Annotated in this window: 56 protein-coding genes and 1 tRNA gene (1 of these 57 cut by a window edge); 40 read left to right on the top strand and 17 right to left on the bottom strand. The window is 66.1% G+C overall.

Features of this window, described 5'->3' with window-relative positions; genetic code table 11:
- Both aztA and B6S44_RS29355 read right to left on the bottom strand, forming a co-directional pair.
- A protein-coding gene (gene aztA / locus B6S44_RS12595; RefSeq protein ID WP_248309575.1) for a zinc ABC transporter ATP-binding protein AztA crosses the window boundary here: on the bottom strand, window positions 1–564 show its 5' portion. Its footprint begins 183 nt before the window's first position; only the first 564 of its 747 coding nucleotides appear in the window; the start codon lies at window positions 562–564; its stop codon lies beyond the left edge, outside the window.
- A 13-nt stretch (window positions 565–577) separates the two neighbouring features.
- Window positions 578–805 carry a hypothetical protein gene (locus B6S44_RS29355; protein WP_164985810.1) on the bottom strand — a complete coding sequence of 76 codons (228 nt, stop codon included), beginning with the start codon at window positions 803–805 and terminating at the stop codon, window positions 578–580.
- Between the two features lie 33 nt (window positions 806–838).
- On the opposite strand from B6S44_RS29355, the gene B6S44_RS12590 reads away from it, so the two are divergent.
- Window positions 839–1,102, top strand: a complete 264-nt coding sequence (locus B6S44_RS12590) for a hypothetical protein (protein ID WP_129157243.1) — start codon at window positions 839–841, stop codon at window positions 1,100–1,102.
- A 108-nt stretch (window positions 1,103–1,210) separates the two neighbouring features.
- On the opposite strand, the gene B6S44_RS12585 is transcribed toward B6S44_RS12590, so the two are convergent.
- Window positions 1,211–2,833, bottom strand: coding sequence for an OpgD/OpgG family glucan biosynthesis protein (locus B6S44_RS12585; RefSeq protein ID WP_206735147.1), 1,623 nt, complete (start codon window positions 2,831–2,833; stop codon window positions 1,211–1,213).
- Between the two features lie 232 nt (window positions 2,834–3,065).
- Here B6S44_RS12585 and B6S44_RS12580 point away from each other — a divergent pair, with 232 nt between their 5' ends.
- From B6S44_RS12580 to B6S44_RS12570, 3 genes are all read left to right on the top strand, one after another.
- Window positions 3,066–4,034, top strand: a complete 969-nt coding sequence (locus B6S44_RS12580) for a TAXI family TRAP transporter solute-binding subunit (RefSeq protein WP_129157242.1) — start codon at window positions 3,066–3,068, stop codon at window positions 4,032–4,034.
- A 163-nt stretch (window positions 4,035–4,197) separates the two neighbouring features.
- On the top strand, window positions 4,198–6,357 hold the full coding sequence (locus B6S44_RS12575) for a TRAP transporter permease (RefSeq protein WP_129157241.1): 2,160 nt from the start codon (window positions 4,198–4,200) through the stop codon (window positions 6,355–6,357).
- Window positions 6,354–6,716 (top strand): DUF1850 domain-containing protein, encoded by a 363-nt coding sequence (locus tag B6S44_RS12570; RefSeq protein WP_129157240.1) that lies wholly within the window; start codon window positions 6,354–6,356, stop codon window positions 6,714–6,716. The genes B6S44_RS12575 and B6S44_RS12570 overlap by 4 nt, the downstream gene beginning before the upstream one ends.
- Before the next feature lie 3 nt (window positions 6,717–6,719).
- Here B6S44_RS12570 and B6S44_RS12565 read toward each other — a convergent pair whose 3' ends face one another.
- The gene (locus tag B6S44_RS12565; protein WP_129157239.1) at window positions 6,720–6,959 is read right to left on the bottom strand and encodes a hypothetical protein; all 240 of its coding nucleotides are present in this window, start codon (window positions 6,957–6,959) and stop codon (window positions 6,720–6,722) included.
- A 113-nt stretch (window positions 6,960–7,072) separates the two neighbouring features.
- Between B6S44_RS12565 and B6S44_RS12560 the strand changes: the two genes are divergently transcribed.
- The 6 genes from B6S44_RS12560 to B6S44_RS12535 all read left to right on the top strand — a co-directional run bounded on the left by B6S44_RS12560 (window position 7,073) and on the right by B6S44_RS12535 (window position 12,668).
- Window positions 7,073–8,662, top strand: a complete 1,590-nt coding sequence (locus tag B6S44_RS12560) for a gamma-glutamyltransferase family protein (RefSeq protein ID WP_129157238.1) — start codon at window positions 7,073–7,075, stop codon at window positions 8,660–8,662.
- 27 nt (window positions 8,663–8,689) lie between these two features.
- Window positions 8,690–9,886, top strand: a complete 1,197-nt coding sequence (locus tag B6S44_RS12555) for an amidase (RefSeq protein WP_129157237.1) — start codon at window positions 8,690–8,692, stop codon at window positions 9,884–9,886.
- 112 nt (window positions 9,887–9,998) lie between these two features.
- Window positions 9,999–10,631, top strand: a complete 633-nt coding sequence (gene nthA, locus B6S44_RS12550) for a nitrile hydratase subunit alpha (protein WP_129157236.1) — start codon at window positions 9,999–10,001, stop codon at window positions 10,629–10,631.
- Window positions 10,628–11,287: a nitrile hydratase subunit beta gene (gene nthB / locus B6S44_RS12545; protein WP_129157235.1), complete on the top strand. Its 660-nt coding sequence runs from the start codon at window positions 10,628–10,630 to the stop codon at window positions 11,285–11,287. The genes nthA and nthB overlap by 4 nt, the downstream gene beginning before the upstream one ends.
- Window positions 11,274–11,657, top strand: coding sequence for a nitrile hydratase accessory protein (locus tag B6S44_RS12540; RefSeq protein WP_164985809.1), 384 nt, complete (start codon window positions 11,274–11,276; stop codon window positions 11,655–11,657). Before nthB ends, B6S44_RS12540 begins: the two co-directional genes overlap by 14 nt.
- 78 nt (window positions 11,658–11,735) lie before the next feature.
- Window positions 11,736–12,668 carry a DUF6454 family protein gene (locus B6S44_RS12535; RefSeq protein ID WP_206735146.1) on the top strand — a complete coding sequence of 311 codons (933 nt, stop codon included), beginning with the start codon at window positions 11,736–11,738 and terminating at the stop codon, window positions 12,666–12,668.
- 4 nt (window positions 12,669–12,672) lie between these two features.
- Here B6S44_RS12535 and B6S44_RS12530 read toward each other — a convergent pair whose 3' ends face one another.
- The gene (locus B6S44_RS12530) at window positions 12,673–13,689 is read right to left on the bottom strand and encodes a nickel/cobalt transporter (protein ID WP_129157233.1); all 1,017 of its coding nucleotides are present in this window, start codon (window positions 13,687–13,689) and stop codon (window positions 12,673–12,675) included.
- Window positions 13,680–14,330 (bottom strand): DUF1007 family protein, encoded by a 651-nt coding sequence (locus tag B6S44_RS12525; protein WP_164985808.1) that lies wholly within the window; start codon window positions 14,328–14,330, stop codon window positions 13,680–13,682. The genes B6S44_RS12530 and B6S44_RS12525 overlap by 10 nt, the downstream gene beginning before the upstream one ends.
- 278 nt (window positions 14,331–14,608) lie before the next feature.
- Between B6S44_RS12525 and B6S44_RS12520 the strand changes: the two genes are divergently transcribed.
- Both B6S44_RS12520 and B6S44_RS12515 read left to right on the top strand, forming a co-directional pair.
- Window positions 14,609–18,160: an indolepyruvate ferredoxin oxidoreductase family protein gene (locus B6S44_RS12520; protein WP_129157231.1), complete on the top strand. Its 3,552-nt coding sequence runs from the start codon at window positions 14,609–14,611 to the stop codon at window positions 18,158–18,160.
- A gap of 81 nt (window positions 18,161–18,241) precedes the next feature.
- Window positions 18,242–18,835, top strand: coding sequence for a LysE family translocator (locus B6S44_RS12515; RefSeq protein WP_129157230.1), 594 nt, complete (start codon window positions 18,242–18,244; stop codon window positions 18,833–18,835).
- On the opposite strand, the gene B6S44_RS12510 is transcribed toward B6S44_RS12515, so the two are convergent.
- The gene (locus tag B6S44_RS12510; protein WP_129157229.1) at window positions 18,825–19,742 is read right to left on the bottom strand and encodes an alpha/beta fold hydrolase; all 918 of its coding nucleotides are present in this window, start codon (window positions 19,740–19,742) and stop codon (window positions 18,825–18,827) included. The two genes, B6S44_RS12515 and B6S44_RS12510, sit on opposite strands and share 11 nt — an antisense overlap.
- 136 nt (window positions 19,743–19,878) lie before the next feature.
- On the opposite strand from B6S44_RS12510, the gene B6S44_RS12505 reads away from it, so the two are divergent.
- From B6S44_RS12505 to B6S44_RS12490, 4 genes are all read left to right on the top strand, one after another.
- Window positions 19,879–20,553: a Crp/Fnr family transcriptional regulator gene (locus B6S44_RS12505; protein ID WP_129157228.1), complete on the top strand. Its 675-nt coding sequence runs from the start codon at window positions 19,879–19,881 to the stop codon at window positions 20,551–20,553.
- A gap of 187 nt (window positions 20,554–20,740) precedes the next feature.
- Complete coding sequence (locus tag B6S44_RS12500; RefSeq protein WP_129157227.1) at window positions 20,741–21,316, top strand: hypothetical protein; 576 nt, start codon at window positions 20,741–20,743, stop codon at window positions 21,314–21,316.
- A 187-nt stretch (window positions 21,317–21,503) separates the two neighbouring features.
- Window positions 21,504–23,873, top strand: coding sequence for an Orn/Lys/Arg family decarboxylase (locus tag B6S44_RS12495; protein WP_129157226.1), 2,370 nt, complete (start codon window positions 21,504–21,506; stop codon window positions 23,871–23,873).
- Window positions 23,870–24,427 carry a GNAT family N-acetyltransferase gene (locus B6S44_RS12490; RefSeq protein ID WP_282568183.1) on the top strand — a complete coding sequence of 186 codons (558 nt, stop codon included), beginning with the start codon at window positions 23,870–23,872 and terminating at the stop codon, window positions 24,425–24,427. The genes B6S44_RS12495 and B6S44_RS12490 overlap by 4 nt, the downstream gene beginning before the upstream one ends.
- A gap of 108 nt (window positions 24,428–24,535) precedes the next feature.
- Here B6S44_RS12490 and B6S44_RS12485 read toward each other — a convergent pair whose 3' ends face one another.
- Together B6S44_RS12485 and B6S44_RS12480 are read right to left on the bottom strand one after the other, a co-directional pair.
- Window positions 24,536–25,177 carry a glutathione S-transferase family protein gene (locus tag B6S44_RS12485; protein WP_129157224.1) on the bottom strand — a complete coding sequence of 214 codons (642 nt, stop codon included), beginning with the start codon at window positions 25,175–25,177 and terminating at the stop codon, window positions 24,536–24,538.
- Between the two features lie 117 nt (window positions 25,178–25,294).
- Window positions 25,295–25,603 carry a hypothetical protein gene (locus B6S44_RS12480; RefSeq protein WP_129157223.1) on the bottom strand — a complete coding sequence of 103 codons (309 nt, stop codon included), beginning with the start codon at window positions 25,601–25,603 and terminating at the stop codon, window positions 25,295–25,297.
- Between B6S44_RS12480 and B6S44_RS12475 the strand changes: the two genes are divergently transcribed.
- The 9 genes from B6S44_RS12475 to B6S44_RS12435 all read left to right on the top strand — a co-directional run bounded on the left by B6S44_RS12475 (window position 25,602) and on the right by B6S44_RS12435 (window position 35,545).
- Window positions 25,602–25,976, top strand: coding sequence for a hypothetical protein (locus tag B6S44_RS12475; protein WP_129157222.1), 375 nt, complete (start codon window positions 25,602–25,604; stop codon window positions 25,974–25,976). The two genes, B6S44_RS12480 and B6S44_RS12475, sit on opposite strands and share 2 nt — an antisense overlap.
- Window positions 25,977–26,026: 50 nt before the next feature.
- A complete protein-coding gene (locus tag B6S44_RS12470) occupies window positions 26,027–28,012 on the top strand; it encodes an AMP-dependent synthetase/ligase (RefSeq protein WP_129157221.1) in 1,986 nt (661 codons plus the stop codon).
- Window positions 28,009–28,824 (top strand): ABC transporter ATP-binding protein, encoded by an 816-nt coding sequence (locus B6S44_RS12465; RefSeq protein ID WP_129157220.1) that lies wholly within the window; start codon window positions 28,009–28,011, stop codon window positions 28,822–28,824. The genes B6S44_RS12470 and B6S44_RS12465 overlap by 4 nt, the downstream gene beginning before the upstream one ends.
- 187 nt (window positions 28,825–29,011) lie before the next feature.
- Window positions 29,012–29,926, top strand: a complete 915-nt coding sequence (locus tag B6S44_RS12460; protein ID WP_126116299.1) for a branched-chain amino acid ABC transporter permease — start codon at window positions 29,012–29,014, stop codon at window positions 29,924–29,926.
- Between the two features lie 168 nt (window positions 29,927–30,094).
- Window positions 30,095–31,174, top strand: coding sequence for a branched-chain amino acid ABC transporter permease (locus B6S44_RS12455; RefSeq protein WP_129157219.1), 1,080 nt, complete (start codon window positions 30,095–30,097; stop codon window positions 31,172–31,174).
- A gap of 165 nt (window positions 31,175–31,339) precedes the next feature.
- Window positions 31,340–32,671, top strand: coding sequence for an ABC transporter substrate-binding protein (locus B6S44_RS12450; RefSeq protein ID WP_129157218.1), 1,332 nt, complete (start codon window positions 31,340–31,342; stop codon window positions 32,669–32,671).
- Window positions 32,672–32,735: 64 nt separating this feature from the next.
- Window positions 32,736–33,581, top strand: coding sequence for an ABC transporter ATP-binding protein (locus B6S44_RS12445; RefSeq protein WP_129157217.1), 846 nt, complete (start codon window positions 32,736–32,738; stop codon window positions 33,579–33,581).
- A gap of 32 nt (window positions 33,582–33,613) precedes the next feature.
- Window positions 33,614–34,291 carry a zinc metallopeptidase gene (locus B6S44_RS12440; RefSeq protein WP_129157216.1) on the top strand — a complete coding sequence of 226 codons (678 nt, stop codon included), beginning with the start codon at window positions 33,614–33,616 and terminating at the stop codon, window positions 34,289–34,291.
- A 21-nt stretch (window positions 34,292–34,312) separates the two neighbouring features.
- Window positions 34,313–35,545 (top strand): phenylacetate--CoA ligase family protein, encoded by a 1,233-nt coding sequence (locus B6S44_RS12435; RefSeq protein WP_129157215.1) that lies wholly within the window; start codon window positions 34,313–34,315, stop codon window positions 35,543–35,545.
- Between the two features lie 176 nt (window positions 35,546–35,721).
- Here B6S44_RS12435 and ung read toward each other — a convergent pair whose 3' ends face one another.
- Both ung and B6S44_RS12425 read right to left on the bottom strand, forming a co-directional pair.
- Complete coding sequence (gene ung / locus B6S44_RS12430) at window positions 35,722–36,420, bottom strand: uracil-DNA glycosylase (RefSeq protein ID WP_129157214.1); 699 nt, start codon at window positions 36,418–36,420, stop codon at window positions 35,722–35,724.
- Complete coding sequence (locus tag B6S44_RS12425; protein ID WP_129157213.1) at window positions 36,417–37,937, bottom strand: bifunctional metallophosphatase/5'-nucleotidase; 1,521 nt, start codon at window positions 37,935–37,937, stop codon at window positions 36,417–36,419. The genes ung and B6S44_RS12425 overlap by 4 nt, the downstream gene beginning before the upstream one ends.
- Window positions 37,938–38,108: 171 nt before the next feature.
- Between B6S44_RS12425 and hemH the strand changes: the two genes are divergently transcribed.
- Window positions 38,109–39,146, top strand: a complete 1,038-nt coding sequence (gene hemH, locus B6S44_RS12420; RefSeq protein WP_129157212.1) for a ferrochelatase — start codon at window positions 38,109–38,111, stop codon at window positions 39,144–39,146.
- Window positions 39,147–39,262: 116 nt separating this feature from the next.
- Here hemH and B6S44_RS12415 read toward each other — a convergent pair whose 3' ends face one another.
- Window positions 39,263–40,162 carry an alpha/beta fold hydrolase gene (locus tag B6S44_RS12415; RefSeq protein WP_129157211.1) on the bottom strand — a complete coding sequence of 300 codons (900 nt, stop codon included), beginning with the start codon at window positions 40,160–40,162 and terminating at the stop codon, window positions 39,263–39,265.
- A gap of 45 nt (window positions 40,163–40,207) precedes the next feature.
- Here B6S44_RS12415 and B6S44_RS12410 point away from each other — a divergent pair, with 45 nt between their 5' ends.
- The 4 genes from B6S44_RS12410 (at window position 40,208) to B6S44_RS12395 (ending at window position 43,121) form a co-directional block, all read left to right on the top strand.
- Window positions 40,208–40,705 (top strand): MarR family winged helix-turn-helix transcriptional regulator, encoded by a 498-nt coding sequence (locus B6S44_RS12410; protein ID WP_129157210.1) that lies wholly within the window; start codon window positions 40,208–40,210, stop codon window positions 40,703–40,705.
- Between the two features lie 81 nt (window positions 40,706–40,786).
- On the top strand, window positions 40,787–41,776 hold the full coding sequence (locus tag B6S44_RS12405) for an SPFH domain-containing protein (protein ID WP_129157209.1): 990 nt from the start codon (window positions 40,787–40,789) through the stop codon (window positions 41,774–41,776).
- Between the two features lie 2 nt (window positions 41,777–41,778).
- Complete coding sequence (locus tag B6S44_RS12400) at window positions 41,779–42,225, top strand: NfeD family protein (RefSeq protein ID WP_129157208.1); 447 nt, start codon at window positions 41,779–41,781, stop codon at window positions 42,223–42,225.
- 368 nt (window positions 42,226–42,593) lie between these two features.
- Entirely contained in the window at window positions 42,594–43,121 is a 528-nt protein-coding gene (locus B6S44_RS12395; RefSeq protein ID WP_129157207.1) for a L,D-transpeptidase, read from the top strand.
- Between the two features lie 35 nt (window positions 43,122–43,156).
- On the opposite strand, the gene B6S44_RS12390 is transcribed toward B6S44_RS12395, so the two are convergent.
- Window positions 43,157–44,104, bottom strand: a complete 948-nt coding sequence (locus tag B6S44_RS12390) for a 2-hydroxyacid dehydrogenase (RefSeq protein WP_129157206.1) — start codon at window positions 44,102–44,104, stop codon at window positions 43,157–43,159.
- 235 nt (window positions 44,105–44,339) lie between these two features.
- Between B6S44_RS12390 and B6S44_RS12385 the strand changes: the two genes are divergently transcribed.
- The 3 genes from B6S44_RS12385 (at window position 44,340) to B6S44_RS12380 (ending at window position 45,125) form a co-directional block, all read left to right on the top strand.
- Entirely contained in the window at window positions 44,340–44,657 is a 318-nt protein-coding gene (locus tag B6S44_RS12385) for a DUF2853 family protein (RefSeq protein ID WP_206735145.1), read from the top strand.
- A gap of 125 nt (window positions 44,658–44,782) precedes the next feature.
- Entirely contained in the window at window positions 44,783–44,914 is a 132-nt protein-coding gene (locus B6S44_RS30060) for a hypothetical protein (protein WP_282568181.1), read from the top strand.
- Between the two features lie 7 nt (window positions 44,915–44,921).
- A complete protein-coding gene (locus tag B6S44_RS12380) occupies window positions 44,922–45,125 on the top strand; it encodes a hypothetical protein (protein ID WP_129157204.1) in 204 nt (67 codons plus the stop codon).
- Between the two features lie 6 nt (window positions 45,126–45,131).
- Here B6S44_RS12380 and B6S44_RS12375 read toward each other — a convergent pair whose 3' ends face one another.
- Both B6S44_RS12375 and B6S44_RS12370 read right to left on the bottom strand, forming a co-directional pair.
- Window positions 45,132–46,430: a class I SAM-dependent methyltransferase gene (locus B6S44_RS12375; protein ID WP_129157203.1), complete on the bottom strand. Its 1,299-nt coding sequence runs from the start codon at window positions 46,428–46,430 to the stop codon at window positions 45,132–45,134.
- A gap of 78 nt (window positions 46,431–46,508) precedes the next feature.
- Entirely contained in the window at window positions 46,509–46,730 is a 222-nt protein-coding gene (locus B6S44_RS12370) for a DUF1674 domain-containing protein (RefSeq protein ID WP_129157202.1), read from the bottom strand.
- A 111-nt stretch (window positions 46,731–46,841) separates the two neighbouring features.
- Between B6S44_RS12370 and htpX the strand changes: the two genes are divergently transcribed.
- The 6 genes from htpX to B6S44_RS12340 all read left to right on the top strand — a co-directional run bounded on the left by htpX (window position 46,842) and on the right by B6S44_RS12340 (window position 53,356).
- The gene (gene htpX, locus B6S44_RS12365; RefSeq protein WP_129157201.1) at window positions 46,842–47,762 is read left to right on the top strand and encodes a zinc metalloprotease HtpX; all 921 of its coding nucleotides are present in this window, start codon (window positions 46,842–46,844) and stop codon (window positions 47,760–47,762) included.
- A gap of 2 nt (window positions 47,763–47,764) precedes the next feature.
- The gene (locus tag B6S44_RS12360; protein ID WP_129157200.1) at window positions 47,765–49,099 is read left to right on the top strand and encodes an RsmB/NOP family class I SAM-dependent RNA methyltransferase; all 1,335 of its coding nucleotides are present in this window, start codon (window positions 47,765–47,767) and stop codon (window positions 49,097–49,099) included.
- A gap of 56 nt (window positions 49,100–49,155) precedes the next feature.
- Window positions 49,156–50,898 carry a heparinase II/III family protein gene (locus B6S44_RS12355; protein ID WP_129157199.1) on the top strand — a complete coding sequence of 581 codons (1,743 nt, stop codon included), beginning with the start codon at window positions 49,156–49,158 and terminating at the stop codon, window positions 50,896–50,898.
- Window positions 50,899–51,012: 114 nt separating this feature from the next.
- A complete protein-coding gene (purH, locus tag B6S44_RS12350) occupies window positions 51,013–52,575 on the top strand; it encodes a bifunctional phosphoribosylaminoimidazolecarboxamide formyltransferase/IMP cyclohydrolase (protein WP_129157198.1) in 1,563 nt (520 codons plus the stop codon).
- A gap of 23 nt (window positions 52,576–52,598) precedes the next feature.
- A complete protein-coding gene (locus B6S44_RS12345; protein ID WP_129157197.1) occupies window positions 52,599–52,877 on the top strand; it encodes a hypothetical protein in 279 nt (92 codons plus the stop codon).
- Window positions 52,874–53,356 (top strand): YbaK/EbsC family protein, encoded by a 483-nt coding sequence (locus B6S44_RS12340; RefSeq protein ID WP_129157196.1) that lies wholly within the window; start codon window positions 52,874–52,876, stop codon window positions 53,354–53,356. Before B6S44_RS12345 ends, B6S44_RS12340 begins: the two co-directional genes overlap by 4 nt.
- A 3-nt stretch (window positions 53,357–53,359) precedes the next feature.
- Here the strand turns inward: B6S44_RS12340 and B6S44_RS12335 are convergent, their stop codons facing one another.
- Complete coding sequence (locus B6S44_RS12335) at window positions 53,360–54,166, bottom strand: DUF72 domain-containing protein (protein WP_129157195.1); 807 nt, start codon at window positions 54,164–54,166, stop codon at window positions 53,360–53,362.
- A 160-nt stretch (window positions 54,167–54,326) separates the two neighbouring features.
- On the opposite strand from B6S44_RS12335, the gene B6S44_RS12330 reads away from it, so the two are divergent.
- Window positions 54,327–54,749, top strand: a complete 423-nt coding sequence (locus tag B6S44_RS12330) for a helix-turn-helix domain-containing protein (protein ID WP_129157194.1) — start codon at window positions 54,327–54,329, stop codon at window positions 54,747–54,749.
- Window positions 54,750–54,824: 75 nt separating this feature from the next.
- Here the strand turns inward: B6S44_RS12330 and B6S44_RS12325 are convergent.
- A tRNA-Met gene (locus B6S44_RS12325) sits at window positions 54,825–54,901 on the bottom strand.
- Window positions 54,902–54,949 lie beyond the last annotated feature (48 nt).

Genomic DNA, 54,949 nt, shown 5'->3' with positions numbered 1-54,949 from the left:
GCGGTTCTCGCCATGCCAGCGCTGGACCAGCGCCAGCAGGTCGGCGCTGGTGCGGGCATCGATCGCCGTGAATGGCTCGTCGAGCAGGATGATGTCGGCATCCTGCAACAGGAGCCGGGCGAACAGCGCCCGCTGCATCTGGCCGCCCGAGAGCGTGCCGATGCTGCGGTCCTCGAAACCCGTGAGGCCGACGGCGGCGATCGCCGCCTCGATCTTGCTGCGCTGGCCAAAGCCGATCCGGCCGAAGATGCCGGCCGTGCCCCATAGCCCCATGGCGACGAGATCGTAGACATGGATCGGGAACGAACGGTCGAGCTCGGCCGATTGCGGGAGATAGGCGAGGCGCTTGCCCTTCGCGAGCGTCACCGTCCCGTCAAGCGGCGCGAGCGCGCCGGCGATGGCCTTGAGCAGGGTCGACTTGCCGGCGCCGTTCGGCCCGACAATCGCGATCAGGCTACCCGGCGCGACCTCGCCCGAGAGATGATGCACCGCCGGGTGGCGGTCATAGCCGAGGGTCAGATCGCTGAAACGGATGGCGGGCACGGGTTCGGTACTCTTGTTCACGCCAGATTCTTCATCAAGCAATGACGGCGAAGGTCGCCGTCCACAGCACCAGGATCACACCGAGCGCCAGACCGAGCCGCTGCCCGGCCGAGAGCCGCAGCAGCGACCAGCCGGGCGCTTCGGCGGCAGGCTGGCGGTGATGGGCGTGATCATGAGCCATATCGAATGATATAATGTTACGCATGACCGTGAGCAAGCACGATCGCGCTTGTCGCCAGCGCCGAAGCGCGTCGATATCCATTCTCGTCGACTACAGCCGGATGGGAGTGCGTGCGTGAGCGCCGAACGGGTGACCTTCAAAGCGATACGCGACGGTGTCGCGACCGAGATGCCGGCCGATGCGATCGAAGTCGTCCTGCCTGACGGCCTCAGCTTCCGGATCATGGCCTTTGCCGGCCGTAACGGCTCCGCCACCCTGCACATGCCCGCCGATGATCCGCAGGCGCCGAGCTTCGACGTGTTCTGCGTCGAGCCCGGCGCGGCCAATACGCTGTTTATCTCTGTCGACCGCGTCCAGAAGCGCCAGATCGAGGGATAGGCGGCTTAGAACGTCATTGCGAGCGCAGCAACGCAATCCAGGGGCGGCAGAGCTCTGCGTCCCCCTGGATTGCTTCGTCGCTGCACTCCTCGCAATGACGGTTCCGGCTCAAACCGGCCAGTACTGGTACAGCCAGGTCTCGGTCAGCACCTTGTCGCCGCCGCGCAGGAAGCAGCGCATCTCGACCGGGTCGGTGCCATCAACGGTGAGGTCGAACTGCGCCCGCCAATGGCCCGGCACATCGTTCGGCACCGCCTCGGCGAAGGTGTAGGAAAAGCTGCCGCGCGAGGCCGAGAGCACGACCTCGGGCTTGACCCCGAACGGGATGTCCTCGAGTGTCGGCCCCTTGAACTCGATCATGAACTTGCGCACGCCCTTCGGCCTCACCGTGCCGGGCTGGCCGCCATTGCCGAGCCGGGTCGCGACGACGCGGCCGAGCGCCGGCGGGAACGGCTCGTCGGCGAGCCAGTGCAGGCGGTAGCGGAAGTTATAGGCGTTGCCGGCTTTCGCCGGCGCTTCCGGCACCCACATCGCGACGATGTTGTCGTGGATCTCGTCATCGGTCGGGATCTCGATCAGCTGGACCGCGCCCTTGCCCCATTGGCCTAGCGTCTCGATCCAGAGGCTCGGCCGGCGCTCATAGAAGACGCCGTCGAGATAGTGGCCAATTTCGCGGTCGCGCTGCATCAGCCCGAAGCCGCGGGGGTTGTCGTCGACAAAGGACGAGGCGACCGTGCGCTGCGGATTGTTGAGCGGGCGCCAGGCGCGCTCGCCGCGCCCCGTCCAGAGCGCCAGGCCGTCGGAATCATGCACCTCCGGGCGCCAGTCGACCATGGTCGCCTTGGCCGTCTCGGAATACCAGTACATCGAGGTCAGCGGCGCGATGCCGAGCCGCGCGACGTCCTTGCGCAGGTGCAGCTCCTGCTCGATCTCCATGTCGACGCCCTTGCCGCGATGCATGCGGAAACGGAAGGCGCCGGCAACGCTCGGCCCCGAGAGCAGGGCGTAGATGATCACGTGCTCGGCCGCTTCCGCCGGCGTCTCCAGCCAGACATGGGTGAAATCGGGGAATTCCTCCGGCCGATCGCCGACAGCGGGATCGACGGCGAGACCACGGGCCGAGAGCCCGTACTGGTAGAGCTCGCCGATCGCCCGGAAATAGGAAGCGCCGAGGAAGGCGACCCAGTCGTTCTTCTGCCAGTCGAGCTTCTCGCCCTTGCGACCGGGATGGCCGGAGCGGCTCTCCTGGAAGCGGAAGCCGGCAAAGCCGGCGCCGGGCGGCAATTGCTTGGCCGGGGAATCGGCCGGCATCTCGAAATAGCTCTCGTCGTAGACGATCTCGCGCGCCTTGCCGTCGTCGAGGACATGCATGCGCACCGGCTTCTGGAAGTAGCGGCCGAGATGGAAGAAGGTCACCGGCCAGGGCGAGGGCCCGTTCGCCCAGAGCGCCAGCTCCGGCTTGAACCTGATCTTGCCGTGGGCGTCGTAGTCGATCTTCTCGAGCACGTCGGGCTTGGGGTTCGGCGGCGGCTCATAGGGCTTGCCGGCGAGATCGCGAGCGCGCGCCTTCAGAGCGTCGAAGGAGAAGGCTTCGGCCGTGCCGAGCTTCAGCCCCTGCTGCGCCAGTGCCTGGCCGGAGAAACCAGCGGCGGCGAGGGCAGCCGTGCCGGCGGCTCCCGCGAGCAGGGTGCGGCGGTCGATCAGGGGCGTGGTCGGCTGTCGCGGCTGCATCGGGCGGGGCGCTCCATCGGGAAGGATCAGCTGGAAGATGGTGTTTCCGGCTAGCCTGTCCAGCCGGCAAGGGCAATCTCCTGAGTTTCCTGGCACCAGCAGGGCGGAAATCGCGCGCAAAAGCGGCGAGCGGCGGAGTTGGGCTTTTGGCCGGCTTCCCTTTCCGCCCGCGCGCATCCTACAACAAGGAAAGCCCGGCCTTTGAAGGACCGAGCAGATTTCGGGAGGAACCATGAAGACGCTGCTCAGCGGCCGGGCCTTGGCCGGCATCGCCACCGCTTTCGTAATTGCCGCCCTGCCCACCGCCGCCAGAGCCCAGGACTTCATCAACGTCCTGACCGGCGGTACTTCCGGCGTCTACTATCCGATGGGCGTCGCGCTCTCGAAGATCTATGGCGACAAGATCGCCAATACCCGCCCCTCGGTGCAGGCGACCAAGGCCTCGGTCGAGAATCTCGTGCTGCTGCAGCAGGGCCGCGGTGAGATCGCCTTTACCCTTGGCGACTCCCTCGACGCCGCCTGGAAGGGCGATGAGGAGGCCGGTTTCAAGACGCCGTTGAAGAAGCTGCGCGGCATCACCGCGATCTATCCGAACTATGTCCAGATCGTCGCCTCCAAGGAGAGCGGCATCAAGACGCTGGGCGATCTCAAGGGCAAGCGCCTCTCGGTCGGCGCGCCGAAATCCGGCACCGAGCTCAACGCCCGCGCCATCCTCGGCGCCGCCGGCATCACCTACAAGGACCTCGGCAAGATCGAATACCTGCCCTTCGCCGAATCGGTCGAGCTGATGAAGAACCGCCAGCTCGATGCCACCCTGCAATCAGCCGGGCTCGGCGTCGCCTCGATCCGCGACCTCGCGAGCTCGGTCGAGATCGTCGTCGTCGAGGTGCCCAAGGCGGTGATCGACAAGGCCGGCCCGCCCTTCGTCAGCACGCCGATCCCGGCCAACACCTATGGCGGCCAGACAACGGATGTGAACACCGCCGCCGTCGTGAACTACCTCGTCACCCATGAGGGGGTGAAGGAGGAGCTGGTCTACCAGATGACCAAGAACATCTTCGAGAATCTCGGCGAGCTCGGCTCATCACATTCGGCCGGCAAGTCGATCAAGCTCGAGAACGCGCTCGACGGCATGCCCGTGCCGCTACATCCGGGCGCAGCGCGCTATCTCAAGGAAAAGGGCCTGAAGGTCGGGTCTTAAGGGCGCTCTGGAAATCGACAATGAAGCGCCGTCATTCCGGACAAGCCGCTTAGCGGTGCAGCTCCGGAATCCATCGTAGATCTCAGCTCCCTACGATGGATTCCGGCGCTCCGCTTCGCTGCGGCCGGAATGACGGTGTCGTGGGTATGGGACGGGCGGGACCATGGCGCAGCAGACCACAGTGGCGGGTGTCGATAGCGACCGGCTGCACGAGCTCTCCGGCGCGTCCGGCGCGCCGATCGAGAACGAGGCGCTCGACAATTTCGAGCACGGCTTCCCACCCGGCTTCGGCCCCGGCAGATGGGGCCTGCTCGCCTATGCCGTCGCGCTGGCCTTCGCCTCCTTCCAGATCCTGATCTCGGCCTGGCACTTCCTGCCGAGCCAAGTGGTGCGCGGCGTCCATGTCGGCTTCCTGCTGCTGCTCTCCTTCGGCCTCGTCGCCAATTTCAAGGCGAAGACCGAGGCCGAGCGTTGGCTCGGCTGGGCCATCGGCGTGCTCGGCTTCCTGATCGGCCTCTATCAGCTGATCTTCTACGCCGACCTGATCCTGCGCGACGGCGATCCGACCACGCTCGACCTCGTCGTCGGCTCCCTGCTTGCCATCCTGGTCTTCGAGGCAGCGCGCCGGCTGATGGGCAACGCGCTGCCGATCATGTGCGGCGTCTGCCTGCTCTACTGGTTCTTCGGCCAGTATTTGCCTTCGCCGTTCAACCATCGCGGCTACGGCTTCGACCAGATCATCGGCCATCTCTCCTTCGGCACCGAAGGGCTCTATGGCGTGCCGACTTATGTCTCGGCGACCTATATCTTCCTGTTCATCGTCTTCGGCGCCTTCCTCGAGAAGGCCGGGATGATCCACCTCTTCAACGACGTCTCGCTCGGCCTGTTCGGCGGCGCGCGCGGCGGCCCGGCCAAGGTAGCGGTGTTTTCCTCCGGCCTGATGGGGATGATCTCGGGCTCCGGCGTCGCCAATGTCGTCACCGTCGGCCAGTTCACCATTCCGCTGATGATCAAGTTCGGCTACCGGCGCGCCTTCGCCGCCGGCGTCGAGGCCACCGCCTCGATGGGCGGCCAGATCATGCCGCCGGTGATGGGCGCCGCTGCCTTCATCATGGCCGAGACGCTGGGCGTCGATTATTCCGAGATCGTCAAGGCGGCCGCGATCCCCGCGGTGCTCTACTTCGCCTCGGCCTTCTGGATGGTGCATCTCGAAGCCGGCAAGCACGGCCTCAAGGGTATCGAGCGCCATCTGCTGCCGAGCCCGCTTCGGGCGCTGCGCGAGCGCTGGTATCTGGCGCTGCCGCTCGCCGTGCTGGTCTTCATGCTGTTCCACGGCTTCACCCCGCTCTTTGCCGGCACGATCGGGCTCGCGCTCACCGTCGGTCTCCTGCTCGGCACCGGTGTCGCGCTCGGCTTCAAGGCGACGACGCTGCGCGTGATCTTCTGGGTCGGCCTCGGGCTGATCGCCGGAGCGCTGCTGCGCGAGGGCATGGATGTCCGTGTCGTCGGCGGCCTCATCCTGGCGCTCGTCCTGCTCAACGCGCTGACCATCGGCGGCCGCGCCACGCTCGCCATCTGCCGCGACGCGCTCGCCGACGCCGCCAAGACGGCGCTGCCTGTCGGCATCGCCTGCGCCATCGTCGGCACCATCATCGGCCTGATGACGCAGACCGGCATCGGCACCACCTTCGGCGCCTGGATCATCGGCCTCGGCAAGACCAGCCTGTTCCTGGCGCTGGTCCTGACCATGATCCTCTCGATCCTGCTCGGCACCGGCATCCCGACGATCCCGACCTATATCATCGTCGCGGCGCTCGCCGCCCCGGCACTGGAAAAGCTCGGCGTTCCGCTGATCGTCAGCCACATGTTCGCCTTCTACTACGGCATCATGGCGGACCTCTCGCCGCCGGTGGCGCTGGCGGCCTTGGCAGCCGCGCCGATCGCCAAGGAGAACCCGGACAAGATCGGCTGGGAGGCGATGCGCGTCGCGCTCGCCGGCTACGTCATCCCCTTCATTGCCGTCTATTCGCCGGCGCTGATGCTGCAGCCGGGCGATCCGATGTCCAATCTGATCGGCTTCTGGCCGTCGGTCGTCTACGCGGTGATCAAGGCGAGCGTCGCCATCGGCCTGTTCGGCATGGTCGCGATCGGCTTCCTGTTCGCTAGGCTCAGCGTGGCCGAGCGCGTGCTCAGCTTTGCCGCCGCGGTCTTCCTGTTCGGCGAATTCCCATATAGCGACCCGTTCGGCTATGCGCTCGCCGCCGCGATCGTCGCCCGCCATTGGTGGGCCAATCGCGAGGCGGTTGCGACCAGGCCGGCATGATCTGCCTCGCTGCCGGCACGCTCGTGATCTCGCTCGGCGCGAGCGAGATCACGCTCTCCTGGCGGCATTCGGTGCAGAAATCGCTGTGGGAGGAGCTTTGGCGCGAAAGCCCCGAGGGCCTCGTCCTCAAAGAGGCACGCGTCCAGGGCTCAGGCGCCGGCATGGACCCACCTGATGGCGCAAAACTGGCCGATGGCTTCTGGCGCTGGCGGCCTGACCTGCCGGCGCTGCGGGAGGTCGTTATGCGTCGCTCGGGCGCGACCGCCGACTGGCGGGTCTGTGTGGAAAGCCGCTGCCGGTCGCTCGACGAATTGCTGCCGGCCGAGGCTGATCCCGTTGTGCTGAAACCGTGCGGCTAAATCTTAACCGCGGTGGGTCAGGCGCTCGATCTTCACGACCCGGCGCATAAAATTCAGCAGGCCATAGGCCGCGAGCACCGAGAACAGCCCCATCAGCACATAGGCGACGATGGGCCCAAGCTCGAACAGACCAGCCAGCGCCCAGCCGGAAGCGAGCGCGACGCCGAAGATCTCGACCGCGATCAGGATGGCGAGCGAGACCACCATGATCACATTGCGCCAGTTGGTGCGGCCAGCCGCCATGCTTTTACCCTCGGAACCCATGCACGGACCGCCTAGCCTAGGCGGCGGCGGCATGCAACAAAATCGCGCCTTCCGGCAAAATGGTCACGCCTGTCCCGAACGAAAAGAACCTGATGCCTGATTCTCCGGTTTTCAACTCGGCCGCCGTTGCGGCGCCCCATCGCCTCGCCTCGGAAGCCGGCCGCGCCATCCTGGCCGAGGGCGGCAATGCGATCGAGGCGATGATCGCCATGGCCGCGACCATCGCGGTCGTCTATCCCCACATGAACGCGATCGGCGGCGACGGCTTCTGGCTGGTGCACGAGCCCGGCGGCAAGGTCCACGCCATCGAGGCCTGCGGTCCGGCGGGCAGCCTCGCCACGATCGAGCGCTATCGCGAGAAGGGCCATGACACGCTGCCGGCGCGCGGCCCGGATGCGGCGATCACCGTCGCCGGCGCGATCGGCGGCTGGCAGGCGGCGCTCGCTTTGTCCGCCAGCCTCGGCGGCAGGCTACCGCTGAAGGATTTGCTCGCCGATGCAATCCGCCATTGCGCCGAGGGCTACGACATCTCGGAGTCCGAGCTGCGCACCTGGCCGCAGGAAGTCGATGCGGTGAAAACGGCGCCCGGCTTCAGCGAGTTCTTCTGGCCAGGTGGCGAGCGGCCCAAGGCCGGCGACCGTCGCAAGCCCTCCGCGCTTGGCGCGACGCTGGAACAGCTTTCCCATGCCGGGCTCGACGATTTCTATCGCGGCGACATCGGCCGCGAACTCGCCGAGGACCTCGGGCGTCTCGGCGCGCCGATCACCCGCGCCGATCTCGAAGCCTTCCGCGCCCGGGCCGTGCGGGCGCTGTCACTGCAGCTGCCGGGGCTCACCGTCTATAATTTCCCGCCGCCGACGCAGGGGCTGACCGCCCTGATGATCCTCGGCATCTTCGAGAAGCTCGGCATCACCCGGCCGGAGAGCTTCGACCATCATCACGGGCTGGTCGAGGCGGTGAAGCGGGCCCTCGCCATCCGCGACAAGGTCGTCACCGATCCGGCGTTCATGACGACCGATCCGGCGAGCCTGCTGACCGATGCCGCCCTGGAGCGCGAGGCCGCGAAGATCGACCGCAAGCGCGCCGCGAGCTGGCCGTTCCGGCCCGGCGAGGGCGACACGATCTGGATGGGCGCGATCGACGGCTCCGGGCTCGCCGTCTCCTATATCCAGTCGCTCTACTGGGAATACGGCTCCGGCTGCATCCTGCCGAAGACCGGCGTCAACTGGCAGAATCGCGGCGTGTCCTTCTCGCTCGACGCCAACGCGCTCAATCCGCTGACGCCCGGCCGCAAGCCCTTCCATACGCTCAACCCGCCGCTCGCCCGCTTTGCCGATGGCCGCATCGTCAGCTACGGCGCGATGGGCGGCGACGGCCAGCCGCAGTTCCAGGCGCAGATCCTGTCGCGCTATCGTTTCGGCCAGGGCGTTGCCGACGCCGTCGACGCGCCGCGCTGGCTCTTCGGCCGCACCTGGGGCGCCGGCTCGATCTCGCTCAAGCTGGAGAACCGCTTCGACCCGATGCTGCTGGCGCGCCTGACCGCCGCCGGCCACCCGGTCGAGGAATACAGCGAGGCCTATTCAGACCAGTTCGGCCATGCCGGCATGCTGGTCAAGCATCAGAAAGGCCATGTCGAGGCGACGCATGATCCGCGCTCGGACGGCGACGCCAAAGGTATCTGATTGGGATCTGGGGGATCTGAGAACACCATGATCGAGAACGACCCGTTCCGCTGCTTCGTGCCGTATCCTGAAGCGCCGGTGAAACACGCTTCCTCCGGCCCGCTCGAAGGACTGACGCTGGCGGTCAAGGACCTGTTCGACGTCAAGGGCTATCCGACCGGCGCGGGATCGCCGACCGTACTGGCTCTGTCGGGGACTAAGACCAAGACCGCGCCGATCGTGAAGGCGTTCTTGGAGGCCGGCGCCCGCTTCGTCGGCAAGACCCATACCGACGAGCTCGCTTTCTCGCTCAACGGCAAGAACGCGCATTTCGGCTCACCGATCAATCCGGCTGCGCCTGACCGGATCACCGGCGGCTCCTCCTCGGGCTCGATGGCGGCCGTCGCCGGCCGGCTCGCCGATATCGCGCTCGGCTCCGATACCGGCGGTTCGGTCAGAGCGCCGGCGAGCTATGGCGGGCTGTTCGGCATCCGCCCGACCCATGGCAGACTGTCGCTGAAGCGCGCCTGGCCGCTGGCCGAGAGCCTGGATACCGCCGGCTTCTTCGCCAGGGACGGCGAGGTCTTCGTCCGCGCCGCCAATGCGGTCCTCGGCAAGGATCGCGTGACGCTGCCGGAGACGCCGCGCCTCCTGCTCGCCGACGACCTCTTCGCCCAGGCCGTGCCCGAGGCCGAGCGCATCCTGCGCAATGTCGTTCAGCGCATCGTGCCGATCCTTGGCCAGCCCGAGACGGTGCGCGCCGTCAGCGACATGGACGCGCTCTACTGGGCCTTCCGCTGGATCCAGGGCCGCGAGGCCTGGGCTTCGGACGGCGCGATGATCGAGCGCCATGCCCCGCCGCTCGGCCCCGGCGTCGCCGAGCGCTTCGCTTTCGGCAAAGCGGTCAGCGATGCCGAATTCGCCCGTGGCGAGAGCGTGCGCAAGACGTTCCGCGCGAAGCTCGCCCGTCTGCTCGGCAAGGACGGCGTGCTCATGCTGCCGACGGTGCCCGATGTCGCGCCGCTGATCGGCGCCGGCGAGCCCGAGCTCGAGGATTTCCGCAACCGTGCCCTGCGCCTGCTCTGCCTTGCGGGGCTCTCCGGCTTCCCGCAGATTTCGATCCCCGTGGCCCATCGCGACGACGCGCCGCTGGGCTTGTCGGTGATCGGGCCGAAGGGTTCCGACAAGTCGCTCGCCGCCTTCGCGGTGAAGTTCGAGCGGGCGGCGCGGATCAGGATCGCGTAGGTTCGTCATTGCGAGCGAAGCGAAGCAATCCAGGGGGACGTAGCGCTCTGCCGCCTCTGGATTGCCTCGTCGCTTCGCTCCTCGCAATGACGGTGAGGGAAAGGAGACGGCGATGAGCGGCCACGACCATCACCACCATCATGACCACGAGCACGACAACCACTTCACCCCGATCGAAGCGCGGGTGAAGGCGCTGGAATCGCTGATGGTCGAGAAGGGCTATGTCGACCTCAGCGCGCTCGACGCGATCATCGACACCTATGAGACCAGGATCGGCCCGCGCAACGGCGCCCGCGTCGTCGCCAAGGCCTGGAGCGATCCGGCCTACGCAGCACGCTTGAAAACAGACGGCACTGCCGCCGTCGCCGAGCTCGGCTATGGCGGGCGCGGCGGCGAGCATATCGTCGCCTGCTTCAATACGCCCGAGGAGCACAACCTCATCGTCTGCACCCTGTGCTCCTGCTATCCGTGGCCGGTGCTCGGCCTGCCGCCGGTCTGGTACAAGTCGCCGCCCTATCGCTCCAAGGCGGTGATCGACCCGCGCGGTACCCTCGCCGATTTCGGCGTGAGCCTGCCCGAGGGCCAGCGCATCCGTGTCTGGGATTCGACCGCCGAGACCCGCTTTATCGTCATCCCGATGCGCCCTGAGGGCACGGAAGGCTGGAGCGAGGAGGAGTTGGCGTCGATCGTCAGCCGCGATTCGATGATCGGCGTCGGCCTGCCCTCCCCGGAGGACCGGCCATGAACAGCGCCCACGACCTTGGCGGCCAGATGGGCTTCGGCCCGGTCGTGCCGGAGAAGGACGAGCCGATCTTCCATGCCGATTGGGAGAAGAAGGTCCTGGCGATCAATGTCGCCGCCGGCGCCATGGGCGCCTGGACGATCGACGGCATCCGCCATGCCCGAGAGAGCCTGCCGCCGGCGCAGTATCTCTCGTCGAGCTACTACCAGATCTGGCTGGCGGCGCTCGACAAGGTGCTGGTTGAGCAGGGCTTCCTGAGCAAGGACGAGTTGGCCTCCGGCGTCGCCGGCAGCACGCGCCGGGAACCCAAGCGTGTGCTCAAGGGCGAGGACGTCCCGACCGTGCTGCGCCGCGGCTTCCCCTATGAGCGCGAGGCGCCGGCCCCGGCCCGCTTCAAGGTCGGCGACAGGGTCCGCACCATCGTCATGCACCCGCAGCACCATACCCGCCTGCCGCGCTATGCCCGCGGCAAGCAAGGTGTCGTCGAGCTGGTCACCGGCTGCCATGTCTTTCCGGACACCGGCGCCCATGGCGCGCCCGAGACGGCGCAGTGGCTCTACACCGTCGTCTTCACCGGGCCGGAGCTCTGGGGCCGCGACGCCGATCCGACGACAACCGTCAGCATCGAGGCCTGGGAGAGCTATCTTGAGCCGGCCTGACGCCGCATTGGCCGAGGCGTTCGCCGCAGGCACGCCGATCCCGCGCGACACCGAAGGTCCGGTTTTCGCCGAACCTTGGCAGGCGCAAGCCTTCGCCCTCGTCGTCGCCTTGCAGAACCGCGGCGTCTTCAGCGCCGACGAATGGGCGCAAGCGCTCGGCGCCGAAATCCGCGAAGCCCTGGCCAATGGCGGTTGCCGCGACGGCTCGGATTATTACGAGCGCTGGTGCGAGGCGCTGGAGCACCTGCTGATCGAAAAGGGCCTCGCCTCGCATGACGGCGTCGACGCCCGCGCCGCGGCCTGGGAGCGCGCCGCCGAGGCGACGCCGCACGGCAAGCCGATCCTGCTGGAGAACGACCCGCTGCGCTGATCCCGGCTTTGCATCCTCGTCACGAAGCGCGATTATCCCGTCAACGCCCGATCACTGGGCCGATAGAGGAGGATCGCGATGAGGACCGCATTGATGGCGCTCGCCGCCGCGACGCTGGCGACGACGGTACAGGCTGCCGACCCCGCGCTCAACACGCTGATCCCGAAGCTGACGCGCGCCACGCCGTGGACGCAGGTTGCCGCGCTTGAGCTGCAATTCCCGACCCACCACCCGCAAGGCATGGTCAAGATCGGCGACGCCTTCTTCATTTCCTCGGTCGAGATCAAAAAACCGACGACGCGCTATCCCGCGCCTCAGGATGGCTATGACCGCGACACCGGCGAGGGGGTGGGCCATCTCTTCAAGGTCGATGCGCAGGGCAAGCTCCTGGCCAGCATCACGCTCGGCGAGGGCTCGGTCTATCATCCCGGCGGCATCGACTTCGACGGCAAGGATCTTTGGGTGCCGGTCGCCGAATACCGGCCGAACAGCCAGTCGATCATCTACAAGGTCGACCCCGAGACGCTGAAGGCGACCGAGGTCTTCCGCTTCAAGGACCATGTCGGCGGCATCGTCCACAACACCGACGGCAAGTCGCTGCACGGCGTCAGCTGGGGCTCGCGCCGTTTCTACGCCTGGCCGCTCGGCGCCGACGGCAAGATCACCAACGCCACGGTCGCGCCGGAGAGCCTGCGCGTCGCCAATCCGGCGCTCTACATCGACTATCAGGACTGCCACTTCATCGGCATGAGCCGGATGCTCTGCTCCGGCCTCAACAACTACCGCGCCAGCAAGGACGGCCCGATCTTCCGCCTCGGCGGCTTCGAGATCGTCGACCTCCGGGATAACCGCCCGGTCTTCCAGATGCCGGTCGAGCTCTGGTCGCCCTCCGGCCTGCCGATGACGCAGAACCCGTTCTGGGTCGAGCCATCGGGCGACGGCGTGCGGGCGTATTTCATGCCGGATGACGATAAATCGACGCTGTTCATCTACGAGGCCGCGGCGAAGTAGGGGATCAACTCCCCTGCCCGGCCGCCCACAAGCCGAAGAACAGCGCCGCGCCTAGCACCGCGACGAAGGCGGCCGCCAGCACTTCGAGCCCGGCGATGATCCGGGCTCCTTTCAGCGAACCGCCACCTGCGAAGCGCAGCGCCGCGAACTTGAAGAACACCGCAAGTGCCGCCAGCGCCCCGGTGGTCAGGGCCGTGCCGAGCGCCATGGCAAAGGTCGCGGCGATGCCGGCCCAGAGCAGGCCCTGCGCATTGGCGAAGACGAGGATGATCAGCGCGCCCGCGCAAGGCCGCAGGCCGGCTGCCAGCACGACGCCGGCCATCTCGCGGAAAGAGCGCAATGCGGAGACCTCGTCGGCTCCCGGCATGTGGACATGGTCGCAGGAGGCCGGATCGTGCGCCGCTCCGCCGCCGAGCGCGACGAGGCTCCCCGCCTTGCGCCAGAGCACGTAGAGCCCGACCAGCGCCACCAGCGCAAAGCTCCCCTGCTCGATCACGAAGGTCGTCGAGGCCATGGTCTTCGCCGTGGCGTTGAGCGCGATCGTCAACGCGCCGACGAGCCCGATCGCCACCAGCGCCTGTACGATCGCCGCGGCGAAGCTGAGCGCCAGCCCGCGCTTCAGGCTGCGATTATCGGCGACGATATAGCCGGAGATCACCGCCTTGCCATGGCCGGGTCCGGCGGCGTGGAAGACGCCATAGGCGAAGGCGAGCCCGAGCAGGCCGGGCAGCGCCGCCGGCGATTGCGCGATCGCCTTCAGCGTCGCCGTCAGCTCGCGATAGAAGCTCGACTGCCAGGCAAGGATCACCGCGCCGATGCCCGTCGTCGCCGGCAGCGCCTCGCGCGGCAGCGCCGTGCCGAACGGATTGCGCGGCGGTGGAGGCGGTGGCGGGAAATAGAGACTGGCCAGCCAGGCGATCAGCCCGAGCGCACCGGCGACGAGCGCCAGCGCCAGCAGCGCGACGAGCAGCCGACGCGGCCAGAGCGGCAGGCCCGGCGCGGCGGGAGCGCTCAGGGACATGCCACCAGCGCCCGGGTGGTGACCTGGTAGGCGCTCATATCCGGCGTCGCCGTGATGTCCTCCTGCGCCAGACGCTGCTGCGTCGCTGAATCGAGCTTGGGTGGGCGCATGATCCGGACGATGCAGCCCTTGGGCGCATCGCGGGCCGCCACCGCATCGGCCTCCTCGCCGATCTCGAAGGCGACGAAATAGGTGGGGTCGCCGACCTCGATGCCGAACGAGCGACTGGCCGTCGCCGGGGTCTTCAGCGGCAGCGTATAGGTCAGCGTCAGGATCTTGTTTTCATAGGCGAGCGAGGCTTCGCCCGGCGTGCCGAATTCCTGCACCTTGCCGTTCGCCTTGGCGATGGTGAAGAAGCCGACATCCGGCAGCGATTCCATATTGACCTTGGCGAGCTCGGTCAGTTCGTCCGGGGTGATCTTGCCGTCGCCGTTCTTGTCGAGGCCCTGGACCATATAGGCCGAATAGGCCTCGTCGAAGCTCCAGCGATGGCGCAGCGCCTTCACCGCACCGCTGGCGTCATAGAGGATCTCGGTGCGCGAGGTCACGAAGACGTGCGGGTGCGCCAGCGCCGGCAAGGCAAGGCCGAGCCAGGCCGAAATGGCGGCGAGCAGCGTCAGAAGCGTCGAGTATCGCAGCACGCGGCAATTTCCTCGAATCTGCGGCGAATCCGGCCGAGCCTTCATACAAAAGCGCGCCTTGCGCGCCTACCCTTGCAATCTCGTGCCGGAAGCCCTGCCGGCATCGCCCGCAAAGGCGGCCAAATCGCGGCACAGCGCTATCGGCCAGTCTGGAATTGGCCCAGAGTGATTTGACGATATCACGTCGGTTATGTCAGCCTTGTTGACATAATATCGGATTGGAGGCCGGCCGTACCGGTCCCATAGTCGATGGATATGCGATCGTCGGGAGGTCGGCCATGGCCGGTACGCAGCAGACTTCGCAAGGCGCCGCGGCAGCCGAGCCCGAACTCAGGGCGGTCGCGCTCGATGACAAATACGATCTTTCAAAGCAGCAGATCTTCCTGACCGGCACGCAGGCCATCGCCCGCATGCTGCTGGTCCAGCACGAACGCGACCGGCAAGCGGGCCTGAATACCGCCGGCTTCGTCTCCGGCTATCGCGGCTCGCCGCTCGGCGGGCTCGACCAGCAGCTCGCCCGCGCCGGCAAGCAGCTCAAGCCCGCCAACATTGTCTTCCAGCCCGGCCTCAACGAGGACCTCGCCGCCACTGCGATCTGGGGCACGCAGCAGGCCGAGCTCTCCGGCGAGGGCAAATATGACGGCGTCTTCGCGCTCTGGTACGGCAAGGGCCCGGGCGTCGACCGCACCGGCGACGTCTTCCGCCACGGCAACATGGCCGGCACCTCGCGCCATGGCGGCGTGCTCTGCCTGCTCGGCGACGACCACACGGCTGAATCCTCGACCAACGCCCACCAGACGGAGTTCGTCCTGGTCGACCGGATGATGCCGATCCTCAACCCGGCCGGCGTCCAGGAGATCATGGACTATTCCCTGCACGGCTTTGCGCTCTCGCGCTTCGCCAGCGTCTGGGTCGGCCTGAAATGCGTTAAAGACAACATCGAATCGACCGCCTCGGTCGATGGCTCGGTCGAGCGGGTCAGCATCGCGATTCCCGATGACTTCGTCATGCCGCCGGGGGGCCTCAGCATCCGCCGCGAGCTCGATTTCCTCGACCAGGAGAAGCGCCTGCACCTGCACAAGCGCGCCGCGATCCTCGCCTATCTGCGCGCCAACAAGCTCAACCAGACCATCCTCTCGGGTGGCCAGACGCCACGGATCGGCATCATCACCGTCGGGAAATCCTATCTCGATGTCCGCCAGGCGCTGGAGGAACTCGGCCTCGACGAGGTCCGCGCCAATGATCTCGGCATCCGCCTGTTCAAGATCGCCTGCCCCTGGCCGCTCGATCCGCAGGAGCTGAAGGACTTCGCCGCCGGCCTCGACCTCGTCATGGTGGTCGAGGAGAAGCGCTCGCTGATCGAGGTCCAGCTGCGCGAGGAGCTCTACGGCACGCAGCACCAGCCGATGGTGATCGGCAAGAAGGACGAACAGGGTGAGTGGCTCTTCCCGGTCCATGGCGCGCTCGATCCCAACGACATCGCCATCGCGCTCGGCGCCCGGCTGCTGCAATACCGCGACGATCCGGTTCTCAGGGCCCGCCTCGAGGAGATCGCCGCTGCGCAGGGCCGGCTCGCCGAGGCGATCGAGGTCGCCAAGCGCACGCCCTATTTCTGCTCGGGCTGCCCGCACAACTCCTCGACCGTCGTGCCTGAGGGCTCGCGCGCCTATGCCGGCATCGGCTGCCATTACATGGTGCAGTGGATGGACCGCGACACCGCCGGCTTCACCCAGATGGGCGGCGAAGGCGCCAACTGGGTCGGTGAAGCCCCGTTCTCGAAACGCGGCCACGTCTTCCAGAATCTCGGCGACGGCACCTATACCCATTCCGGCTCGCTCGCGATCCGCTGGGCCGTCGCGAGCGGCGTCAACATCACCTACAAGCTGCTCTACAATGACGCGGTCGCGATGACCGGCGGCCAGCAAGCGGAAGGGCACCTCTCGCCCGACCAGATGGCCCGCCAGGTCGCGGCCGAAGGCGTCGCGCGCATCGCAGTGGTCTCCGACGATCCGGGCAAATACCCGGCCGGCACGCTCTGGCCCCCCGGCACCACCCTGCACCACCGTGACGATCTCGACACGGTGCAGCGCGAACTTGCGACCGCTTCGGGCGTCTCGCTGCTGCTCTACGACCAGACCTGCGCCACCGAGAAGCGGCGCCGGCGCAAGCGCGGCGCCTATCCCGACCCGGACAAGCGCATCATCGTCAACGAGCTGGTCTGCGAGGGCTGCGGCGATTGCGGGGTGAAGTCGAACTGCGTCTCGGTGCAGCCGCTCGAGACCGAGTTCGGCCGCAAGCGGCAGATCGACCAATCGAACTGCAACAAGGACTTTTCCTGCGTAAAGGGCTTTTGCCCCTCCTTCGTCACCGTGCACGGAGCACGGCCGAAGAAGGCTGAGCCACGCACGCTCGACGCCTCCGCGCTCGGCGCCGGTGACCTGCCGGATCCCAAGGTGCCGGCGCTCGACCGGAATTTCGCTGTTATCGTCACCGGCGTCGGCGGCACCGGCGTCGTCACCATCGGCGCGATCCTCGGCATGGCCGCCCACCTCGAAGGCAAGGGCTGCGGCATGATTGACATGGCCGGCCTCGCCCAGAAGGGCGGCGCCGTGTTCAGCCATGTCCGCCTCGCCCCGACGCCGGAGGAAATCCACGCCATCCGCGTCGCCGCCGGCCAGGCCGATCTCGTGCTCGGCTGCGACCTCACCGTCACCGGCTCGAAGAAAGTGCTGGGCGCGATCCGTCCCGGCTCGACCGTGGTGGTCAACACCGCAGAAAGCCTGCCTGGTGATTTCACCCGCAATGCCGATTTCTCGCTGCCGACCGAACGGCTGAAGCGGGCGATCCTCTCGGCCTCCGGCCGCGACAACACGCATCTCGTCGATGCGACTGCGGCGGCGACCACTTTCCTCGGCAATGCCATCGCCGCCAACATGTTCATGCTCGGCTACGCCTGGCAGTTCGGCGCGGTGCCGCTCTCGCGCGCTTCACTGGTGAGGGCCATCGAGCTCAATGGCGAAGCCGTCGCGATGAACAAGCAGGCTTTCGAGCTCGGCCGCCGCGCCGCGCATGATCCCGAAGCGCTCGCCGCCACCCTCGCCGAGGCAAAGGCGCCGACCGACGCCCGCCAGATCTCGCAGAGCCTCGACGAGATCATCGCCCGCCGCGTCGACTTCCTCACCGGCTACCAGAACGCCGCCCATGCGGCGCGCTATCGCGATCTGGTCGAAAAAGTCCGGGCCAAGGAGGCGAGCGTCCTGCCCGGCCAGAGCGCGCTCGCCGAGAGTGTCGCGCGCTATCTCTTCAAGCTGATGGCCTACAAGGACGAGTACGAGGTCGCCCGGCTCTACAGCGACGGCGCCTTCCGCAAGCAGCTCGCCGCGACCTTCGAGAAGGATAGCGCCTCGGGCGAGCCTGTACGCCTCGAATTCCACATGGCGCCGCCGCTGCTGGCCAAGCGCGATCCCAACACTGGCCTGCCGCGCAAGATGAGCTTCGGCCCATGGATGATGGGCGCCTTCAGGCTGCTTTCAAAGCTGAAAGGCCTGCGCGGCACCGCCTTCGACGTCTTCGGCTACAGCGAGGAACGTAAGACCGAGCGCCGGCTGATCGCCGATTACGAGGCGCTGGTCGCCGAGATTCTGGCGAAGCTGATGCCGCAGAACCACGCGCTCAGCGTTGCGCTCGCGGCTATCCCCGAGAAGATCCGCGGCTTCGGCCACGTCAAGGAGCGCCATCTCACGGCTGCCAAGGCCGAGGAGGCCGAGCTGCTGAAGCGCCTGCGCGACGGCTCGGCCGAGGCACTGGCGATGCCGAAGGCAGCGGAGTAGCCGCACGAACGTTCAAGACCAGCGGCGTCTTTTGCCGCTTTCTTTCGCCCGCGCTCCAGCACGGCGGCGGCGGAGGACATCATGGACGGACTGGCTGGATTTCTGCTCGCCGGCGTCGCTCTGACCGGCAGTCCCGGCCCGGCGACGCTGAGCCTAACGGCGACCGGCGCCGCCTTCGGCATCCGCCGCGGTGTCGCCTATGGCGCCGGCATCACGCTCGGCATGCTCGCGGTGATGGCGCTGATTGCGAGCGGCGTCATCGCCGTCATCCTGGCGCTGCCCGGCCTGGCGCCGGTCGTCACCGTGCTGGCGGCGCTCTACTTCCTCTACCTCGCCTTCCGCATCGCGACGGCGCCGCCGCTCGCCGAGACGAACAGCGATGCAGCCGCGCCCTCCTTCGCCGCCGGCTTCGCGCTCTCGCTGGTCAATCCCAAGGGCTATGCGGCGATGGCAGCTCTGTTCTCGGGCTTCACGTTCCTTCCCCAGCAGCCGGCGGTCGATGCGAGCCTCAAGATTGGTGTGCTCTTTCTCGTGATCGCCGCGGTCAACATCGCCTGGCTGCTCGCCGGCTCGGGCCTGACCGGCCTGTTCCGCGATCCGAGGAGCAACCGCATCGTCAACCTGATCTTCGCGGCGCTGCTGCTCCTGTCGCTCGCCGTCGCGATCAGGCCGTGAGGCGCTGCCGCTCCGGATTCTCCAGCCGACCTAGGAAAGGCCGGATCAGGGCCACGGCCTCGTCGAGATTGGTTTCCAGCAGCCAGTGGCCGCCATCGAGCAGGTGCAATTCGGCATGCGGCAGGTCGCGCAGATAGGCGCGGGCGGACTTCTCCGGCATGTAACCGTCCTGCGGCCCCCAGACGATCAGGGTCGGCGGCTGGTGCTCGCGCAGATAAGCCTGATAGCGCGGGAACCACTCGAAATTCTCCTTCCAGACCTCCATCAGTCCGACGCTGATCGCTCGCCGCTGCGGCGTGTTCATCAGCGGCCAATGGAGCTTCCACAGATCGGGTGGAATCCGGCTGGCGCTCTCCGGCCGAACCTCGTTGAGGAACTCCTCGCGAAAACCTGCCTCGCTCACCGCTGCCTCGAGCTTCTTGCGCCCCTCCGGCGTGGGCCTGCGCCAATACTCCTTCATCCCCTCGTATTTCGGCCCGAGCGCATCCTTGTAGATGTCGCCGTTCTGGATGATCAGGCCGGTAATCCGCTCCGGTGCGCGCCTGGCGAGCTTGAGGCCGACCCAGGTGCCGTAATCGTGCAGATAGAGCGCGAAGCGCTTGAGGCCGAGATGGTCGGCGAAGCGTTCGAGCAGTTGCGAATAACCCTCGTAATCGTATTTGAACCCGTCCGGCGTCGCGCTGTAGCCGAAGCCGGGATAGTCCGGCGCAATCAGACGCCAACGATCGGCCAGCGCCGGCAGCAGATTTCGGAACTCGTAGGACGAGCAGGGATAGCCGTGCGGCAGCAGCAGCACCGGCGCGTCGCGCGGCCCTGCCTCGCGATAAAAGATCTCGACGCCGTCGATCTCGATCGTGGCGTGGCTGACCGCGGGATGGTGGTCGCCGGCGCGAACTGCGTCCTGCATGTCCTGCTCCTTCCTCGGTGACGAGGAAACGCACGACGCGGATGCCGGTTCGACGGCATGGGCGGTTCGGCTTGAGTTTGCGATGAAGCCGGCCGCATAGTGACGCCATCCGCTTGAACCGAAAGGCCGGCGAGCTTTGATTTCCGAGGACGAGCTGCGCCGCATTGCCGCCTGGTCGAACGACCTGACGCCGGAGGAGTTCGAGGAAGCCAGGCGCGGCACCAGCATCAAGGCCTATGGCAAGGGTGCACATGTCTGCCATGTCGGCGACCGGCTCGAATCCTGGACCGGTGTTGCCGACGGCCTGCTCAAGATGAGCACGACCTCGCGCAGCGGCAAATCGGCGACGCTCGCCGGGCTGCGTGGCGGCGCCTGGTTCGGCGAGGGCACGATCATCAAGAACGAGGCGCGACGGTATGACCTAGTGGCGCTGCGTGAGAGCAAGGTCGCGCTGATGCGGCGCCAGACCTTCTTCTGGCTGTTCGAGCACTCGGCCGCCTTCAACCGCTTCCTGGTCCACCAGTTCAACGAGCGCCTCGCCCAGTTCATCGGCCTCGCCGAATATGACCGGATGCTCGGGGCCACCGGGCGCCTCGCCCGCAACCTCGCCTGGCTGTTCAACCCGATCCTCTATCCGAACAACGACCGGACGCTGACGATCTCGCAGGAAGAGCTCGGCCTGCTCGCCGGCATCTCCCGGCAGATGGCCAATCAGAGCCTCGCCAAGCTCGCCGAACTCGGCCTCGTCGAGGTCGGTCACAACGAGGTAACGATCCTCGATCTCGAGCGGCTCGCGCGCTACGAAGGCTAGGGCAAACAGGTAGAGTGAATCACTCGCCCAAATCCGTCTTCCAGCTGCCTATTGTGGCGCAGCGGAAGTTGGCCTTTATTCTTGAATTCGCGAAGTCATCCATTCGCAATTTTCTCGATTTGTAGACCGAATCCCGGAAGCCGGCAGTCGATTTCAGACCGGATAGCGTTCGAAGGGGAGACGTCCGATGTTGAAGAAAATCAGCGTGATCGCCGCGGTTTCATTCGCCCTCGCGGGTTGCGCGACCACTCCGACGGTCACCAGCCAGACGGTCATCGTCGCCGGCGTCGGGCCGGTGGAAATCGAGCGGCTGGAGGTCGAGGTCGCCGCAGTCGATCCCGCCAGACGCCGGGTGGTCATCAAGCAGGGCCGCCAGACATGGCCTGTCGCAGTGCCGGAGGTGTTCGGAAGCCTGGAGAATCTTCGCCCGGGCGACCGGGTCGAGGTTCGCCGCGTCGAAGGCGTGATCCTCGACGTCAAGCGAGCCCGGAAAGGCGCCAAGCCGGCGATCATCTACACAGAGGCCGCCGCCGACACCTCCTTCCAGAACCTGCCGGAACGCTTCGTCGTGCGGTCGCTGACGCTGACGGCGAGGTTCGATAGTTTCGATCCGGCAACGAACATCGTCAGCTATGTCGGACCGGCAGGGCCGCGGACCCATGTCGTGGTCGATCCCGACATCCAGAACCAGCTGGGTCGCCTGAAGCGCGGCGACATGGTCGAGCTGAGCTTCGCCGAAGCCTTCCTGCTCCAAAGGCTCTGATCGCCTCCGCGCATGGCCGCCTCGGAACGAATAGGCCAGGCGCGACACCAACTCGAAAGAGGCGGGGTTGCGCCCGGCTGAAGCAACGAATGGAGCTATGGGGCTGACCGAACCTAGCCGGCTCCATGGTCGCCGGACTGTCGCATAAATCGCTCAATGCTGCAGGTTCACGCCCAGCGGAGCCGGCATGGACTATTTCAGGCGCTTCACCTTCCTGTTCGCGACGCCGAACTTCGATGCCGAGGACCTCGAAGGCATCCGCTTCAACCAGATCATCGAGGAGATCGAGCGTTCCGGCTTCGAGGTGGTCAAGGCGCGCAAGCTCGAGGATGCCGAGATTGCGGTCCAGACCGACGCTGCCATCGGCTGCATGGTGGTCGACTGGGGCAAGAAGGGGCTGGAAGGCAAGACAGCCGCGCTGATCAACCTGATGCGCCGCCGCGGCCTCGACTTCCCGATCATCCTGCTGATCCGCCGCAAGCGCTTCGAGGACGTGCCGGTCGAAGTGCTCGACTTCATCGACGGCTACATCTTCCTGTCGGAGGAGACGCCGCCCTTCATTGCCAAGAGCCTGATCAGCCGGTTGAAGCAATATGCCGAGACGCTGAAGACGCCGTTCTTCGGCGCGCTGGTCGACTATGCCGAGGAGGGCAACCATCTCTGGACCTGCCCTGGCCATAATGGCGGCGTGTTCTACAGCCGCAGCCCGATTGGGCGGGTGTTCATGGAGCATCTCGGCGAGGCGGTCTTCCGCGACGACCTCGACAACTCCGTGCTCGATCTCGGCGACCTCCTGACCCATGAGGGTCCGGCCCTCAAAGCCCAGAAGGAAGCGGCGCAGATCTTCGGGGCGGAGAAGACCTATTTCGTCCTGAACGGCACCTCGACCTCGAACAAGGTCGCACTCGCCGCGCTGGTTACCGATGGCGACCTCGTCCTGTTCGACCGCAACAACCACAAGGCAGCCCATCACGGCGCGCTGCTGATCGCCGGCGGCATCCCGGTCTACATTCCGACCGCCCGCAATGCCTGGGGCCTGATCGGCCCGATGCGCTGGGAGAGCTTCGACGAAGAGGCGCTGCGCGAGCGCATCCGTACCAATCCACTGGTCAAGGATCCCGAGGCCTGGAAGAAGCCGCGCCCGTTCCGCGTCGCCGTGGTCGAGCAGTGCACCTATGACGGCACGATCCACTCGGCCCAGATGATCCTGGATAAGATCGGCCACCTCTGCGAGTACATCCTCTTCGACGAGGCCTGGGCCGGCTTCATGAAGTTCCACCCGCTCTACGCCGGGCGCTTCGCCATGGGGCTGACGGGGCTGGGGTCGGACTCGCCCGGGATCATCGCGACGCAATCGACCCACAAGCAGCTCGCGAGCTTCAGCCAGGCATCGCAGATCCACATCAAGGACCGGCACATCAAGGGCCAGAAGCGGCGGGTCGAGCACCGGCGCTTCAATGAGAGCTTCATGCAATACGCCTCGACCTCGCCCTTCTATCCCCTCTTCGCCTCGCTCGATGTCGGCGCGCAGATGATGAAAGGGCGTTCCGGCGAGGTCCTCTGGGACGACACGATCCGGCTCGGCATCGAATTGCGCAAGAAGATCCGGGCCGTGCGCCGCGAATTCGAGGAGAAGGAGACCCGGCCGGAGCGACGCTGGTTCTTCGAGCCCTTCGTGCCGGACCGGGTCAGCATCGCCGACGCTTCGCGCGAGGGCGCCGTCCACGATGTCGCCTGGGAAATGGTCGCGACCGACCAGCTCGCCAGCAACCCGGCCTACTGGCAGCTCGCGCCAGATGCGGGCTGGCACGGTTTTTCGCAGATGGAGCCGGGTTTCGCCATCACAGACCCCAACAAGCTGACCCTGCTCACCCCCGGCTTCGATCGCGAGACCGGCGCCTATGCCGAGCACGGCATTCCCGCCCCGGTCGTAGCCCAGTTCCTGCGCGAGAACCGGATCGTCGCCGAGAAGAACGATCTGAATTCCTTGCTCTTCCTGCTGACCCCGGGTGTCGAAGCCAGCAAGGCCGGCACATTGATCAGCGGGCTCGTCGCCTTCAAGAAGCTGCATGACGACAACGCCCTGCTGGAAGAGGCGATACCCGAATTCTACCGGCGCCGGCCGGGCCGCTATGCCGGCGTCAGGCTGCGTGATCTTTGCGGACAAATGCATCGCTTCTTCCGCGATCATGATGTCAGCGGCCTGCAGAACCGGCAGTTCTCGCCCGAGCATCTGCCGGAGATGGCGATGTCGCCGCATGATGCGGCGCGCTGTCTGACGCGCAACGATGTCGACTATCTGCCGATCGACGCCATCGCCGGGCGGATCGCGACGACGCCCTTCGTCGTCTATCCGCCGGGCATCGCCACCATCGTCCCCGGCGAGCGGCTAACCGAGCGGGCCAAGCCGATGATCGACTATCTCAAGATGTTCGAAGCCTGCTTCAACGCCTTCCCCGGCTTCGACGTCGAGATTCAGGGCGTCTATCGCGAGACCGACTCTGCCGGGCAGGTACGGCTCCACACCTATGTCGTCAGCGAGCAGGCACAGGGCTGAGGTCGCGACGCCGCATGGAGACCGACCTACCGATCATCATCCGCCCATCGCGCGACGACGATGTCGAACCGATGCTGGCGATCTATCGCCGGCATATCCGCCGCGGCATCGAGGCCGGCGTCGAGGACACCGGCACGCCGCAGCCCGACGATCTGAAGGACCGGCGCAAGAACCTGCGCAGCCGCAAGCTGCCGCATTTGGTCGCGACCCGCGGCGGCGAGGTCGTCGGCTATGCTTATGTCGTACTGTTCCGCAAGCGGCCGGCCTATCGCTTCACGGTGAAGCACTCGATCTATGTCCACCATGAGCATCTCGGCCACGGCATCGGCCGGCTGCTGATGCAGGCGCTGATCGACGCCTGCGCCGCCGCGGGCTTTCGCCAGATGATCGGCTATATCGACGCGGAGAACAGCGCCTCGCTGGCCTTGCACGAGCGCTTCGGCTTCGCCCGGGTGGGGCTGCTGCCGGGCGTCGCCTATCGCTACGGCAAATGGTCAGACAGCGTCATGGTGCAAAGATCGCTCGGGGCGGGCGCCACGCAGCCGATCGCGTAGACTGTATCTGGCTAGTCCGAAGAAAGACCGGGTCCAACGATCTTGCAGGGCGCGCCCGGACCGCTCGCCAGCATATGGCCAATCGGCTTCCGATCCAAGGCTTCAACGTCAGACCCAGGGCTGCGGGATGTGCTCTTGCACATGGGCGCGCTGCACGGCTGGCCGAGCGACCATACGTTGCAGGTAAGCGCCCAATTGCGGTCGACTGGCAGCGGGATGACGCATGCCACGCGACCAGCGGGCAAGCGTGAAAAGATATGCGTCTATAGCAGTGTAAGCGTCGCCCAAGAACCAGTCGCCGCCGTGCCGCGCCAACTCGTCCTCGACACGATCGAATTGCGCGTTCACTCGGCGCTCGGCTGCGTCTCTCACCTCCGCTTGCGCTTCAGCAGAAGCCGCAACCTTGTTGGGGTGCAGATAAAGCGACAGATTGGCGTGCAAAGCTGTCGAGAGCCACATAAGCCACTTGTAAAAATGCGGCCTGAGAGCGCTCCCCTGCTCCGGTAAAAGAGATGTTTTGTCCTTCACCTCAAGAAGATGAAGGATGATGGCTACGCTTTCATAGAGAACGAGATCGCCGTCTTCCAAGACAGGAACAAGGCCGTCGGGATGCAGCGCGAGATAAGATAAGCTCTTGTTTGGCCCCTTATGCAAATTCACAAACGACAATTCGTATTCCAGGCCAATTTCTTCGATGACTATGTGCGCGGCGAGGCTGATGAAACCGGGATAATAGTGGAGACGCAGCATCTTGAGCCACCATTCCTCATTGCCTGGACCGCTCTTTGTTCGGCTCCTGACGTGCGGCGGTCAAGCTCACATCCGCAAGCGACGAGCGCCCGCTTCTCACCCATAGCCACATCCGCGCTACGATCCCCCACCCGGCGAATAGAAGCAGAGCAGTTCCCCCGCATCGTTCATGCACAAATGGAAGAACCCGTCCGGCGAGAGGCGGGCCTTCTGATAGGGGATATCGAGCACGGCCGGCTGGCGGCGCTCGCTAGCCCACATCGGGTGCCGGCCCGGCATGATCGTCACGACGAAACCGGCCGGGGTCTCTCGGACAGCGCCGGCGTCGATCCGCGCGCAATCGGCCTCGGAGCAGCATTCAAACGGATAGTCCCAGCCGCCGGGCGCCCGATGCGCATGCGTTTCGCTCGCTCCAACGGCGAACATGATCGCGATCGTGATCGAGGCAGAAGCGCGCATCGGCCAGCCCTCGCTGCGAGCTTCCGATCTGAACACGGCAGATGGAAGGCGCTGCGCCAGCCTGGGCGATGTAAGGAAGTTCGTCATGGTCGGGCTTGTCCCGATCAACCACGTCTTTACTTCATTGATCGAACGCCGTGCTCAAGACGTGGATGCTCGCCACAAGGGCGAGCATGACGGCGATTCGGCGAGATCAGAAACCGCCCCGCAAATCGCGGACCGCGAGGCCAAGTCAAACCTCGGCGGGATAATAGCGACCAAATATCCATCTGTCTGTCAAGTGGCTCCTTGCACAGCGATGATGCTCCTGCAAAGCTTGCATGATCGCATAAGGGCCTAGCGTCCGGACAAACCCGCAATAGACGGGGCGACAGGGTGGAGACGACGATCGTGGCAAGCGCAGCCGCCGGCCAGGCGGATACCTTTCCCAAGCTACTGCTGCGCAATGCGCGGGAACGCGGCGCACGCGTCGCGTTCCGGCACAAGGACCTCGGCATCTGGCAGTCCTGGACCTGGGCTGAGGTCGCCGAGCAAGTCCGCGCCTTTGCCAAGGGCTTCGAGCAGCTCGGCCTGAAGCGCGGCGAGAAGGTCGCGATCATCGGCTACAACCGGCCGCGCCTGTACTGGTCGATGGCCGCCGCGCAATGGCTCGGCGCGATCCCCGTCCCGGTCTATGCCGACAGCGTTGCCGACGAGATGGCCTATGTGCTCGACCATGCCGGCGCGGTCTTCGCCTGCGTGCAGGATCAGGAGCAGGTCGACAAGGTTCTCTCGGTCATCGAGCGGCTGCCGAACCTGCGCCACATGCTCTACGACGAGCCGCGCGGCCTGCGCGACTACGACCACGCCAAGTTGCACGACATCAGCGACGTCATCGAGGCCGGACGCGCCGCGCTCAAGGATGCCGCCGTTTCAGCCGCGCATGATCGCGAGATGGAGCAGGGCGCGAGCAACGATCTCGCCATCATCCTCTACACCTCCGGCACCACCGGACGGCCCAAGGGGGTGATGCTGACGCATTTCAACGTCATCACCGCCGCCGAGATCGGCTGCAGCTTCGACGGGCTGAACGAGAGCGACGAGATCATCGCCTATCTGCCGATCGCCTGGGTCGGCGACCATGTCTTCTCCTATGCGCAGGCGATCATCGCCGGATTCTGCGTCAACTGCCCGGAAGGCCCCGAGACTGTCGTCGACGACCGCCGCGAGATCGGCACCACCTATGCCTTCGCGCCGCCGCGCGTCTTCGAGACCATGTTGACGCTGACCATGGTGCGCATGGAGGATGCCGGTCCGCTGATGCGCAAGGTCTTCCACTACTTCCTCGGCGTCGCCAAGCAGCACGGCGAGAAGATCCTGAACCGCGAGAGCGTGCCGCTCGGCGCCCGCCTGCTCTACAAGCTCGGCGACATCCTGATCTACGCGCCGCTGCGCAACCGCTTCGGCCTGACCAATATCAAGGTCGGCTACACCGCCGGCGAGGCGATCGGCCCCGAGCTCTTCCGCTTCTACCGCTCGATCGGCGTCAACCTGAAGCAGCTCTACGGACAGACCGAAGCCGGCGTCTACATCACCATGCAGCCCGACGGCGAGATCAAGGCCGACACGGTCGGCAAGCCGGCGCCGCAGGTCGAGATCAGGATCGCCGACAATGGCGAGGTACTCTACCGCTCGCCCTCGATCTTCCGCGGCTACTACAAGGACGACGAGAAGACCGCCGAGACGATGACGCCTGACGGCTTCGTCCGCTCCGGCGATGCCGGCTTCTTCGACGAGAGCGGCCACCTCAAGATCATCGATCGCGCCAAGGATGTCGGCAAGCTCAACTCCGGCGAGCTGTTCCCGCCGAAATACATCGAGAACAAGCTGAAGTTCTATCCGAACATCAAGGAGGTCGTCGCCTTCGGCCAGGGCCGCGACTACGCCACGGTGGCGCTGAACATCGACCTGACCGCGGTCGGCAACTGGGCCGAGCGCAACAATGTCGTCTACGCCTCCTATCAGGAGCTCGCCGGCCATCCGCAGGTCTATGAGATGATGGCCAAGCATGTCGACGAGGTGAACCGCTCGCTCGCGGCCGAGCCGATGATGGGCGGCGCCCAGATCAAGCGCTTCCTGATCCTGCACAAGGAGCTCGATGCCGACGATGGCGAGCTCACCCGCACCCAGAAGGTCCGCCGCGGCTTCATCGCCGAGCGCTACGCCCCGTTGGTCGAGGCGCTCTACAACGGCGCGACTGAAGCCGACATCTCGACGGAAGTGACCTTCGAGGACGGCCGCAAGGGCGTGATCTCGGCGACGGTCAAGGTCCGCGACTCCAAGGTCTATCCGGTCACGGCGCCAGCGGCTGCCCCGGCGGCGAAGGAGGCGGCATGAACGCGCATACCATGGCTGTCGCCGGCGCGCCGGTCACGCATAAGGGCGAGGTGCTGCTCTCGGTCGAGAACGTCTCGCTGCGCTTTGGCGGGGTGAAGGCGATCAGCGACGTCTCCTTCGACATCCGCAAGGGCGAGGTCCGCGCCATCATCGGCCCGAACGGCGCCGGCAAGACCTCGATGCTGAACTGCATCAACGGCTTCTACCATCCCCAGGAAGGCCGCATCACCTACAAGGGCGTGCGCCGCGACCGGATGCGCCCGCACCGGGCCGCTGCCGCCGGCATCGCCCGCACCTTCCAGAACGTCGCTCTGTTCAAGGGCATGTCGACGCTCGACAACATCATGACCGGCCGCACGCTGAAGATGCGCAAGGGCTTCTTCTGGCAGGCGCTGCGGCACGGCCCGGCGATGACCGAGGAGATCGAGCATCGCAAGGTCGTCGAGGACATCATCGACTTCCTGCAGATCCAGCACATCCGCAAGCTGCCGGTCGGTAAATTGCCCTACGGCCTGCAGAAGCGGGTCGAGCTCGGCCGGGCGCTGGCGATGGAGCCGGAACTCCTGCTGCTCGACGAGCCGATGGCCGGCATGAACCTCGAGGAGAAGGAGGACATGTGCCGCTTCATCCTCGACGTGAACAACCAGTTCGGCACCACCATCGCCTTGATCGAGCACGATATGGGCGTGGTCATGGACCTGTCCGACCGCGTCGTCGTGCTCGAATACGGCCGCAAGATTGCCGACGGCACGCCGGCCGAGGTCAAGGCCGACCAGCGCGTGATCGACGCCTATCTCGGAGTGGCGCACTGATGCCCGCCGCAAGCAAGGATAAGAGCGCATGAGCGACGTCGCCGCGCAGCCTGCACCCAATCTCCTCGCCAATGGCTGGATCAAGGCCGGCCTGATCGTGATCGGGCTTATCGCCGCCGCGATCGTCGGCGCCCGCCTCGACCCGACCGGCACGATCCACGCCATCTTCGTCGACCCGTTCAACCAGATGGCGCAGGCGCCAGACCTGCTCGCCCAGACGATCTGGGAGGGCCTCGTCTCCGGCGTGCTCTATGCGCTGATCGCGCTCGGCTTCGTGCTGATTTTCAAGGCCTCGGGCGTCTTCAACTTCGCCCAGGGCATCATGGTCGTGTTCGCCGCGCTGACCCTCGTCGGTCTCTACGAGAAGGGCGTGCCGGCCTTCCTCGCCGTCATCCTGACGCTCGGTGTGATGTTCGCGCTCGCCGTGACGATCGAGCGCGTGGTGCTGCGCCCGCTGGTCAACCAGCCCGACATCATCCTGTTCATGGCGACCTTCGGCATCACCTATTTCCTGATCGGCTTCGGCGAATCCGTCTTTGGCGGCAGCCCGAAGCAGATGATCACCGATCAGCTCTATTTGCCCAAGGGCGCGATCGACCTGAAGATTCTCGGCGGCATCGTCTCGCTGCAGAAGATCGACATCGCCGCCGCCATCATCGCCTCGCTGATGATCGCCGTGCTGGCGCTGTTCTTCCAGTACACCCGCATCGGCCGCGCCTTGCGCGCCGTCGCCGACAGCCACAAGGCGGCGCTCTCGGTCGGCATCTCGCTCAACCAGATCTGGGTGATTGTCTGGTTCACCGCCGGCATCGTCGCGTTGATCACCGGTATCATGTGGGGCGCCCGCTCCGACGTCTCCTTCGCGCTCGAGATCGTCGCGCTGAAGGCGCTGCCCGTGCTGATCCTCGGCGGCTTCACCTCGATCCCCGGCGCCATCGTCGGCGGGCTGATCATCGGCATCGGCGAGAAGCTCGGCGAATTCTACTGGGGGCCGTTGATCGGCGGCGGCATCGAGAGCTGGCTCGCCTATTTCATCGCTCTGGGCTTCCTGCTGTTCCGGCCGCAGGGCCTGTTCGGCGACAAGATCATCGAGAGGATCTGATGATCAGCTGCATGAACCTCTCCGTCATTCCGGGGCGCTGCGCAGCAGCGAGCCTGGAACCCATAACCGCAGGTGGCGCCGGGAAGGGCGCACTCGCTTCGGTAATGACAATGTTCATGGATTCCGGGCTCGACGCTTCGCGTCGCCCCGGAATGACGAGGTAAGCCCGTGTTCTACCGCGAAGCCGGCCAATACAAGACCAATTACGCCGCCGACATGGCCGTGTTCCCGCTCCGGCAGGACCGGATCGGCCTCGCCGTCATCCTCGCGATCGCTCTCGTCGGCGTCCCGCTGATCGGCAACGACTTCTTCATTGCCTCGGTGATGATCCCGTTCCTGGTCTTCTCGCTCGCGGCGATCGGGCTCAACATCCTGACCGGCTATACCGGGCTGATCTCACTCGGCACCGCCGCATTCATGGGTGTCGGCGCTTATTCCTGCTACAAGCTGACCACCTTCTTCCCGGGCGTGAACATCATTGTCCTGATCCTGGTCTCGGGGCTGTTCTCGGCGGCGATCGGCGTGCTGTTCGGCCTGCCCTCGCTGCGGATCAAGGGCTTCTACCTCGCCGTCGCGACGCTAGCCGCGCAGTTCTTCCTGCAATGGGCGTTCGTGCGGGTGCCCTGGCTGTTCAACTACAACGCCTCGGGCGCGATCGAGGTGCCGCAGCGCACGCTGTTCGGGCTCCCCATCACCGGCGCCGCCGCGACGCCAGAGACGCGCTACTTCGTCTGCCTCGGCCTCGTCGTGGTGCTGACCTGGTTCGCCTCGAACTTGGTGCACGGCAAGCTCGGCCGCTCCTGGATGGCGGTGCGCGACATGGACATCGCCGCCGAGCTGATGGGCATCAAGCTGCTCAACGCCAAGCTCACCGCCTTCGCCGTCTCATCCTATTTTGCCGGCGTCGCCGGGGCGATGATGATCTTCCTCTGGTATGGCGGCGGCGAAGCCAACGACGTCTTCACTATCCGCCTCTCCTTCAACATCCTGTTCATGGTCATTATCGGCGGCCTGGGCTCACTGATTGGCTCGTTCATGGGCGCAGCCTTCATCGCCAGCCTGCCGACGATCCTGAAATTTGGTCTGCCGGCGCTCGGCGTACCGCTTTCGGGCGCAACGGCCGAGCACGTCACCTTCATGCTGGTCGGCGCGCTGATCATCATCTTCCTGATCCTCGAGCCGCACGGCCTCGCCCGGCTCTGGCAGATCGGGAAGCAGAAATTGCGGACGTGGCCCTTCCCCTATTGAGGCAGCGCGCTTTCCGTTTGGCTGAAATCAGCCAAACGACAAGAATTCGCGCAAAATCAAATAGGGGAGAGAGACCCAAGGACAACGACCTGACGCGGCCTTCAAGCGGCAGGCATGGCGAAGACGGAACGGCTCGGCCGTACCCGGCAACCACGGAGGAAGCGTATGAAGAAGAGCAGCATCATCAGGAGCGTCGCACTCGGCGCGCTCCTCGCCGCCGGCGCGATCGCCGCCCCGGCCAACGCGCAGGATACGATCTATGTCGCCAACAACGCCTATCGCACCGGGCCGTTCTCCGGCTCGGGCATCCCGATCGGCGACGGCATGCGCGACTATTTCACCATGCTGAACGAGCGCGACGGCGGCATCGGCGGTGTCAGGATCAATTTCGAGGAATGCGAGACCGGCTACGACACCAAGAAGTCGATCGAGTGCTACGAGCAGGCCAAGGCGAAGAACACGGTCGTCTACAGCCCGTGGTCGACCGGCGCGACGCTAGCCGCGATCCCGCGCGCCCATATCGACAAGATCCCGATCCTGTCGATGGCCTATGGCCTCTCGGCCTCGGCCGACGGCAGCCAGTTCCCCTGGGTCTTCATCCCGCCGCTGACCTATTGGGACGGTGCCTCGATCATGGTTCGCCATATGGCGAACGAGCTCGGCGGCATGGACAAACTCAAGGGCAAGAAGCTCGGCCTGATCCATCTCGACGCCCCCTTCGGCAAGGAGCCGATCCCGGTGCTCGAGAACCTCGCCAAGAAGTACGGCTTCGAGGTCAAGCTCTATCCGGTGGCGGCGGCCGACATGCAGAACCAGGGCTCGCTCTGGCTCTCGATCCGCCGCGACCGGCCGGACTTCCTCTACAACCAGGGCTGGGGCGCGATGAACCCGACGGCCGTCAAGGAGGCGATCAAGAACAACTTCCCGATCGGCAAGCTGGTCGGCGTCTGGTGGGCCGGCGGCGATGACGACGCCCGCGCCGGTGGGGCCGAGGCGAAGGGCTACAAGTCGCTCAACTTCAACGCGGCCGGCACCAATTTCCCGGTCATCCAGGACATCGTGAAACATGTCGTGGAGAAGGGTAAGAGCTTGGCGCCCAAGGAGAAGGTCGGCGAGAACCTCTATAATCGCGGCGTCTACAATTCGATGCTGGTCGCCGAAGCGATCCGCAACGCCCAGAAGCTCACCGGCAAGAAGGTCATCACCGGTGACGACATGCGCCGCGGCCTTGAGACGCTCAACGTCACCGAGGCGCGGCTGAAGGAAATCGGCATGGAAGGCTTCGCCGCGCCGGTGAAGGTCTCGTGTGCCGACCATTCCGGCCACCACAAAGCCTACGTCGCCGAATGGGACGGCACCAAGTGGACCAAGGGGTCGGACTGGATGGAGCCGCTGAAGGAGGAGGTCCGGCCGCTGATCGAGGCCAACGCCAAGGACTATGTCGAGAAGGCCGGCAACTGGCCGAAGCGGACCGAGTCCTGCGAGAAGTCGTCCTGATCTGAACCTCCGGGCGGCGGCCTGCGCCGCCGCCCGGTCGCCTTGTCTGAAAGCGGAGCGCAAGATGTCGACCGCCACCCTCGAAAAGCCCACGGCAGCGGCCGCGACGGACACCATCCTGTCGCTGAACAATATCGAGGTGATCTACGATCACGTCATCCTGGTGCTGAAGGGCGTCTCGCTGACCGTGCCGCGCAAGGGCATCGTCGCGATTCTCGGCGCCAACGGCGCCGGCAAGACCACGACGCTGAAGGCGATCTCCAATTTGCTCAAGGCCGAGCGCGGCGAGGTCACCAAGGGCTCGATCGTCTTCGACGGCGAGCGCGTCGACAAGATGTCGCCGAGCGAGCTCGTCAAACGCGGCTGCATCCAGGTGATGGAAGGCCGGCATTGCTTCGGCCATCTCTCGATCGAGGAGAACCTGCTCACCGGCGCCTTCACCCGCCGCGACGGCAACGCCGCGATCAAGCGCGACCTCGAGAAGATCTACGAGCTCTTCCCGCGCCTGAAGCAGCGCCGCAACTCGCAGGCTGGCTACACCTCCGGCGGCGAGCAGCAGATGTGCGCGGTCGGCCGAGCCATGATGTCGAAGCCGAAGATGATCCTGCTCGACGAGCCGTCCATGGGGCTGGCGCCGCAGATCGTCGAGGAGATCTTCGAGATCGTCCGCCGCCTCAACGCAGAGGAGGGCGTCTCCTTCCTGGTCGCCGAGCAAAACACCAACATGGCCCTTCGCTACGCCACTTACGGCTACATCATGGAGACCGGCCGCGTCGTCATGGACGGTGAGGCGAAGATGCTGCGCGAGAACGAGGACGTGAAGGAATTCTATCTGGGCGTCGCCGAGGGCAACAAGAAATCCTTCCGTGAGGTCAAGAGCTACAAGCGCCGCAAGCGCTGGCTGTCATAGTCCGGCCCGCTTCGGCAGGGCATTTCAGGCTCATGCTCTACCTCGTCATCGCCCTCCTTCTCGCCGCCCTGATCTTCGGTCCGCAATTCTGGGTCCGCTACGAAATGGACAGGCACGCCGCAGACAGGCCCGATCTGCCCGGCACCGGGGGCGAACTCGCGCGCCATCTGCTCGACCGTTTTGGCTTAGGCTCAGTCGCCGTCGAGACCACCGTCGCCGCCGGCGACCACTACGATCCCGATGCCCGCACTGTGCGGCTGTCGCCCAGGAATCATGACGGCCGCTCGATCACCGCCGTCGCCGTCGCCGCCCATGAGGTCGCCCACGCCGTCCAGCATGCGCAGGGCAGCCGACTCTTCAGCATCCGCACCGGATTGGCCCGCTTCCTCGGCATGGTCGACAAGGTCGCAATGGTGATCCTGATCACCGCTCCGGTGGTGATGATCCTGACCCGCGTACCGGCGGCCGGCCTGTTCCAGTTCGGTGCCGCGCTCGCCTTGCTCGGTATCGGCCTTGTCGTCCATCTCGTCACGCTGCCGGTCGAGTTCGACGCCAGCTTCGGCAAGGCGCTGCCGATCCTGCAGCACGACAACTACCTGCACCCCGACGACATGCCCGCGGCGCGCGGCGTGTTGCGGGCCGCGGCGATGACCTATGTCGCGGCGTCGCTGATGGGGCTGCTCAATTTCCTGCGCATTCTGCGCCGATAGGTTCGCACCGGGGCACGAGCGATGAACCAGCACTACGACGATCTCGAGACCCGGTCGCCTGCGCGGCGCGAGGCCGACCTCTTTGCAAGGCTGCCGGCCGTCCTTACTGCCGCTTTGGCGACGCCGGGCTATGCCGCGCATCTGAAGGGCGTCGATCCGGCTGGGATCACCGATCGCGCCGCGCTCGCGAAACTCCCGGTACTGCGCAAGGCCGACCTGCCGGTGCTGCACCGGGACAATCCGCCCTTCGGCGGCCTGACCACCGCATCGCTTGGCTCCTTCGGCCGGCTCTTCACCTCGCCAGGGCCGATCTTCGAGCCGGAAGGCACCGGCAGCGATCCCTGGGGCACGGCGCGCGGCCTTTACGCCGCCGGTTTCCGCAAGGGCGACGTCGTGCTCAACACCTTCGGCTATCATCTGACGCCGGGCGGCTTCATCATGGACTCGGCCGCCCGCGCCATTGGCTGCGCCGTCATCCCGGCCGGCCCGGGCAACACCGAGCAGCAGATGGAGGTGATCGGCGCTTACCAGCCGAGCGCCTATACCGGCACGCCGGATTTCCTGAAGCTGCTGATCGAGGCCGCCGACAGCCGCGGCGTCGACACCTCCTGCCTGAAGCGCGCCATCGTCTCGGGCGCGGCCTTCCCACCCTCGCTGCAGGCCTGGGTGCGTGAACGTGGCATCGACGCCTACCAGCTCTATGCGACCGCCGATATCGGCCTGATCGCCTATGAGACCAGCGCCCGCGACGGCATGGTCCTGAACGAGAATCTGATCGTCGAGATCGTCCGCCCCGGTACCGGCGATCCGGTCAGCGAGGGCGAGGTCGGCGAGATTATCGTCACCAATCTCGACCCGCATCACCCGCAGATCCGCCTCGCCGTCGGCGATCTGACCGCAATCCTGCCGGGGGCCAGCGCCAGCGGTCGCACCAATCAGCGGATCAAAGGCTGGCTCGGCCGCGCCGACCAGACGGCGAAGGTCAAGGGCATGTTCGTGCGGCCCGAGCAGGTCGCCGAGATCGCCCGTCGCCACCGCGAGATCGCCAAATTGCGCCTCGTCATCGGCCGCGCCAACGAGCTCGACACCATGACGCTCAAGGCCGAGATTTATGCCGAGCCAACCGGTTTCGTCGACGCGGTGTCCTCGACCCTGCAGCAGGTGACCAAGCTCAAGGGCGCGGTCGAGGTCCTGCCGCTCGGAGCCCTGCCCAACGACGGCAAGGTCATCGCCGATGAGCGGCCGGTGGGATAGCCCGCGCTCACCGGAGAGCCGCGGGAACCCTCTTCTGTAAGGAGAGGGCAGGGTGAGGTGTAGGCCGTTGGACCAGTGCCGCGAGCGCTGACCGCGCGGCCGGGTTCAAGCCAACGATTCCGCTCCCGAACACCTCACCCCTACCCCTCTCCTTCCAGGAGAGGGGATCCCGCGCCTCACCAGTCGATGGTCGGCTGCCCCTCCCTCTTCAACCATTCATTCGTCTGGCTGAACGGCTTCGAGCCGAAGAAGCCGCGCCGCGCCGAGAGCGGCGAAGGATGGGCGCTGGCGATGACGAGATGCTTGCTCTCGTCGACCAGACCCCGCTTGGCTTGCGCCGGTAAGCCCCAGAGCATGAACACGACGTGCGGCCGCTGCTGCGAGGCCGCCGACAGAATCTCGTCCGTCACCGCCCGCCAGCCGAGCTTGAGGTGCGAACCGGCCTGCGTCGCGCCCTCGCGGACAGTGAGCGCGGTATTCAGCAAGAGAACGCCCTGCTTCGCCCAGGATGAGAGATCGCCGCCCGCGGGCGCGGCGAGGCGGAGGTCCTCGGCCCGTTCCTTGTAGATGTTGACCAGCGAGCGCGGCAGCGGCGGCGGGCCGACATAGGAGAAGGCGAGGCCATTGGCATGGCCGGGCGTTGGATAAGGGTCTTGCCCGAGGATCACCACTCGCACCTGATCGAGCGGGGTTAGCGCCAAGGCCGCGAGAAACCGCTCCGGCTCCGGTGCCACCACCTGGCCCGCAGCAACCTCGGCATCGACGGCCGCGCAGACGCGTTCGGCCGTGCCGTTGCGGAAGACGGCAAGCTCGCGCCAGGAGGCAGAGACAGGCGAGGCCAGAAAGGCGCCCAGCGCCGCGTGGAAGCCGCTCACTTCAGAACGGCCCGCCCCTCGACCTTGGCCTCGACCGTTCCCAGCCGGCGCACATAGACCATGACCTCGTTTGCCATCAGCTTGCCATCGGTCAGGCCGATCAGCGTCTTGCCGCGCCCGAGCGCGGTATAGCCGTCACCGCCCGACAGCATGAAGTTGTTGGAGGCGACGGTGTATTTGCCGGCCGGTTCGATCTCCTTGCCATCGACCTTCACGGAGGTGACGCGCGAGCCTTGCGGCTGCTTGAGATCGGCCTCGAAGGTGAGCCCGGACACCACCGGGAAACGCCCGGCGCCCTGCGGCGCGTCGCGCAGGCCGTTCTCGATCGCGTCCTTCACATCCTTGCCGGTAATCTCGACCATCACGGTGGCGTTGCCGAAGGGCATCTCGCTCAAGACGTCGCGGCGCGTCAGCTTGTGGCCGGGCGCATACTGCTTGTTGGCACGGATGCCGCCGGCATTGGTGATGGCGAGCTGTGCGCCCGTTGCGGCCCTGATCGCATCGGCAATCAGGTTGCCGATCGCCGTCTCCTGGGTGCGGATCATGGCGGTTCGCGAATCGAGCGGGGTACCCAGCGTCGCGATCTCGACGTCGAGCTCCTTGGAGAGCTCACTCTCATAGCCCTTGACGATGGCGGCGACCTCGGGATCGGGCGTCGCGGCGCGGCTGTCGTTGACGCGGAAGGTCGGGGTCCACGCGACCTGCCGCGCCTGGCCCTGGCCGGAGACGCTGACGGCGATGTCGATCGCGGTGACGTAGTTGCCCTCCTCGTTCGACTCGACCATCACGACCTTGCCGTCATAGGCGATGGCGAGGTCGTGGTCGTGGCCGGTGAGCAGGATGTCGACCACGCGCGAACGCACGATCTCGTAGTCCATGGCCCGGTCGGCATGGACCACGCCGACGAGGATGTCGGCACCTTCCGATTTCAGCTTGCGCGCCTCGCGCCGCAGCGCCTCTATGGTCGAGGAGAATTTCAGGTCGCCGGGATTGGAGAGCTGCGGCGTCGGGTCGAAGGTCGTGCCGATCACGCCGACCTTGATGCCGCCGAGCTCGAAGATCTGCGAATCCTTATGGCCCGGCAGCGGATTGCCGGCGGCATCGCGCAGGTTCGCTGCGAAGGTCGGGTAGTTCTGGGCCGCGGCGAGCTTGAGATAGTTCTCCTTGCCGAAGTCGAATTCGTGATTGCCGGGCACGAAGACGTCGATGCCCATCTTGTTCTGCATCGCGACGATATGGGCGCCCTGGTCGAAGCCCGACATCAGCGAGGGCGAGTAGCAGTCACCGGCATGGCAGAACAGCACCGGCACGCCGCGCGCCCGCTCGGCCTTGGCGATGCCGGAGGCCCGGGCGAAGCCGCCTTTGCCCTTGTCGTCGCTCATCTTGTAGATGTCGTTGACGAGCAGCAGCGTGAAGGTCGCAGCCGGCGTCTGTGCCTTGGCGACCGGTGCGGTGGCGGCAAGGGCTGCGGGAGCGCCGAGGACGCGAAGTGCGTGGCGGCGGGTCATCTTGGTCATCGGCGCGAACCCCTGCGGTTTTGATTTGGTCCAAGAGTTTTGATTTGGTCGAAGACTAGCAAGACCCTAGCCGGCTTGCGAGACCCTGCTTACGCAGTGTCGCACCCCGCACGGCCCGACTGGACGAAAACCGTAACTCGTCTAAATCACAGCCGAACGAAAGCGGATGTGATGAGCCTCAAGCCCCGTTTGCCGCCCGACCACGCTACCATCAAAAGCGGCCGCATCGGCGTGCTGCTGATGAATCTCGGCACGCCCGAGGGCACGAGCTACCGGCCGATGCGGGCCTATCTCAAGGAATTCCTCTCCGACCGCCGCGTCATCGAGGAGCCGCGCTGGAAATGGTGGCCGATCCTCAACCTGATCATCCTGTCGACGCGCCCTAGCCGGAAGGGCAAGGACTACGCCTCGATCTGGAACAATGAGCGCAATGAAGGCCCGCTCAAGACGATCACGCGCGCCCAGAGCGAGAAGCTCGCCGAGCGCCTGAAGGGCGAGGCCGGCGACCGCATCACCGTCGACTGGGCGATGCGCTACGGCCTGCCCGATGTGAAGAGCAGATTGAAGGGCCTGCTCGACCAGGGCTGCGACCGTATCCTTTTGGTACCGCTCTATCCGCAATATGCCGCGCCGACCTCGGCGACCGCCTGCGACCAGGCCTTTCGCGCGCTGATGCAGATGCGCTGGCAGCCGACGGTGCGGGTCGCCCATCCCTATTATGCCGACCCGACCTATATCGACGCGCTCGCCGCCTCGGTCCGCGCCTCGCTCGGCAAGCTCTCCTTCGAGCCGGAGGTCATCCTCTGCTCGCTGCACGGCATGCCGAAGGAATATCTGCTCAAGGGCGACCCCTATTATTGCCAGTGCGCCGTCACCGCCCGGCTGCTTGGCGAGAAGCTCGGCCTCTCCGAGGAGCGCTTCCGCCTGACCTTCCAGTCGCGCTTCGGGCCAGATGAGTGGCTGCAGCCCTATACCGACGAGACGGTGAAGGCGCTGGCGCAGGGCGGCACGAAATCACTCGCCATCGTCGCGCCCGGCTTCTCGGCCGATTGCCTGGAGACACTCGAGGAACTCGACGTCGAGAACCGCGAGATCTTCATGCACAATGGCGGCAAGGATTTCGCTTACCTCCCCTGCCTCAACGATTCCGAGGAGGGCATGCAGGTGATCGAGGCAGTGGTGCGGCGGGAGCTGATGGGCTGGGTGTGAATCGCCTCAGGCGTCATGGTCGGGCTTGACCCGACCATCTCAGGCCGAGAAGGCGCCCTGACGTTTCCGAGATTCTCGGGTCTACGCTTCGCTCCGCCCGAGAATGACGACTGCGGTCACCCCACCACGAACCGCGTCACGCCCTCAATCACCGGCTTCGCCTGCAAAATCCGCCGATGCCCGAGCCCGCTCGTCTCCTGAAGCGTGACGAAGGACCCAGCCGCCGACAGCGCCTGCGCATGGTGGAAATCGAGCTCCCGGTCCTGCCGATCATGGACCACCAGGGTCGGCAGGCCGATCGTCTCCAGCTGCCCGCGCCCCTCGAAGGCCTCGACCGGATTGCCGGCGACACTGTGGATGTGACGCTCCAGCGCCGCCTGGCCGCGCCGGCCGAGCCCGATCGTCGCGCCGAAATTGCGGGTGATCGTCGTGACCGAAGACGGCGCCGCGACCAGCGCGAGCCGGTTCGCCCTGACCCGCGGCTGACCCGGCACGCTGCGGGCGAGGCCAGCGAGCGCGATCGCGCCACCGAAGGAATGCGCCACGATCGCATGCACCGGCGCGAAGACGCGGGCTACGGCGGCGAGCGCGGCGACCCCGAGCGGAATGTTGAGTTCGGCCCCGGTCGAGGCGCCATGCGCCGGCATGTCGTAAGCGACGACGCGGAAGCCTTGCGCCAGCAGCGGCTGGATGAAAGCGGTCATGAAGGCCGCCTCGCTGTTCCAGCCATGCAGCAGGATCACGGTCGGCGCCGGACCATCGCCATCTTGCAAGCGAGGCTCTGGTTCGAACAGATAGGTACTGACCGTCCCGCACGGGTAGGATACCGCCTGTTTGATCGCAGGCGCGAGCCGGGAGCGGGCGGCGATGATCGCCTTGCCGGTGCGGGTCTGCGGACCCGGCTGGCGCGGCGGTGTACAGAAGAGCTTGAAGGCGGCGCGCCCTGCAGTGCGTGGAGCGATGAAGCTGCCGATACGGACGAGGGGGCGAATGACGCGAAGGGCTGCGCTGGGCATGATCGGAAACCCTGTTCGTTCAGTCTTGAACTATTATGTTCAGCCATGAACAAAATGCAAGAGCCGATTTCCGGAACCGTGGATGAGCCGGAAGGCACCGGCGGATCGCGCCTGCCCTGGGAACTGCCGCGCTTCAAGAACTGGCTCGCCGTCGCGCGCATGCACCAGCTCTGGAAGAAGGTTTTCTCCGAGGCGCTGGCGCCGCTCGGCATCCAGCTCGCCCATTACGATGTGCTCGCCAACGTCTTCCGCACCCCCGGGTTGACCCAGCAGGCGCTGGCCGAAAAGCTGCTCGTCGGCCGCAGCGCCATGAGCATGCTGCTGCCCGAGCTCGAACGGCGCGGCCTGATCGAGCGCCGCAATGACGAGACCGATCGACGCGTGCGCCGGCTTTGGCTGACGCCGGAAGGCGAGACGCTGACTCGCAAGGCACTCGCGATTCACACTGCCAAGATCGAGGCGATGATGGGCGTCCTCAACGATGAGGAATGCAACACCGTCGGTGAGATGATGTGGCGCGTGGTCAAATACTTGGAGAAATGATGTGGGAGCGAGCCTGCATCAGAGCGTCGCAAACATCGCTATGGTGAGCGGCGGCTGCGCCGAAGCTGGAGAAGGGATCAGATGGGCTCGCAAGGTTTGGATATCGCCACGGTCGCCCTGATTATGCTGGTCATCGCGGTTGTCATCGCGATCGCGCTCGGCGTGCGCACCGTGCCGCAGGGCTACAACTTCACCGTCGAGCGCTTCGGCCGCTATTCGCGCACGCTCGGTGCCGGCCTCGGCCTGATCATTCCGCTTTTCGACCGGATCGGCCACAAGGTGAACGTGATGGAGCAGGTGCTCGACATTCCCTCGCAGGAAGCGATCACCAAGGACAATGCCGGCGTGCGCATAGACGCCGCCGCCTTCTACCAGGTGCTCGACGCTGCCAAGGCCTGCTACGAGGTCTCCCATCTCGACCAGGCGCTGATGGTCCTGACGATGACCAATATCCGCACGGTGGTCGGCTCGATGGACCTCGACCAGTTGCTCTCGCATCGCGATGAGATCAACGAACGACTGCTGCGGGTGATGGACGCCGCCGCTTCGCCCTGGGGCGTCAAGGTCACCCGCATCGAGATCCGCGATATCCTGCCGCCAGCCGACATCGCCGGCGCGATGAACCGCCAGATCAAGGCCGAGCGCGAGAAGCGCGCCGCCGTGCTCGAGGCCGAGGGGCAGCGTCAGGCCGAGATCCTCAAGGCGGAAGGGCAGAAGCAATCGCAGATCCTCGCCGCCGAGGGCCGCAAGGAGGCGGCACTGCGCGACGCCGAGGCCCGTGAGCGGCTGGCCCAGGCAGAGGCGAATGCAACCGCCATGGTTAGCGAGGCGATCAGCCGCGGCGACATCCAGGCCGCCAACTTCCTGATCGCCGAACGCTACACCGACGCACTGAAGGCGATGGCGAGCGCCCCCAACAGCAAGGTGGTGATCGTGCCGATCGAGGCTGCCGCGCTCGCCGGCACTGTCGGCGGCATCGCCCAGCTCACCAAGGCCGTGTTCGGCGAGGAGGCGGCCGCAGGCCGCCGCGCCGGCTCGGTTCCCGCGGCCGGCCGCTCCGTGGAGGGCTGAGCATGCTCGACTGGTTCGCCTCCCTCGGTGGCTGGGCCTGGATCGTGCTCGGGCTCGTCCTCATCGGCGGCGAGATGCTGGCGCCGGGCGTCTTCCTGCTCTGGTTCGGCCTCGCCGCGCTGCTGACCGGTGTCGTCGTCGGGCTGACCGGCATCACCTGGCAAGGGGCATTGCTCATCTTTGCGGCGCTTGCGGTCGCCAGCGTCCTTGCCGGGCGCGCCATCACCCGCCGCCGAGGCGAAGAGCCCGATGCCGCCTCGGGCCTGAACGATCGCGGCCGTCAGCTGATCGGCAAGGTCTTCAAGCTGGAGGCGACGATGACTGGCGGCGAAGGACGCATTCGCGTCGGCGATTCCTCCTGGCGCGTCACCGGTCCCGAGCTGCTCGCCGGCGCCGAGATCCGCATCGTGCGTGTCGAAGGCGCGACGCTCGTGGTCGAGAAAGCCTGAACCCCGCTTCCCGCGCAGTTTTCCATAAACCCCGCGGGCGTGCTTAACGGCCCGTTCACAGCGGTCGATGGCGGTCGTGGACCGTACCGAACGGTTCCGTCATGACAGGGCTGGCGCCGCCGGATGTCGGATCGCGGCGCCGGAGGACTCCGTCATGAGCATCCCGCGCGGTCCGGTCGACCTGCTCCTCGCCGCCTTGCTGTACCTGTTGCTGGCGACATTGATCATCGGCGCCGCCATCGCCTGAGAAATCAGCCGGTTAAGCCCGGATTCATGCTGAATCGAGGGTTCACCATGCTGCTGAACCCTCGATTCACCGGCAACCGCCCAAATTCTCCCGACGCGTTGGGACACGCAGGGAGAGAACCATGGCGCGCCGGCACGGACCGATCGATCTCATCATCGCGGCGGCGCTCTCGCTGCTGATGCTGCTGGCGGTGCGCCCCGCCCAGGCACGCGAGCTCGTCGACTTCCCCGATTACCGCTACCAGCCCGGCACCATCCTGATCCGGACGGCCGAGCGGAAACTCTATTACATCGCCGCGCCGGGCCAGGCCCTGCGCTACACCATCGCCGTCGGCAAGGCCGGCAAGCAGTGGCGCGGTGTCAAATATGTCGAGGAGCTCATGGTCGATCCGGCCTGGAGCCCGCCGGCCGAGGTCAAGCGCGACAATCCGCGGCTGCCCGACGTCATTCCCGGCGGTGCCCCCAACAACCCGATGGGTGCGCGCGTCATCGGCCTCGGCCCCGGCGGCCAATACGCCATCCACGGCACCAATAACCCGCGCTCAGTCGGCACCGCCGCCTCCTATGGCTGCTTTCGCATGCACAACAGCGATGTGATCGATCTGTACGCCCGCGTCCGCATGGGCACTCCGGTCGTCGTCGCGCCCTGACGACTGCAGCAAGCGTAGCCTACCTCGCCGATCGCCTAGATCGCGACCGGCGACAGCAGCGGCCGGCCCGCGAAAAATGCCTCGAGATTAGCGAGCAGCAACTCTTGCTGGGCGATCTGAGCCGATTCGGCGTTCGCCGCGATATGCGGCGTCAGCACCGCGTTCTCCAGCGCCTTGAGCCGATCCGGAACGACAGGCTCGTGCTCGTAGACATCAAGCGCCGCGCCCGCGATCGTGCCGCTCTCCAGAGCCTCGATCAGCGCGGCCTCATCGACCGCAATGCCACGCGATATGTTGACGAGATGGCCATGCGGACCGAGCGCGCGCAGGACCGCGGCATCGATCGCGTGCCGCGTCTCAACGCTCGCGCGCACCGAGACCATCAGGATATCGGCCCATTCGGCGAGGCCGAGCAGGCTGTCGTGATATTGATAGGGCAGTTCCGGCCGGGGCGAACGGTTGTGATAGCCGATTGTCATGTCGAAAGCGGTTGCCCGCACCGCGATGCGCTGGCCGATGGCGCCCAGCCCGAAAATGCCGAGCTTGCGCCCGGCCAGGCCCGGTACATGCGCCATGCGCTCGATCGCATTGCCTTGCCAGCGCCCGGCCCGAACGAAGCGCTCGGCAGTACCGATCTGGCGGGCGCTCGCCAGCATGAGTCCGACCGCGAATTCGGCGACGCTCGTCGCGTTGGCATCGGCGGCATTGCTGACCAGGATGCCGCGCGCCTTGGCAGCCGCGCGCTCGATGCCCTCATTGCCCGTGCCGTAGCAGGCGACAAGACCGAGACTGGGCAAGGCGTCGATCAAGGCAGCGTCGGTTTTCCAGGTGCCGACCGTCAGCAGCACGCGCGCCGCTTCCGCTCCCGCCGGCAGTGCGTCCGGTGCGGAATGACTCATCGGTCCGAGCACTTCGTAGCGCTCCTCCAGGCGCGCCACGAGGCGTGCCGGCATGCGCGGCGCCATCAGGATGGTCGGCTTCATGGCTGAAAGGCCTCCGGGCGAATTGCTGCATCGCAGCACTTGCCGGCGCCAGCTTCAACAACCCTGAGCGCCGACCAGCCATATCGTAGATGCAACCCGGAAACGCTGAATAATCGCTAGGATTTTTCGTGGTCCGGCCTCTCGCCTGCGACAAAAAAGCCGGATATCGTTTTGCAAGGCGTAACGCTGAGTCCAGCGCGCCTTTCGAACCGATATGTCTTCAGAGGGGTACCCGATGGATCATCTCGCCGACGTCAAGAAGTTCGCCAAGAAACCCGTCAACGAGGCCGCCTTCGCCGGCATGAGCAAGGCTTATGCCTTGGTCATGAGCAAGCCCGATACGCGCTATGTCGCCTGCTCCGACCCCGCTGAACTCGAGCGCGTCCGCGAGAACTTCCTGAAGAAGAAGCTCGGCCTGAAGACTGCCGACCTCGACGCCACCGTCAAGGCCACCTGCGATCACATGAAGGCCGACAAGACCAAGTCGCGCCTGACCTTCTATTATTTGCTGGCCGAACATTACGGCAAGCTCGACGGCTTCGTGAAGAAATAGGCTCCGCCCCAGGGCACAGCCTGCATGGCGCCCTCTTGGGCGCCATTCGCATTTTTTACGACCCGCGGCGAAAGGAACGCTGAGCCCTCCAAGATCGAAATACACGATCCGACTTGGGGGTTTCGATGTTCACGCTGTCCCGTTCTGCTCTTTCCGGCCACGCCCAGACGCTCTTCACCGTTGCCGAGGCGGCTTTCGCCTCGACGATCGTCTTCGGAGCAGGCTTGGCCTTCGCCACCACGATCGGCTTCTTCTGAGGCTGCCATGCCGACCGCTGCCACCTCAGCCGCCCGTCCGCATTTCAAGATCGGGCGTGATCGCGAGGGCCACTGGATCGCGGTCGAGACGCATGGTCGCGGCGGCGGCTATTTCCGCAGCCGGGACGATGCCCTGCACTATGCCCGCGCCGAGGCAGGCGCCGATGCCGTGACGTTCAGCGCTCGCCCGCTCGCACTGCGCCTGTCCTGACTCTGCTCAGCGATACAGATCCGCCCGCGTCAGCGGCAGGCCCGACGGTCCCTTGCGCCGCTTCGAGACCAGCGTCTGGTTGATCAGCGCTCCGCCACGCTCGAAGGCAAGCGAGCAGCCGGCGAGATAGAGCAGCCACATCCGCGTCCGCTCCGGCCCGACCTCCGCTTCCGCCTCAGCCTTGTTCGCATTCAGCCGCTCGAACCACAGCCGCGTCGTGCGCTGGTAGTGCTCGCGCCAGCCCTCGACATCGTGCACCTCGAAGCCGTAGCGCTCGAGATTGGCGATCGACATGCCCAAATGATCGAGTTCGCCGCCCGGGAAGATGTAGCGCACCAGCGCCCGATACTCCGCCGGCATCTTGTTGAAGGCGCGTTCGGTCTTCTTGGCACGCCGTGAGATCGAGTGGTGCAGATAGAGCCCACGCGGCTTGAGCAGCCGGTTCACCGCCTGGAAATAGGTCGGGTGGTTGCGGATGCCGACATGCTCGAACATGCCGATCGAGGAGATCTTGTCGAACTCTCCCTCCATCTGAGTGAAGTCCTTGAGATGGAGCGTGACCTTGCCCATGAGGCCGAGCGCCTCGACCTTCTCCTGCGCCAGCTTGAGCTGCTCCTCGGCCAGCGTCACGCCATGCGCCTCGACGCCATAATGCTGGGCGGCATAGCAGACCAGCGCACCCCAGCCGCAGCCAATGTCGAGCAGCTTGTCGCCCGGCTTCAGGCGCAGCTTGCGGCAGATCATCTCGAGCTTGTCGGTCTGCGCCCGCTCGAGATCGTCGTGATCCTCGGTGAAATAGGCGCAGGTGTAGACCATGCGCTCGTCGAGGAAGAGCCGGTAGAACGCGTTCGAGACGTCGTAATGGTGAGCGATATTGGCCTTGTTGGTCGCAGGCTTGCCGTCGCGGGCGATCTCGTCGCCCTTGATGTGCTGAACCGCCTGCGGCGCCGTGCCGGGCGCGAAGATGAAGCGTCTGACGACCTCAAACACCGCCGCCTTCGAAATGCCGCGCGCCAGTCGGCCGACCTTGCCGTCCGGGCGCGCCGCCGCGAGATCGAAGATCGAGCCGTTCTGGATCGCGATCCGGTCGGCGACGTGCAGGTGCAGCAGCGTGTCGAGCTTCGGCTTGCGCAGCAGCGCTGCGACGACGCCGGCGTCGCGGATCGCGATCCCCAGCCCGTCCGCCGGCCAGTCGGCCGGCACGCGCGAGCCGTCCCAAAGAGAGAAGCCGAGCTTCAGTCCAAGCTTCTGGTACGCTTCGGTCAGGAGCCGCCGCAGCGCTTCGAGGCGTTTGTCGTCACTCATGCTGGATCAAAGCCGGTTGCTGTCAGCCTCGTCTTTGGCCGGCGGCGGCCCCCTTTGCAACCGCCAGGTCTGCGCAGCTCAGAAATCGCTGGCGATCCCCTTCACTTCCCAATCGTCATAGCGCACCGGTTCGAGCCCGCCGCGGCCGTTGACCTCCTTCTCGCGATGGAGCTCGGCGGCCTTGGCGTCGATCGCCGCGCGGCGCGCCGCGGCTTCGGCGAGCGCGCGCTGGGCCGCCGGCGACAATGCCTTGGCGGGTTCGGGCGCTCCACCTTCGTCCGTCTTGGTCCGCGAGCTCATGATCGGCCATTCTCTTGCAGGATCGGCATCGTCCCCACCACATAGGGATGAAACTGCACTCCGGCGAGGGTTTCCGCGCTGGGATGACAACGACGCAAGAAGGGGTTCTCGATGAACTATGCCCGTACCGGCATGCTGATGGCGGCGCTCACCGCGCTGTTTGGCGTGGTCGGCTATCTGCTCGCCGGCACTGGGGGCATGCTGATCGCGCTCGGCATCGCGGTCGCGACCAATCTGTTCAGCTACTGGAATTCCGACCGGCTGGCGCTGTCCGCCTATAACGCCCAGGAGGTCGATGAGCGCAGCGCGCCCGATCTCTACCGGATGGTGCAGGGTCTCGCCCAGCGCGCCAACATGCCGATGCCGCGCGTCTACCTCATCCAGGAGGACCAGCCGAACGCCTTCGCCACCGGCCGCAACCCGCAGAACGCCGCGGTCGCGGCCACGACCGGCATCATCCGCGCACTGTCCTATGACGAACTCGCCGGCGTGATGGCGCACGAGCTTGCCCACATCAAGAACCACGACACGCTGACCATGACGGTCACGGCGACCATGGCCGGTGCGATCTCGACGCTCGCCTCCTTCGGCATGTTCTTCGGCTCGCGCGACAATCGTCCCAACGCCATCGTCCAGGTCGCCCTGATGATCCTCGCCCCGCTGGCCGCCACCATCATCCAGATGGCAGTGTCGCGCTCGCGCGAATACGAGGCCGACCGCATCGGCGGCGAGATCTGCGGCAACCCGGTGGCGCTTGCCGACGCGCTCGCCAAGATCGCCGGCGGCGTTTCCCATATCCCGAACGAGACGGCGGAGGCGAAGCCTGCTACGGCGCACATGTTCATCATCAACCCACTCTCCGGCCGCGGCATGGATTCATTGTTCTCGACCCACCCCGACACCGGCAACCGCATCGCCGCATTGATGGAGCAGGCGCGCGCCATGGGCGCAGCCTCGAACCGCGGCGGTTTCGCCGGCGGCGCGAGCCAGAACCCCCTCGCTGGTGGGCGCGAGCCCGGACCCTGGGGCTGAGAATGGCAGCCCCCCAAGAAAACCGCGCGCCGGCTGACGACGTACCTGGTCTCGCGGCGCGCCGTCTGGCGGCGACGCTGATCGACGAGGTGCTGCGCGCCGGCACCGCGCTCGACGAAACCTTCGAGCGTCTGGCGCAGGCAGCCGGGCTGGAGCCGGCCGATGCCGGACTGGCGCGCGCGATCGCAACCGTCGCTTTCCGCCGTCTCGGCACGATCCGCCAGGTGGTCGGTGCCCGGCTCGAGCGCGGCAGTCCGCGCAAATCCGGCCCCTTCGAGCCGATCATGGTCGCCGCCGCGGCGCAGCTGCTCTTTCTCGATGTTCCCGACCATGCGGCGGTCGACCTCGCCATCCGCCAATTGCACGAGGACGCCCGTTCCTCGCGCTACGCCTCGCTCGGTAACGCCGTGCTGCGGCGGCTGGCGCGCGAACGCGAGGCGATCCTCGCCGGTCTCGATCCGCTCGCCGACACACCCGACTGGCTGCGCCAGAGCTGGACGGACACCTACGGGCCCGATGTCGCGACAGCGATCGCAACCGCCCATGCCGAGGAACCGCCGCTCGACCTGACCATGAAATCCGACGCGGCCGGATGGGCCGCCAAGCTGGACGGCATCGTCCTGCCGACCGGCTCAGTGCGCCTGCGCGGACGCGAGGCCGTCACCGGCTTGCCGGGCTTCACTGAGGGAGAATGGTGGGTGCAGGACGCGGCCGCCGCCTTGCCCGCCCGCCTGCTCGGCATCAAGCCCGGCGATCGCGTCGCCGATCTCTGCGCCGCGCCGGGCGGCAAGACCGTGCAGCTCGCGCAATTGGGCGCTGAGGTCACCGCGGTCGACCGCTCCGGCCCGCGCCTGCGCCGCCTCAGGGCCAATCTGGATCGACTGGGCCTAGAGGCCGAGGTTGTCATCGCCGATGTCTCGGCCTTCGAGGCAGAGCCGTTCGACGCCGTCCTGCTCGACGCGCCGTGCAGCGCGACCGGCACGATCCGGCGCCACCCCGACGTCGCCTGGACCAAGCGACCCGAGGATATCGCCAAGCTCACCGCCCTGCAGGCCCGCCTGCTCGACCAGGCGGGACGACTGACCCGGCCGGGTGGACGCCTCGTCTACTGCACCTGCTCGCTGGAGCCGGAGGAGGGCGAGGCGCAGATCGAGGCCTTCCTGGCGCGCACGCCCGGCTTCGTGCGCGCTCCGATCGAGCCTGCGGAGATCGGCGGACAGGCCGAAGCGCTGACGTCGCTGGGCGAATTGCGCACGCTTCCGCACCAGCTTGCCGGAGAGACGCCACGGCTCTCGGGATGGGCGGGATTTTACGCATGTCGCCTGAACAGGGTATGAGTTGATCGGGATTCGCCTCACCGAGGCGGTAGCGGGCGGCGAGGCAGCAGAATTCATTGAGCGGCTGGTCGGAGCGCGGAGGCCTGGCACGAGCAGCCATCGGCAGGGCGGCGCGGCGGACGCGCGGCCAGATTGCCGGGGCGAAACGGGCGCTCTGGCCGTTCGGGCGACTACGCTCCAGCCGCCTGCTCTTCGCCCCGCACGACCTGCGCACCGCCGATCCAACCACGGCGAGCGACATCTATGCCGGCTACTTCGCCCTGGCCGGACGCACCGTGAACTGCCATGGCGAATCGCCCTTCCTGGTCGCGCCACCGAGCGAGGCCTGGGCGGAAGCGCTCCATAGCTTCGTCTGGCTGCGCCATCTGCGCGCCGCCGATACGGCGATCGCCCGCGCCAATGCCCGCGCCCTCGTCGACGAGTTCATCGCCCGCCAGCACGACCGCGACGAGATCGCGCGGCGCCCGGCCGTGATCGCCCGGCGGCTGATGTCGTTCCTGTCGCATTCGCCGCTCCTGCTCGAAGGCGCCGATCATGCCTTCTATGAGCGCTTCATCCGCCACGTCGCCCAGACGGCCGAGCGGCTCCAGCTCGCGCTCGCCGGCGCTGTCGAGGGTGCGGCGCGCCTGCAATGCCTGATCGCGATCTGCTTTGCCGCCATCTGTCTCGACGGCCAGGAACGGCGATTGCGGCGCTACGAGATCGCGCTCTCCGACGAACTGGAGCAGCAGATCCTGCCGGATGGCGGCCATCTCAGCCGCAATCCCCGCCTCATCATCGACTTGCTGCTCGACCTCTTGCCGCTGCGCGAGACCTTTACCGCCCGCGGGCTCGAGGCGCCACGCGCCATCATCATGGCGATCGACCGGATGATGCCGCATCTCAAGCTGTTCCGGCATGGCGACGGCGCGCTCGCTCTGTTCAACGGCATGGGCGCGACGCCGCCCGATCTGATGGCGACGCTGGCAGCCTATGACGATGTTCGCGCCAGGCCGATCGAGCATGCGGCCTATTCCGGCTATGATCGGCTGAACGCCGGCACCAGCATCGTCGTCGTCGAAGCCGGGCCGCCACCCCGCGGGGCGAATTCTGTCGAGGCCAATGCCGGCTGCCTCAGCTTCGAACTATCGACCGGTTCGCAGCGCATCGTCGTGAATTGCGGCGCCAGTCGCTTCGGCACGCCCGAGCTCAGGCTCGCCGCCCGCGCCACCGCCGCTCATTCGACCGTGACGCTGGACGACCGCTCCAGCGCCGTCTTCGGGCTGGTGCTCGGCGAAAGGCGGATCACCGCCGGCCCGGCCGATGTCCGCGTCGCGCGCCAGGACAACGAGGACGGGCACGAATGGGTGGCGAGCCATGACGGCTACCGGCGCGCCTTCGGCACCATCCATACCCGCCGCCTGCTGCTCGCCCGCAACGGCAGCCAGCTTGCCGGCGAGGATTCGTTCAGCGCTCCGGCAGCGCTGGCGAGCCTGCCTGCGACCGCACGCTTCCATTTGCACCCGAACGTCAAGCCGAGCCTGATCCGCGATGGCGAGGGTGCGTTGCTGGCGCTGCCCTCGGGCGAGATCTGGGCTTTCGAGGCACCAGGCCTGCGGGTCGGGCTCGAGGAGAGCATTTTCTTCGCCGCCGCGGACGGGCGCCACAAGACCGTGCAGCTCGTCATCGAGTTCGATGCGGTGGCGACGCCGCAGCTCATCTGGCGTTTCGCCCGCCTGGGCACGCCTGCGCAGCGCCCGTCCCGGGGAGAAACAACCGAGCGAGAACGGGCCGAAGCGGAACCCGATCTGCCGCTCTGACCTCTCCGCAGGACAAGGCTGCAATGTGTTGTGCTTTGCAGCAAAGCCCGGGCGTGATAGGGCGCGCGCGAGTATTCCGCGCCTCGCGCTTATCAACCCGGACCTGATCATCCCATGCCGAACGAACTCCGCCGCGTCGAACGCGCGCTGCTTTCCGTTTCCGACAAGACCGGGCTGATCGACTTCGCCCGTGCCCTCTCCCGCATGGGCATCGCCCTGGTCTCGACCGGCGGCACCGCCAAGGCGATCGCCGAGGCCGGCCTTGCCGTCACGGATGTCTCGGATCTGACCGGCTTCCCGGAGATGATGGATGGCCGCGTCAAGACGCTGCATCCCAAGGTCCATGGCGGCCTGCTCGCCATCCGCTCGCATCCCGAGCATCAGGCCTCGATGCTCGGCCACGGCATCGCGCCGATCGACCTGCTCGTCGTCAACCTCTACCCGTTCGAGGCGACGGTCGCCGCCGGCAAGCCTTATGACGACTGCATCGAGAACATCGACATCGGCGGTCCGGCGATGATCCGCGCCGCCGCCAAGAACCACAACGACGTCGCCGTCGTGGTCGAGCCGTCCGACTATGCCGCTGTGCTGGCTGATCTCGATGCGCACAAAAGCGCGACCACGCTGACGCTCCGCCGCAAACTGGCGCAGAAGGCCTATTCGCGCACCGCCGCCTACGACGCCGCGATCTCGAACTGGTTCGCTGGCGAGCTCGGCGATACTTCGCCGGCCTTCCGCGCGCTGGGCGGCAGCCTCGCCGAGACGATGCGGTATGGCGAGAATCCGCATCAATGGGCTGCCTTCTACCGCACGCCGGAGCAGCGTACCGGTGTCGCCACCGCCCGCCAGGTCCAGGGCAAGCAGCTCTCCTACAACAACATCAACGACACCGACGCCGCCTTCGAATGCGTCGCCGAATTCGATCCGGCCCGCACCGCTGCCTGCGTCATCGTCAAGCACGCCAATCCCTGCGGCGTCGCCGAGGGCGGCTCGCTGCTCGAAGCCTATGAGCGGGCACTGGCCTGCGACCCCGTCTCGGCCTTCGGCGGCATCGTCGCGCTGAACCGCAAGCTCGATGCGGAAGCGGCGAAGAAGATCGTCGAGATCTTCACCGAGGTGATCATCGCCCCTGACGCCGACGAGGATGCGATCGCGCTCGTCGCCGCCAAGAAGAACCTGCGCCTGCTCCTGACCGGCGGCCTGCCGGATGTCAGCAAACCCGGCCTCAGCCTGCGCACCGTCGCCGGCGGCTTCCTGGCCCAGGCGCGCGACAATGCCGTGGTCGACGACATGGAGCTCAAGGTGGTGACCAAGCGCCAGCCGAGCGAGGCCGAGCTCGCCGATCTGCGCTTCGCTTTCCGCGTCGCCAAGCACGTCAAGTCGAACGCCATCGTCTATGCCAAAGGCCTCGCCACGGTCGGCGTTGGCGCCGGCCAGATGAGCCGCGTCGATTCCTCGCGTATCGCCGCCTGGAAGGCCGGCGAGGCGGCCAAGGGCGCGGTCGTCGCCTCCGACGCCTTCTTCCCCTTTGCCGACGGCCTGCTCGCCGCAGCCGAGGCCGGCGCCACCGCTGTGATCCAGCCCGGCGGCTCGATGCGCGACGACGAGGTGATCAAGGCAGCCGACGAAGCCGGTCTCGCCATGGTCTTCACCGGCCACCGCCATTTCCGGCACTGATACAGGGACAAGGGGCAGCCGGTATGCACACCGTCAAGGTCATCGCTGCCGGCTTCGCGCTGCTCGGCGTCCTGCTCCTGATCGCGCCGCGGCTGAACACCGGCGGGCGTCATCCGATCGTCTTCGCGATGAAGCTCTTCATCCCGCTCTGGTTCGTCGCCTCGGTGATCAACCTGATCATCGGCATCAACCGCGCCGGCTATACCTTCCTGCAGGAAGCTCCGATCCTGCTCGTCGTCTTCGGCGTGCCGGCATTGGTGGCCGGACTTATCTGGTGGCGTTTCGGCAGAGGTGTCTCGTGAGCCTTGAATCCGTCCGTGCCTTCTTCGCACAGCACGCGCCCGATATCGCCATCCTCGAGATAGACGGCAGTAGCGCCACGGTGACGCTGGCGGCGGAGGCCTTCGGCGTCGAGCCGGCGCGCATCGCCAAGACCCTGTCCTTCCGGCTCGGCGATCGTGTCGTGCTGCTGGTGACGCGCGGCGATGCCCGCCTCGACAACAAGAAGACCAAGGCCGCCTTCGGCGCCAAGCCGCGCATGCTCGATCTCGATGAGGTCGTCGCCATCACCGGCCATCCGGTCGGCGGCGTCTGCCCGTTCGGCTTGCCGACCCCTCTCCCGGTCTATTGCGACGTCTCGCTGAAGGCCTTCGACGAGGTCGTGCCGGCCGCCGGCTCGACCCAGACCGCGGTGCGCATCAGCCCGGAGCGGATGGCCGCGCTGACCGGCGCGCAATGGGTCGATGTCTGCCAGGAGCCGGCGGCTCAGGCCGCGCAGTAAGCCTCAGCCGCCGACGCGCTCGATCAATGCCATCGCCGCGGCAGGGTTACGGACCTTGTCGCCGCTGATGACATAGAGGAAGACATCGCGGGGCGTCTTATCCGCGGCGGGCGCAACCAGCTCCAGATCCTCGGGCGCACCGCCCTTTGCCCAATCTTTCGCGCGGCCGGCCCAGCCATCGAGCTGCTTTCCGCTATAACCCTGCGGCTCCGCCTCCTTGGTGCCCATGATCCGGGCATAGACGAAGGGCGCCGTCACATCGGCGATCTGCGGAAAGTCGGAATCGCCCGAGGTGATCGCCGCGACGCCGTATTCGCGCAGCAAGGCGACAAAATCGGGCGAGCGGAAGCTCGGATGACGCACCTCGACGGCATGGCGCAGCCTGACACCATCGACCTCTTTCGGCAGCAGCTTCAGGAACGCCTTGAAATCGGCCGGGTCGAAGGCCTTGGTCGCCATGAACTGCCAGTTGATCGGGCCGAGCTTCTCCTTGAGCTCGCTGAGGCCGGAGGTCACGAATTTCTCGACCGAAGGTCCCGCCTCGGCCAGAACCCGGCGATTGGTGCAGAAGCGCGAACCCTTCAGCGCGAAGACGAAGCCATCTGGCGTCTCCGCCCGCCATCTGGCGAAGCTCTCGGGCTTCTGCGAACCGTAATAGGTACCGTTGATCTCGATAGAGGTCAGCTTGCTCGCGGCATATTCGAGCTCGCGCTTCTGCGAAAGCTTGTCCGGATAGAACACGCCGCGCCAGGGCTCGAACACCCAGCCGCCTATGCCGATATGGATCTTGCCGGCTGCTTTGGTCGCCATGGGGAACTCCTGAAGATGCCGGCGTGCTCGGGGAGACATAGAGCCGAATGGCTGTCGGAGCATGGCAGGATATAAACCAAGCTGTCGCCTGCCCAACTCAACCCTTGACTGCGTAAAAAACAGGAATACACGCTATGGCATATAATGCGGGGAAATACCCATGGAGCGTGATTGGAGGGCCTTTTTCAATCGCAGAATCGGCGATCAGCTCCGGCGTCGACGAAATGAGCTGAGACTGAGCCAACGCGAGGTCGCCGAGGCGATCGGTGTCAGTCGCCAGCTCTATGCCAGCTACGAGCGCGGATTAAGCCGGGCCAGCTCGGAAACACTGAAAAAACTGTCCAAGTTCCTGCGCGTAACTTTGGAGAGTCTTTATGCCGGCATAGCGTCGGCTATCGAGGCTGCCGGATTCGCCGATACCGAGCAGGCAAGGTACGCTTCAAAGCCGCTTGCAGCTCAATCCAAAGAGCTTGATCTGGCTTTTCGACGAATAAAGGATCCGCGAGTTCGCGAGTACGCCATCGAAATGCTGGGATGGTTGGCTGACCACGACGAAGCAAGCCGCCCTGGCGGCAAAGGTTGAACTTGTTCTTTCCGAACGTCGAAAGCCCGCTGAGATTAATCTCAGCGGGCTTTTTGGTTGTGTTGTTCGGGATTTTGGTTGCGGGGGCCAGATTTGAACTGACGACCTTCAGGTTATGAGCCTGACGAGCTACCGGGCTGCTCCACCCCGCGATAATTGGTGTTTTAAACGGCAACGCGGCGCTGGGTGCGGTGAGGCAC

It is taken from the genome of Allobosea sp. Tri-44 (genome assembly GCF_004123845.1).
In the GTDB taxonomy this organism is placed as follows: Bacteria; Pseudomonadota; Alphaproteobacteria; order Rhizobiales; family Beijerinckiaceae; genus Allobosea.
The sequence above is the reverse complement of the archived record's forward strand: the minus strand, read 5'-3'. Positions and strand labels throughout refer to the sequence as shown.

What these genes read in the sequence shown, in the direction of transcription:
- B6S44_RS12500 (WP_129157227.1), top strand. Translation starts at nt 20,741, where the DNA reads ATGTTGAAGAAAATCAGCGTGATCGCCGCGGTTTCATTCGCCCTCGCG.
- B6S44_RS12385 (WP_206735145.1), top strand. Translation starts at nt 44,340, where the DNA reads ATGGATCATCTCGCCGACGTCAAGAAGTTCGCCAAGAAACCCGTCAAC.
- B6S44_RS29355 (WP_164985810.1), bottom strand. Translation starts at nt 805, where the DNA reads ATGGATATCGACGCGCTTCGGCGCTGGCGACAAGCGCGATCGTGCTTG.
- B6S44_RS12360 (WP_129157200.1), top strand. Translation starts at nt 47,765, where the DNA reads ATGGCAGCCCCCCAAGAAAACCGCGCGCCGGCTGACGACGTACCTGGT.
- B6S44_RS12585 (WP_206735147.1), bottom strand. Translation starts at nt 2,833, where the DNA reads ATGCAGCCGCGACAGCCGACCACGCCCCTGATCGACCGCCGCACCCTG.
- B6S44_RS30060 (WP_282568181.1), top strand. Translation starts at nt 44,783, where the DNA reads ATGTTCACGCTGTCCCGTTCTGCTCTTTCCGGCCACGCCCAGACGCTC.
- B6S44_RS12405 (WP_129157209.1), top strand. Translation starts at nt 40,787, where the DNA reads ATGGGCTCGCAAGGTTTGGATATCGCCACGGTCGCCCTGATTATGCTG.
- B6S44_RS12580 (WP_129157242.1), top strand. Translation starts at nt 3,066, where the DNA reads ATGAAGACGCTGCTCAGCGGCCGGGCCTTGGCCGGCATCGCCACCGCT.
- B6S44_RS12565 (WP_129157239.1), bottom strand. Translation starts at nt 6,959, where the DNA reads ATGGCGGCTGGCCGCACCAACTGGCGCAATGTGATCATGGTGGTCTCG.
- B6S44_RS12410 (WP_129157210.1), top strand. Translation starts at nt 40,208, where the DNA reads ATGAACAAAATGCAAGAGCCGATTTCCGGAACCGTGGATGAGCCGGAA.
- nthB (WP_129157235.1), top strand. Translation starts at nt 10,628, where the DNA reads ATGAACAGCGCCCACGACCTTGGCGGCCAGATGGGCTTCGGCCCGGTC.
- B6S44_RS12460 (WP_126116299.1), top strand. Translation starts at nt 29,012, where the DNA reads ATGGCGCAGGCGCCAGACCTGCTCGCCCAGACGATCTGGGAGGGCCTC.
- B6S44_RS12480 (WP_129157223.1), bottom strand. Translation starts at nt 25,603, where the DNA reads ATGTTCGCCGTTGGAGCGAGCGAAACGCATGCGCATCGGGCGCCCGGC.
- B6S44_RS12495 (WP_129157226.1), top strand. Translation starts at nt 21,504, where the DNA reads ATGGACTATTTCAGGCGCTTCACCTTCCTGTTCGCGACGCCGAACTTC.
- B6S44_RS12400 (WP_129157208.1), top strand. Translation starts at nt 41,779, where the DNA reads ATGCTCGACTGGTTCGCCTCCCTCGGTGGCTGGGCCTGGATCGTGCTC.
- nthA (WP_129157236.1), top strand. Translation starts at nt 9,999, where the DNA reads ATGAGCGGCCACGACCATCACCACCATCATGACCACGAGCACGACAAC.
- B6S44_RS12475 (WP_129157222.1), top strand. Translation starts at nt 25,602, where the DNA reads ATGATCGCGATCGTGATCGAGGCAGAAGCGCGCATCGGCCAGCCCTCG.
- B6S44_RS12330 (WP_129157194.1), top strand. Translation starts at nt 54,327, where the DNA reads ATGGAGCGTGATTGGAGGGCCTTTTTCAATCGCAGAATCGGCGATCAG.
- B6S44_RS12530 (WP_129157233.1), bottom strand. Translation starts at nt 13,689, where the DNA reads ATGTCCCTGAGCGCTCCCGCCGCGCCGGGCCTGCCGCTCTGGCCGCGT.
- B6S44_RS12485 (WP_129157224.1), bottom strand. Translation starts at nt 25,177, where the DNA reads ATGCTGCGTCTCCACTATTATCCCGGTTTCATCAGCCTCGCCGCGCAC.
- B6S44_RS12515 (WP_129157230.1), top strand. Translation starts at nt 18,242, where the DNA reads ATGGACGGACTGGCTGGATTTCTGCTCGCCGGCGTCGCTCTGACCGGC.
- B6S44_RS12390 (WP_129157206.1), bottom strand. Translation starts at nt 44,104, where the DNA reads ATGAAGCCGACCATCCTGATGGCGCCGCGCATGCCGGCACGCCTCGTG.
- B6S44_RS12575 (WP_129157241.1), top strand. Translation starts at nt 4,198, where the DNA reads ATGGCGCAGCAGACCACAGTGGCGGGTGTCGATAGCGACCGGCTGCAC.
- B6S44_RS12555 (WP_129157237.1), top strand. Translation starts at nt 8,690, where the DNA reads ATGATCGAGAACGACCCGTTCCGCTGCTTCGTGCCGTATCCTGAAGCG.
- hemH (WP_129157212.1), top strand. Translation starts at nt 38,109, where the DNA reads ATGAGCCTCAAGCCCCGTTTGCCGCCCGACCACGCTACCATCAAAAGC.
- B6S44_RS12510 (WP_129157229.1), bottom strand. Translation starts at nt 19,742, where the DNA reads ATGCAGGACGCAGTTCGCGCCGGCGACCACCATCCCGCGGTCAGCCAC.
- B6S44_RS12445 (WP_129157217.1), top strand. Translation starts at nt 32,736, where the DNA reads ATGTCGACCGCCACCCTCGAAAAGCCCACGGCAGCGGCCGCGACGGAC.
- B6S44_RS12370 (WP_129157202.1), bottom strand. Translation starts at nt 46,730, where the DNA reads ATGAGCTCGCGGACCAAGACGGACGAAGGTGGAGCGCCCGAACCCGCC.
- B6S44_RS12415 (WP_129157211.1), bottom strand. Translation starts at nt 40,162, where the DNA reads ATGCCCAGCGCAGCCCTTCGCGTCATTCGCCCCCTCGTCCGTATCGGC.
- B6S44_RS12345 (WP_129157197.1), top strand. Translation starts at nt 52,599, where the DNA reads ATGCACACCGTCAAGGTCATCGCTGCCGGCTTCGCGCTGCTCGGCGTC.
- B6S44_RS12335 (WP_129157195.1), bottom strand. Translation starts at nt 54,166, where the DNA reads ATGGCGACCAAAGCAGCCGGCAAGATCCATATCGGCATAGGCGGCTGG.
- B6S44_RS12560 (WP_129157238.1), top strand. Translation starts at nt 7,073, where the DNA reads ATGCCTGATTCTCCGGTTTTCAACTCGGCCGCCGTTGCGGCGCCCCAT.
- B6S44_RS12450 (WP_129157218.1), top strand. Translation starts at nt 31,340, where the DNA reads ATGAAGAAGAGCAGCATCATCAGGAGCGTCGCACTCGGCGCGCTCCTC.
- B6S44_RS12375 (WP_129157203.1), bottom strand. Translation starts at nt 46,430, where the DNA reads ATGAGTGACGACAAACGCCTCGAAGCGCTGCGGCGGCTCCTGACCGAA.
- B6S44_RS12395 (WP_129157207.1), top strand. Translation starts at nt 42,594, where the DNA reads ATGGCGCGCCGGCACGGACCGATCGATCTCATCATCGCGGCGGCGCTC.
- B6S44_RS12570 (WP_129157240.1), top strand. Translation starts at nt 6,354, where the DNA reads ATGATCTGCCTCGCTGCCGGCACGCTCGTGATCTCGCTCGGCGCGAGC.
- B6S44_RS12380 (WP_129157204.1), top strand. Translation starts at nt 44,922, where the DNA reads ATGCCGACCGCTGCCACCTCAGCCGCCCGTCCGCATTTCAAGATCGGG.
- B6S44_RS12440 (WP_129157216.1), top strand. Translation starts at nt 33,614, where the DNA reads ATGCTCTACCTCGTCATCGCCCTCCTTCTCGCCGCCCTGATCTTCGGT.
- B6S44_RS12465 (WP_129157220.1), top strand. Translation starts at nt 28,009, where the DNA reads ATGAACGCGCATACCATGGCTGTCGCCGGCGCGCCGGTCACGCATAAG.
- purH (WP_129157198.1), top strand. Translation starts at nt 51,013, where the DNA reads ATGCCGAACGAACTCCGCCGCGTCGAACGCGCGCTGCTTTCCGTTTCC.
- B6S44_RS12435 (WP_129157215.1), top strand. Translation starts at nt 34,313, where the DNA reads ATGAACCAGCACTACGACGATCTCGAGACCCGGTCGCCTGCGCGGCGC.
- htpX (WP_129157201.1), top strand. Translation starts at nt 46,842, where the DNA reads ATGAACTATGCCCGTACCGGCATGCTGATGGCGGCGCTCACCGCGCTG.
- B6S44_RS12535 (WP_206735146.1), top strand. Translation starts at nt 11,736, where the DNA reads ATGAGGACCGCATTGATGGCGCTCGCCGCCGCGACGCTGGCGACGACG.
- B6S44_RS12425 (WP_129157213.1), bottom strand. Translation starts at nt 37,937, where the DNA reads ATGACCAAGATGACCCGCCGCCACGCACTTCGCGTCCTCGGCGCTCCC.
- B6S44_RS12520 (WP_129157231.1), top strand. Translation starts at nt 14,609, where the DNA reads ATGGCCGGTACGCAGCAGACTTCGCAAGGCGCCGCGGCAGCCGAGCCC.